The sequence below is a fragment of the Akkermansia muciniphila genome, from assembly GCF_018709685.1.
Lineage (GTDB): Bacteria > Verrucomicrobiota > Verrucomicrobiia > Verrucomicrobiales > Akkermansiaceae > Akkermansia > Akkermansia muciniphila_E.
Genome location: NZ_JABDHQ010000011.1, coordinates 1 through 57,671 on the forward strand (window position 1 = coordinate 1; position 57,671 = coordinate 57,671).

The 57,671-nt window shown below is 60.9% G+C and carries 45 protein-coding genes (1 of these 45 running past the window's edge); 30 read left to right on the forward strand and 15 right to left on the reverse strand.

Annotation, left to right across the window (positions count from 1 at the left end; translation table 11 throughout):
* Nucleotides 1–217: 217 nt before the first annotated feature.
* Nucleotides 218–1,003, reverse strand: coding sequence for a class I SAM-dependent methyltransferase (locus tag HHJ06_RS08220; RefSeq protein ID WP_215428865.1), 786 nt, complete (start codon nt 1,001–1,003; stop codon nt 218–220).
* A 493-nt stretch (nt 1,004–1,496) separates the two neighbouring features.
* Between HHJ06_RS08220 and HHJ06_RS08225 the strand changes: the two genes are divergently transcribed.
* A complete protein-coding gene (locus HHJ06_RS08225) occupies nt 1,497–2,309 on the forward strand; it encodes a hypothetical protein (RefSeq protein ID WP_215428866.1) in 813 nt (270 codons plus the stop codon).
* 375 nt (nt 2,310–2,684) lie between these two features.
* Here the strand turns inward: HHJ06_RS08225 and HHJ06_RS08230 are convergent, their stop codons facing one another.
* Together HHJ06_RS08230 and HHJ06_RS08235 are read right to left on the reverse strand one after the other, a co-directional pair.
* Nucleotides 2,685–3,854 carry a PDZ domain-containing protein gene (locus HHJ06_RS08230; protein WP_215428867.1) on the reverse strand — a complete coding sequence of 390 codons (1,170 nt, stop codon included), beginning with the start codon at nt 3,852–3,854 and terminating at the stop codon, nt 2,685–2,687.
* The gene (locus tag HHJ06_RS08235) at nt 3,854–4,822 is read right to left on the reverse strand and encodes a S1C family serine protease (protein ID WP_215428868.1); all 969 of its coding nucleotides are present in this window, start codon (nt 4,820–4,822) and stop codon (nt 3,854–3,856) included. The genes HHJ06_RS08230 and HHJ06_RS08235 overlap by 1 nt, the downstream gene beginning before the upstream one ends.
* Before the next feature lie 195 nt (nt 4,823–5,017).
* On the opposite strand from HHJ06_RS08235, the gene HHJ06_RS08240 reads away from it, so the two are divergent.
* Complete coding sequence (locus HHJ06_RS08240) at nt 5,018–7,684, forward strand: transglycosylase domain-containing protein (protein ID WP_215428869.1); 2,667 nt, start codon at nt 5,018–5,020, stop codon at nt 7,682–7,684.
* Nucleotides 7,685–7,701: 17 nt separating this feature from the next.
* Complete coding sequence (locus tag HHJ06_RS08245) at nt 7,702–8,955, forward strand: DNA recombination protein RmuC (protein WP_215428870.1); 1,254 nt, start codon at nt 7,702–7,704, stop codon at nt 8,953–8,955.
* Nucleotides 8,956–9,005: 50 nt separating this feature from the next.
* Here the strand turns inward: HHJ06_RS08245 and HHJ06_RS08250 are convergent, their stop codons facing one another.
* The 5 genes from HHJ06_RS08250 to bla all read right to left on the reverse strand — a co-directional run bounded on the left by HHJ06_RS08250 (nt 9,006) and on the right by bla (nt 14,062).
* Nucleotides 9,006–9,707, reverse strand: coding sequence for an HAD family hydrolase (locus HHJ06_RS08250; protein WP_215428871.1), 702 nt, complete (start codon nt 9,705–9,707; stop codon nt 9,006–9,008).
* Nucleotides 9,708–9,711: 4 nt separating this feature from the next.
* Nucleotides 9,712–10,491: an acyl-ACP--UDP-N-acetylglucosamine O-acyltransferase gene (gene lpxA / locus HHJ06_RS08255; RefSeq protein ID WP_215428872.1), complete on the reverse strand. Its 780-nt coding sequence runs from the start codon at nt 10,489–10,491 to the stop codon at nt 9,712–9,714.
* 67 nt (nt 10,492–10,558) lie between these two features.
* Nucleotides 10,559–11,428, reverse strand: a complete 870-nt coding sequence (locus HHJ06_RS08260) for an RDD family protein (protein WP_215428873.1) — start codon at nt 11,426–11,428, stop codon at nt 10,559–10,561.
* A gap of 13 nt (nt 11,429–11,441) precedes the next feature.
* Nucleotides 11,442–13,067: an FtsX-like permease family protein gene (locus HHJ06_RS08265; RefSeq protein WP_215428874.1), complete on the reverse strand. Its 1,626-nt coding sequence runs from the start codon at nt 13,065–13,067 to the stop codon at nt 11,442–11,444.
* Between the two features lie 74 nt (nt 13,068–13,141).
* Entirely contained in the window at nt 13,142–14,062 is a 921-nt protein-coding gene (gene bla, locus HHJ06_RS08270) for a class A beta-lactamase (protein WP_215428875.1), read from the reverse strand.
* Between the two features lie 129 nt (nt 14,063–14,191).
* Between bla and HHJ06_RS08275 the strand changes: the two genes are divergently transcribed.
* From HHJ06_RS08275 to HHJ06_RS08335, 13 genes are all read left to right on the forward strand, one after another.
* Nucleotides 14,192–14,695, forward strand: coding sequence for a DUF456 domain-containing protein (locus HHJ06_RS08275; protein ID WP_215428876.1), 504 nt, complete (start codon nt 14,192–14,194; stop codon nt 14,693–14,695).
* Between the two features lie 86 nt (nt 14,696–14,781).
* Complete coding sequence (locus HHJ06_RS08280) at nt 14,782–15,102, forward strand: DUF3784 domain-containing protein (RefSeq protein WP_215428877.1); 321 nt, start codon at nt 14,782–14,784, stop codon at nt 15,100–15,102.
* A gap of 14 nt (nt 15,103–15,116) precedes the next feature.
* A complete protein-coding gene (locus HHJ06_RS08285) occupies nt 15,117–17,477 on the forward strand; it encodes a glycosyl hydrolase family 95 catalytic domain-containing protein (RefSeq protein WP_215428878.1) in 2,361 nt (786 codons plus the stop codon).
* Nucleotides 17,478–17,502: 25 nt separating this feature from the next.
* Nucleotides 17,503–18,573, forward strand: coding sequence for a M28 family peptidase (locus tag HHJ06_RS08290; RefSeq protein WP_215428879.1), 1,071 nt, complete (start codon nt 17,503–17,505; stop codon nt 18,571–18,573).
* On the forward strand, nt 18,570–19,613 hold the full coding sequence (locus HHJ06_RS08295; protein WP_215428880.1) for an alpha/beta hydrolase: 1,044 nt from the start codon (nt 18,570–18,572) through the stop codon (nt 19,611–19,613). The genes HHJ06_RS08290 and HHJ06_RS08295 overlap by 4 nt, the downstream gene beginning before the upstream one ends.
* Nucleotides 19,614–19,684: 71 nt before the next feature.
* Entirely contained in the window at nt 19,685–22,414 is a 2,730-nt protein-coding gene (gene ileS, locus HHJ06_RS08300) for an isoleucine--tRNA ligase (RefSeq protein ID WP_215428881.1), read from the forward strand.
* A gap of 30 nt (nt 22,415–22,444) precedes the next feature.
* Nucleotides 22,445–23,218, forward strand: a complete 774-nt coding sequence (locus HHJ06_RS08305) for a signal peptidase II (RefSeq protein ID WP_215428882.1) — start codon at nt 22,445–22,447, stop codon at nt 23,216–23,218.
* A gap of 7 nt (nt 23,219–23,225) precedes the next feature.
* Nucleotides 23,226–23,891 carry a DUF1573 domain-containing protein gene (locus tag HHJ06_RS08310; RefSeq protein WP_215428883.1) on the forward strand — a complete coding sequence of 222 codons (666 nt, stop codon included), beginning with the start codon at nt 23,226–23,228 and terminating at the stop codon, nt 23,889–23,891.
* 22 nt (nt 23,892–23,913) lie between these two features.
* Nucleotides 23,914–24,396: a rhodanese-like domain-containing protein gene (locus HHJ06_RS08315; RefSeq protein ID WP_215428884.1), complete on the forward strand. Its 483-nt coding sequence runs from the start codon at nt 23,914–23,916 to the stop codon at nt 24,394–24,396.
* Between the two features lie 3 nt (nt 24,397–24,399).
* On the forward strand, nt 24,400–25,626 hold the full coding sequence (locus HHJ06_RS08320) for an aminotransferase class V-fold PLP-dependent enzyme (RefSeq protein ID WP_215428885.1): 1,227 nt from the start codon (nt 24,400–24,402) through the stop codon (nt 25,624–25,626).
* 37 nt (nt 25,627–25,663) lie between these two features.
* A complete protein-coding gene (locus tag HHJ06_RS08325; RefSeq protein ID WP_215428886.1) occupies nt 25,664–27,397 on the forward strand; it encodes an esterase/lipase family protein in 1,734 nt (577 codons plus the stop codon).
* Between the two features lie 255 nt (nt 27,398–27,652).
* Entirely contained in the window at nt 27,653–29,326 is a 1,674-nt protein-coding gene (locus HHJ06_RS08330; RefSeq protein WP_215428887.1) for a protein kinase domain-containing protein, read from the forward strand.
* Complete coding sequence (locus HHJ06_RS08335; protein WP_215428888.1) at nt 29,326–30,087, forward strand: DUF4328 domain-containing protein; 762 nt, start codon at nt 29,326–29,328, stop codon at nt 30,085–30,087. The genes HHJ06_RS08330 and HHJ06_RS08335 overlap by 1 nt, the downstream gene beginning before the upstream one ends.
* Nucleotides 30,088–30,337: 250 nt before the next feature.
* Here the strand turns inward: HHJ06_RS08335 and rplS are convergent, their stop codons facing one another.
* Together rplS and HHJ06_RS08345 are read right to left on the reverse strand one after the other, a co-directional pair.
* Entirely contained in the window at nt 30,338–30,685 is a 348-nt protein-coding gene (gene rplS, locus HHJ06_RS08340) for a 50S ribosomal protein L19 (RefSeq protein WP_102713861.1), read from the reverse strand.
* A gap of 110 nt (nt 30,686–30,795) precedes the next feature.
* Nucleotides 30,796–32,334, reverse strand: coding sequence for a TIGR03790 family protein (locus HHJ06_RS08345; RefSeq protein ID WP_215428889.1), 1,539 nt, complete (start codon nt 32,332–32,334; stop codon nt 30,796–30,798).
* A gap of 166 nt (nt 32,335–32,500) precedes the next feature.
* Between HHJ06_RS08345 and mce the strand changes: the two genes are divergently transcribed.
* The 9 genes from mce to HHJ06_RS08390 all read left to right on the forward strand — a co-directional run bounded on the left by mce (nt 32,501) and on the right by HHJ06_RS08390 (nt 43,410).
* Nucleotides 32,501–32,923, forward strand: a complete 423-nt coding sequence (gene mce / locus HHJ06_RS08350; RefSeq protein ID WP_215428890.1) for a methylmalonyl-CoA epimerase — start codon at nt 32,501–32,503, stop codon at nt 32,921–32,923.
* 34 nt (nt 32,924–32,957) lie between these two features.
* Nucleotides 32,958–34,523: an acyl-CoA carboxylase subunit beta gene (locus HHJ06_RS08355; RefSeq protein WP_215428891.1), complete on the forward strand. Its 1,566-nt coding sequence runs from the start codon at nt 32,958–32,960 to the stop codon at nt 34,521–34,523.
* Between the two features lie 21 nt (nt 34,524–34,544).
* On the forward strand, nt 34,545–34,997 hold the full coding sequence (locus HHJ06_RS08360) for an OadG family transporter subunit (RefSeq protein WP_215428892.1): 453 nt from the start codon (nt 34,545–34,547) through the stop codon (nt 34,995–34,997).
* A gap of 76 nt (nt 34,998–35,073) precedes the next feature.
* The gene (locus tag HHJ06_RS08365) at nt 35,074–35,475 is read left to right on the forward strand and encodes a biotin/lipoyl-containing protein (protein ID WP_215428893.1); all 402 of its coding nucleotides are present in this window, start codon (nt 35,074–35,076) and stop codon (nt 35,473–35,475) included.
* 156 nt (nt 35,476–35,631) lie between these two features.
* Nucleotides 35,632–37,221, forward strand: coding sequence for a sodium ion-translocating decarboxylase subunit beta (locus HHJ06_RS08370; RefSeq protein WP_343206614.1), 1,590 nt, complete (start codon nt 35,632–35,634; stop codon nt 37,219–37,221).
* 36 nt (nt 37,222–37,257) lie between these two features.
* Nucleotides 37,258–38,034: a biotin--[acetyl-CoA-carboxylase] ligase gene (locus HHJ06_RS08375; protein WP_215428895.1), complete on the forward strand. Its 777-nt coding sequence runs from the start codon at nt 37,258–37,260 to the stop codon at nt 38,032–38,034.
* 59 nt (nt 38,035–38,093) lie between these two features.
* Entirely contained in the window at nt 38,094–39,590 is a 1,497-nt protein-coding gene (locus HHJ06_RS08380) for an acetyl-CoA hydrolase/transferase family protein (protein ID WP_215428896.1), read from the forward strand.
* Between the two features lie 120 nt (nt 39,591–39,710).
* Nucleotides 39,711–40,409: a hypothetical protein gene (locus HHJ06_RS08385; protein ID WP_215428897.1), complete on the forward strand. Its 699-nt coding sequence runs from the start codon at nt 39,711–39,713 to the stop codon at nt 40,407–40,409.
* Nucleotides 40,410–40,479: 70 nt separating this feature from the next.
* A complete protein-coding gene (locus HHJ06_RS08390; RefSeq protein ID WP_215428898.1) occupies nt 40,480–43,410 on the forward strand; it encodes a chondroitinase family polysaccharide lyase in 2,931 nt (976 codons plus the stop codon).
* A 15-nt stretch (nt 43,411–43,425) separates the two neighbouring features.
* Here the strand turns inward: HHJ06_RS08390 and rfbA are convergent, their stop codons facing one another.
* From rfbA to HHJ06_RS08405, 3 genes are all read right to left on the reverse strand, one after another.
* Nucleotides 43,426–44,289 carry a glucose-1-phosphate thymidylyltransferase RfbA gene (gene rfbA / locus HHJ06_RS08395; protein ID WP_215428899.1) on the reverse strand — a complete coding sequence of 288 codons (864 nt, stop codon included), beginning with the start codon at nt 44,287–44,289 and terminating at the stop codon, nt 43,426–43,428.
* 9 nt (nt 44,290–44,298) lie between these two features.
* Nucleotides 44,299–45,351, reverse strand: coding sequence for a dTDP-glucose 4,6-dehydratase (rfbB, locus tag HHJ06_RS08400; protein WP_215428900.1), 1,053 nt, complete (start codon nt 45,349–45,351; stop codon nt 44,299–44,301).
* Nucleotides 45,352–45,481: 130 nt separating this feature from the next.
* Nucleotides 45,482–46,444: a 6-phosphofructokinase gene (locus tag HHJ06_RS08405; protein ID WP_215428901.1), complete on the reverse strand. Its 963-nt coding sequence runs from the start codon at nt 46,442–46,444 to the stop codon at nt 45,482–45,484.
* 110 nt (nt 46,445–46,554) lie between these two features.
* On the opposite strand from HHJ06_RS08405, the gene HHJ06_RS08410 reads away from it, so the two are divergent.
* Both HHJ06_RS08410 and gatB read left to right on the forward strand, forming a co-directional pair.
* The gene (locus tag HHJ06_RS08410; RefSeq protein WP_215428902.1) at nt 46,555–47,286 is read left to right on the forward strand and encodes a uracil-DNA glycosylase family protein; all 732 of its coding nucleotides are present in this window, start codon (nt 46,555–46,557) and stop codon (nt 47,284–47,286) included.
* A gap of 321 nt (nt 47,287–47,607) precedes the next feature.
* Nucleotides 47,608–49,074 carry an Asp-tRNA(Asn)/Glu-tRNA(Gln) amidotransferase subunit GatB gene (gene gatB / locus HHJ06_RS08415; protein WP_215428903.1) on the forward strand — a complete coding sequence of 489 codons (1,467 nt, stop codon included), beginning with the start codon at nt 47,608–47,610 and terminating at the stop codon, nt 49,072–49,074.
* 101 nt (nt 49,075–49,175) lie between these two features.
* Here gatB and HHJ06_RS08420 read toward each other — a convergent pair whose 3' ends face one another.
* Entirely contained in the window at nt 49,176–50,906 is a 1,731-nt protein-coding gene (locus tag HHJ06_RS08420) for a thiamine pyrophosphate-dependent enzyme (RefSeq protein WP_215428904.1), read from the reverse strand.
* Nucleotides 50,907–51,092: 186 nt separating this feature from the next.
* On the opposite strand from HHJ06_RS08420, the gene HHJ06_RS08425 reads away from it, so the two are divergent.
* Nucleotides 51,093–53,630, forward strand: a complete 2,538-nt coding sequence (locus tag HHJ06_RS08425; protein ID WP_215428905.1) for a hypothetical protein — start codon at nt 51,093–51,095, stop codon at nt 53,628–53,630.
* A 76-nt stretch (nt 53,631–53,706) separates the two neighbouring features.
* On the opposite strand, the gene HHJ06_RS08430 is transcribed toward HHJ06_RS08425, so the two are convergent.
* Entirely contained in the window at nt 53,707–54,360 is a 654-nt protein-coding gene (locus HHJ06_RS08430) for a hypothetical protein (protein WP_215428906.1), read from the reverse strand.
* Between the two features lie 172 nt (nt 54,361–54,532).
* Between HHJ06_RS08430 and HHJ06_RS08435 the strand changes: the two genes are divergently transcribed.
* Nucleotides 54,533–57,289 (forward strand): calcium-translocating P-type ATPase, PMCA-type, encoded by a 2,757-nt coding sequence (locus HHJ06_RS08435; protein ID WP_215428907.1) that lies wholly within the window; start codon nt 54,533–54,535, stop codon nt 57,287–57,289.
* A 109-nt stretch (nt 57,290–57,398) separates the two neighbouring features.
* Nucleotides 57,399–57,671 carry the beginning of an efflux RND transporter periplasmic adaptor subunit gene (locus HHJ06_RS08440; protein WP_215428908.1) on the forward strand. Its footprint extends 885 nt past the window's final position, so the window shows 273 of its 1,158 coding nt (coding positions 1–273); the start codon lies at nt 57,399–57,401; its stop codon lies off the right edge, out of view.

Genomic DNA, 57,671 nt, shown 5'->3' on the forward strand with positions numbered 1-57,671 from the left:
AGAAGAGTCTGACCAGCGCCGCTTTCCCGGACAGAAAGGGGGGAGCGGCGCTTTTTTGCGCTCAGGCGCAAGGAGGGAAGAGTAAGGTGGATGATGGGATGGGTTTTACACACAACTCTTGCCTGGTGGAGGGGAATGGACATCATCAACCCTGTAGACGGGGGAAGGCGGGAACACAGAAAGTTATTAAACCAGTTTCATGAACTGAATCCGGCACTTATTTTCTTTTAAGTTCAGCAATAGCTCCGTAATGCGGGATGTCAAATTCCGGAGGGGCAATTTCAGCAAGCAGTTTCATATGCTCCTGTTCCCACGCGGCAATTTCTTTTTCTGCAAGGGAAGCGCCGATGCCCCGGCAGGCTTTCATTCTTCCATTCCAGCTTTCACGGGTAAAGTGTATGCTTAAAGGATATTCCTCGTGGTAAACGAGCTCAAACAGTTCATGATAACACCCGGGTATAACTACCGGATGCACCGTTTCTCCCGCGCCGCTCCACGCAGGATTGTATTTCAGCACCAGTTTTTCACTGGCTCCTGCTATGTTATCCTCAAAGGGGAGCCACGCCATGTATAATACAAGAATACGCCCTTCCGGTTTAAGCATGCGGAAAAACCCGGGCATAGCCTGCTCATGGTTAAAGTAAAAGAAGCACTGACAGGCGGTAATAACATCAAATGAACAATCGGGAAAATCCATGTTTTCAGCGGATGCGGCGTGATAGTCAATATCCATGCCGGCTGAAAGAATTTTTGCCTGTTCAATCTGGTTTTCCGAAATATCCGTACCTGTCCATTTTGCTCCGTAACGGTGCATGTGTCTCGGAAGAACTCCTGTTCCCGTGCCCGTATCAAGTACATTTTGACCGCTTACGCATAGGTTGCGGTTAATGATTTTATCGTAGAATTCCTGTGGGTAAATATCACGGAATAGGGCATAGTCTGCCGAAGCCCTGCCCCAGTCAAAGGCTTTTCCTCCATCTATGTTTTTATGGATAATATTCATCCACATCTCCCTTTGCCACGCCTCATTTTCTCCGTTAAGAGAGCCTTTCCCGCAAACGCACCTTATCCGACCAGGGGGAACAAACAAGATTTCATCTCCTTTACATGAAAATATCATCCTGAGAAAATGCCGAACGGCTTATTATACCAGCGCTTCCTATATCCTCGCATCAGCTTTTCTGTTTACCTGGGTACCATCAGGTATCATTTTACCCTGTGCAGACGGAACCATAGATAACGGAGATACTGAATTCATAGGGTTCCGGGCTGGGAAAATGGTCTAATGACCTCTGGAATTTTCTATTTTTTATCTCCAACATCCCTACTTTGAGCTTGCACGGCCTTCCTCATTCCTGTACTTCACAAGGGATATAAAACCCATCCGGGCTTTCCGGTGGATTCAGCCTGCCGCATGTTCTCCCGCACGATTGTTTGTCAAGGGTCCATGCAGCCGGACAAAAGCCCCTTCCTTTTATTTTCACTCCCCCGAATATATGCGCCTTTTACCTGTCCTGACCATTACCTGCCTTCTCGGAAGCGTGTCTTTCGTCCACGGACAAACCCGCACCCCCGCCAAGCCGGAGCCTGCCAAACCGGAACCGAATGCTCCGGCAGCCGATACCGTGGACAAGTCCCTTCCTCCCGCCTCCGTCAACGGCATCCGGTTCGTCCTTAAGACGCCCATGTCCCTGCCATCCCCCATTTACATGCCCATTGATCCCAAAAGGCTGGAAAAGGTGGAAATCCGCGCCGCCCTTCCCGGACGCCGCAGCGTATACCCCAAAAGCAGGATCATCACCCTGTTCGGCGGCCTGGACCAGAAGGGCATGCCGACCAACAAGCTCGTCAGCAAACCCCTGCCGACCGACCTGGGCCCCAAAACCCTGGCGCTGGTAGGAAAGAACAGCACCGGAGAATTTACGCTGGATTTCATCAACGAGGCGGAGCTGCCGCTGAACTGCATTTACATCCAGAACCTGACCGGCCGTACTTTCACCCTGGAGCTTCCCAAACCGCCGCAGGGCGAAAAGAGCGCCATTGAACTGCCCAGCAAATCCACTTACATTTTCGGCAAGGATTCCGCTGACAGCAAGGATTCCCGCACTACTCCCGCCAATCTGACGTACATGACCCGCTTGAAGAACGGTAAAGTCGTCAAGGTGAAGGACAGGGGCATGATGCTGACCACCTATCCGGGACGGAAAGTGGTCATGATTATTTCCCCGGATTCCTCCGGACGCACCGTCGTTCTGACGGAGCTGATGATTTTCAAGGAAAAGCCGGTTTCCGCCTCTTCCGCCAAGTAACGGGGCAACTCTTTTTCCCTCCCGGTTTTTCCCCAGATGCGGAAGGCCTGGATGAATAATCATTCAAGAGTCCGAGAGCATCCCGGACCAGTCGGAAAACGGGCGTCACTGCCCGTTTTTTATGCACTCCTCCAACCATTCTCCGGAATCCGAGCGTAAAAGACCGGGACGCTCCCCGGCGGGGAGTGGATGCTGACGCGCCTCCGGCAAAGCCGCCCGGCCGCTTTCCGTTCCGGGTAAAAACGGCCATATTCCTGCGGGAACAGGAACACGGCATGAAGGAATCAGGCCTTTTCCGTCCACCGGATGACAGCGGAAAGAAGCCGTGACGCTCAGGAGCGCCCGGAAGCTTCATCCACAGGAAGCCACTCCAACCTAATAGACCTTGGGCACCAGTCCCTGGCGGCTCATTTTGTCTTCCACCTTGCGGCGGTTTTCCTCCAGACGGCGCGCATCATAGGTATCATCCACCGGCTGGGCTTCCGGAATGTCCTCTCCGCGTCCGGCCTGGTACTGCTGTACCTGCGGAAGCACCCCCTCCACCAGTTCCCGGCATATCCAGGAGGGCAGAATGTAGGTTTCCGTGCGTCCGGCACGGCTGAGGGCCAGCCCTACAAATTTTCCGTTGACGTCAATGACCGGGCATCCGGCACGCTCCGGGAACAGGGTCATGTCCGACTGGATGACCAGCGGGAATTCATCACGCTTCAGGCTCATGCGGTTGCCCATGGAGTTCATCATGTCCAGGCGTTTCTGGGGAAATTTCATCACCTTGGGCCGGGGGCCGGTGAGGAGTTTTCCTTCAATCACCTGGTTTTGCCGCCTTACCTCCACGGGAACCGTTTCACCGGGGCTCACCCCGACCATGGCGGCGCGGATGGAGTACATGCCGTCCACCGGCTTTCCGTTCAGTTTCATCAGCAGGTCTCCTGCCAGCAGGCCACTGCGGTGCGCGCCGCTTCCGGCTTCCACACCGCCGATCATTACCCCCTCCCCATCCCAGCGGGGATCGGAAACAATGCCCAGATAAGGCTGGTCGTCCGCCCGCAGGCTGCGCTGCGCCACGGAAACCACGCCGAAGTCACTGACATGCCCCGTAGGGGATACGGCCGCAATGACATCCCCTTCCTCCGCCTGGACATAGGAGTTCAGGTCAATGGGAGGAGCGGGAAGCCCCGGCACGTCCATCATCAGCAGGTCGTGTTCCGGAAGGGCAAAGAGCACCTTGGCGTCGTAAACCCGTCCGGAGGAGTCCACGAGCATGACCGGGCGCCGCTCCTTCTGGAGGTCGCTCAGCTTAGTAAGCACTTTTCCCTTCCCCACCACCGTGCCCAGGGCCACCTGGGTGTTGCCGGCCACCAGCGCCACCACGGACCGGCCCACCGGACCGGCCACCTTGTCCCATTCCTGGAAGATTTTCTTGGCCTGGTTGTCAAGCACCGCCCTGTCCTCCGGGGCAATCATCTGCTCCGGGGGAAGAGGGGAGGCTATTTCCTGGCCACAGGCGGCGGACGCCGCCAAAGCCGCCCATAAATATTTCATCATCATCCCTGAGTCTCTTCTTCATGTTTCAGGCCGGACATCAAATCTCCGCGCCTGCCGAATGTAAGGTCCGCCTTGTAGGCAGTTCCTTTCCTCACCACCACAACCGGAACGGTTTCCCCGGGGCGGTGCCTGCCCAGCTCACGGAGCATGTCCCGCACGGAACGCAGGCTCCGGCTGTCCATGTGGGTGATGACATCACCGGGCTTGATGCCCGCGGTATCCGCCGGGGAGTTCACCACCACATCCTGCACTACCACGCCGTCCACGCCCAGCACGTCCATCATGGCAAATCCCAGAACGGGAGATTCCGGGTCAGCCATGGGGTGAAGGCCAAGCTGGCCCCAGTGCTTCCCGGCAAGCAGGCTGTCCCAGTCCTTCCGGAACACGGAGACGGGAACATGGTTGTTGATTTTCAACATGGGGCCTATGGAGGAATGAATGCCCACCAGCTTGCCGGACAAGTCAAAGAGGGGGCCGCCGGAGTCCCCACCAATCAGCGTGCATTCCGAAATAAGGAAGCGCTGCTTCCCGTCCGTGCACAGCCGCCCCATGCGGATGGGAGCGCGGCGTTCCGGGTCAAATCCCTTGGAATGGCCCAGCGCCACCACAAAGTCACCTACATGCAGCCCGTCTGATTCCCCCAGCTCCACATGGGGATAGTTTCCGCCTCCGATGATTTGCACCATGGCGGCGTCCCGCGTAAAGTTGGCGCCCAGCACGCGGCCTTTGACCACGCGCCCGTCCGCAAAGACCACGCGCATGATTTCATCACCGCCCACCACGTGGGCCGCCGTTAAAATAAGGCCCTGCGGCGTAACGATCACCCCGCTGCCCGTCTCCCCTCCGTCGGAAACCAGAGCCACCGTGGCAGCCGTAGCCGCGGAGGCCACCTTATGCACATGCTGCTGCAAGTCCGCCATGGAAGAGACATTCCCCGCCAGGCTCATTCCCCCTAAAAACAGGGACACAAGCCCCCCAACGACCAAGTAATAAAAACTCGTCATTCTGAATGGTGATATCATGAAATTACCGATAACCTTATGATAGAACATATCCTACCAGATAAACGTTCAGACCAGTACAAATTTGTCTAACAATTGCGACATGGGGCTCCATCTTTTGCTTAGACCATCCCGTTTGTTTATGATAAAACTCCCCCACGGATGGGTGTAAACGACAAATCACGGAAACGGAATGCCGGCTCCTGGCGGGAACGCATCCAGGACGATGAAGCGGCTTCCCGTCCGCCAACGGAACGCAGGAAGAGGTCTGCCCCCCGCCCGTCCTATCCCGGCCTGCCTCCGGAGGACCCCGGTCCGGCCGTGATTCCCGGGCCCACCCGCAGAACCGGGAAATCCCGCGGCGGTTCTTCCCGGAATGATGCACCGCCTCCCCGTCCGCGCCGCATTTCCCGGCCCGCACCGCCGGAGGAATATGATGACTACGATGAACCCGGAGAGCCCCCCCGCTCCGCACGCCCGGGAAGGCCGCGCAAGCCGCGGTTCACGATTTTCGGCGCCCTGCTGTTCGTCCTGCTGATGCCGTTCCGCTTCATCGGCTCCCTGACGCGGAATATCCAGTGGTTCGTCAGATGGCCCCTGCGCATCCTGCTGGGGTGCTGCTTTGCGGGCATCGTGATCGGCTCCATCCTGGTATTCCTGTACGGCACCATTTCCAACCGCTATGACATTTCCGAGGTCAAGAGCAATATTCCGGAACGCACGGTGATCCTGGACCGCAAGAACCGCACCATCGGCACCCTGCACGGGGAAAACCGCAAGCGCGTCTCCCTCCAGGAGGTTCCCCCCATTTTCATTGACGCCCTGATCCTGCGTGAAGACAACCGCTTTTACGACCACGGCGGCGTGGACTGGATAGGCGTTGGCCGCGCCTTCGCGCAGGTGCTCAAGCACAAGCGTGCCACGCAGGGGGCTTCCACCCTCACCATGCAGCTTGCCAAAATCACGTACAACCACCAGGAGCGCAACCTGCACGCCAAGCTGACGGAGGTGGCGCTGGCCAAACGCATTGAAGCCACTTACACGAAGGACGAGATTCTGGAGACCTATATCAACCGCATTTTCTGGGGCCATACCTTCCTGGGGATTGCGGCGGCGGCGCGCGGGTATTACGACAAGGAGCCGCGGGATCTTTCCCTGTCGGAGTGCGCCACCCTGGCCGGCATTATTTACGGCCCGAACGATTTCTCCCCCATCAAGCATCCGGAGGAAGCCAAGAAGGTGCGGGACATCGTCCTGGGCCTGCTGGAAAAGGAGGGGAAGATCACCCGGGTGCAGTATGAGGCGGCCCTGGCGGAACCGATCGTTACCCGGATGCCCCAGTCGCGGTCAGAGGAGAATTACGCCATGGGCCTGGTGCGCCGGGAGCTGGACGCCATTCTGGAGGAAGAAGATATCCGCCTGGGCGGCCTGGTGGTCCACACCACGCTGGACCTTGACCTGCAGAACGCCACGCTGGACGCCATCAACAAGCACATGGAAGCGCTGGAAGCGCGCAAGGATTTCAGGAAGCACCTGGCTTCCCTGCAAGCCAGGCGGGAGAAGAAGGGAATCGTCAAGAACAAGCTGACCACCAAGGCGGAATATGAAGCGGCCCTGGCCGCCTGGAAGGCGCTCCCCCCGGAACGGAAGGAAGGGACGCAGCCTCCCATGCCCAATTACATCCAGTCCGCCGCCGTAGTCATGGACAACGCCACCGGGGCGCTTCTCGCCGTCGTCGGCGGCCGGGACGCGGAGGAATCCAAGCTGAACCGCGCCATCCAGTCACGCAGGCAGACCGGCTCCCTGTTCAAGCCGTTCATTTACGCCACCTTTTTCCAGCAGGGCAATTCCGCGGATACCCGCATTTCCGACGACCGCATCGGCTATGGGGAGATACGCGGAGCCGCCAACTGGTCCCCCCGCAACTCGGACGGCACGTACCGGGGCATGAAGCCGGCCTCCTTCGGCCTCATTCTTTCCCGCAATACCATGTCCGTACGCATCGGCAACCGGGCCGGATTGTCCAACGTCATCCAGTCCGCCCAGCTGGCGGGCTTCCACGGGAATATTTCCCGCACTCCGGCCCTTTACCTGGGCACGTGGGAAGCCTCTCCGCTGGACATCGCCAGCGCTTACAGCGTTTTTGCCAACGGCGGCGTGCGCCCCACGCCGTATATCATTGACCACATTACGGATTCCAGAGGACAGCCGCGCTTCGCCATCACCAGGAGCAAGCGCACCGTATACACCCAGCGGGCGGCCAACATCACTTCCTCCATCCTCCAGCAGGTCTGCAAGCCCGGAGGCACGGCAGGCAGGATCACCACCCTGGGCTTCAAGCCCCCCTGCGGCGGCAAGACCGGGACCACGAACAATTACACGAACGCGTGGTTCGCCGGATATACCTCCAACCTCACGTGCAGCGTCTGGGTGGGCTTTGACTCCTCCACCAAGATTCTGGAAAAAGGGTACGGCGGCACATTGGCCCTGCCCGTCTGGGTGGACATTATGCTGGCGGCCCAGAAGGAGGGCTACCCCGCCAACGCCATCCGCACCAGCCCCGGTTCGGAAGGCCAGGCCGTGCTCGTATGCCGGGAGTCCAACCAACTGGCCCATTCCGGCTGCCAATATGCCAAAACGGCTTATTTTGAAACTTCCGCAGGCTACCATGCCCCCACCAAAATGTGTGAAAAGCACATTCCCATGGCGGAGCCGGATACGGAGGAGAATATTCCCTTTGCGGAGCCGCTTGACGGCAGTGACGACAATATCCCCCTGGCCGAGCCCGTGGAAGAGACGGACGGCATCCCCTACGCCACCCCCATCTGAATTACCCTTCCCCTATCATGAATTCCCCCCTGATCCCCTGGATTGCGGCCCTTCTGCTGCTGGCCGCCTGCACGGTGCTGCTGGTTTTCCTGCTGCGCTACCGTGACCGCTCCGTCCGCCTGGAAGCGGAAGCCCGCTCCTGGCAGGAACGGGCGGAGGACAGAACCCAGATGCTCCACCGGGCGGAGGAGGTGCTCAAGGATTCCTTCGCGGGCATCAGCGCGGAGGTCCTCCGCAATTCGGAAAAACAATTCCTGAACCTGGCGGAAACCCGGCTTCAGAACCAGCGCCAGCAGGCCAACCATGACCTGGAATCCCGCAAGCAGGCCATTGAGTCCATGCTGAAGCCGGTGAGCGAGTCCCTGAAACTCGTCCAGTCCCGGCTGGGAGAGATGGAGAAGGAACGCGTGGGCGCCTATACGGACCTGAGAACGCAGATCCGCTATATCCTTTCCGGAAACGAGGCCCTGAAGAATGAGACCGCCAGGCTTTCCCAGGCCCTCCACCACAACAGCGCGCGCGGCCAGTGGGGGGAACTCCAATTGCGCCGCGTGGTGGAACTGGCCGGAATGGTGGAGTACTGTGATTTCACCACGCAGGAAACCCGTTCCAGGGAAGAGGACCGGGTGCGCCCGGACATGGTCGTCCACCTGCCGGGAGGCCGTTCCATCATCATTGACGCGAAGGCGCCCATGACCTCCTACCTCAGCGCGGGACAGACGGACAGGCAGGAGGAGCGCCGCCAGTTGATGAGCCGCCACGCCGCAGACGTGAAAAGGCACCTCCAGCAGTTGAGCGCCAAGAATTACTTTGCCCAGTTTTCCCCGTGCCCGGAATTCGTGATCATGTTCCTTCCGGGGGAGGCCTTTTTCCAGGCGGCTCTGGAAGCGGACCCCTCCCTGATTGAGTTCGGCGCGGAGAACAAGGTTATCCTTTCCACGCCTTCCACCCTGATCGCCCTGCTGAAAACCGTCGCGTACGGGTGGAAGCAGGAACAACTGGCGGACAACGCCAAGAAAATCTCGGAGGCGGGAGCGGACCTGTTCAACACCTGCTCCATCCTCACGGGCCACTTTTCCTCCCTGGGCAAGAGCCTGAACCAGGCGGTGGCCCAGTATAACAAGACCGTCTCCTCCTTTGAGCACCGCTTCATTCCCCGGGCGCAGAGGCTGAAAAACCTGGGCGTGACCTCCACGAAGGACCTGCCCGGCAATCTGGAAGACATCACCCTGCAGGCTAAATCCGCGGACATACCGGATATTCCGTCCTGAAGAGCCGCAACCACACGGCGAGCCCCGGCCCTGTCCCGGTTCCGGCGCCTTCAGGACAGCCTGGGGGCGGAGACGGGAAAGGGCAGCGCCCCTTCATCCCGCAACCGGGCGGACAGTTCCGCCGCGGAGGCGCATACCGGCACGTGGAAGGCGTCCAGCGCGGCGCGGGAACTGTAGCCCCACCCCACCAGTACCAGGCGCGTTCCGGCATTCACGGCAGTGTTGCCGTCGTGGGCGGAATCCCCCACCATGCACACCTGCCCCGGTTCCATGCCCCAGGCATGGACGATGGACAGCAGGGAACCAGGCTCCGGCTTGCGCGGGAAACGGTCTGAAAAGCCCATCACCACCCGGAAAGGCACGTCCGGGAGGATATGGCGCACCAGTGGACTCGTGATCACATGCGGCTTGTTGGACAGGACGCCCAGGGGATGCCCCTCCGCGGCCAGTTCCAGCAGCATTTCACGAATGCCGGGGTACGGCGCCGTGCCGTCCTGCCAGGTATGGGGATATTCCTTCATGAACCCCTTGTGCACCGCTTCAAAGGCCTCTTCAGGCACCTCCCCGTGAAAGTATTCCCGCAGGGAAGCCAGGCAGAGCTCCCGCGCGCCCCGGCCCACCATTCCCCGGATGGCATCTACGGAATGCTCCGGATACCCCAGGGCCTTCAAGGCCAGGTTCAGGCCGCGGGCGATGCCGGGAATGGAGTCCACCAGCGTTCCGTCCAGGTCAAAGACAAAACCCGTTTTCATGGCCTCAATGGCAGAATCCGCGTTCGGAAGTTTCCACGAACTCAACGATTCTCTTCAGGCAGGGATTTTCCGCATAGTCTGAATTCCGGAGTTCCTCAATAGCTTCCTGAACGGACAGCTTCTTGTTGACGAAGAGCTTTTTATAGCACATGCGCACGGCACGCAGGTCTTCCTCGGAAAATCCGCGCCTCTGCATGCCGATGGAGTTGACGGAGCGCGTCACGGCCGGATGGCCTTCCACAATGGTGTACGGCAACACGTCCTGGGATACGCGGGCCATGGCTCCCACCATGGAGTGCTCCCCGATGCTGGCGAACTGGTGCACGGCGCAGCAGCCCGCCAGGATGGCGTAATCCCCCACCGTGACATGGCCGGCGGCGGTGGCGAAGCCGGAGAAAATCACATGGTTGCCTATCTGGCAGTCGTGCCCGGCGTGGCAAGAGACCAGGAACAGGTTGTTGCTGCCAATCCGCGTGGCGCCGCCAATGTCCGTGGCGCGGTTGATGGTGGCGTTTTCACGGAAAACGTTGTTATCCCCCACTTCCAGGTAGGTGGGTTCCCCCTGGTACTTCAAATCCTGGCTTTTCAGGCCGATGACGGAAAACGGGAAGAACTCGTTGCCGCTGCCGAAGGAGGAAGGGCCGTCAATGACCACATGGCTGTGCAGCACGCAGCCGGGGCCCAGCTTTACATGTTCTCCGACAACGCAAAAGGGACCGATTTTAACATCATCCGCTATTTCCGCAGTAGGATGCACTACTGCCGTTGGGTGTATTTCTGGCATGGCTGGGGCAAGTATGAAACAAATTCAGGTGATTAAAAGGCTAAATCCCGCTCGGAATGCCTTTTTGTCACATTTGTCCGGAGGCGCTGACATACGCCTCCATCTCCGGAAGCCAGGGAATGAGCAGCACGTACATGATCTGAAGGCACAGGATGATCAGTACCAGCGTCATCACCACCTTGCGGAGGGTAAGGGAGTCATTCAGCACGTCCGTGGTGCCCAGCTTCCGGTCCCACGGGGTAAAGCCGAAGCGGCGCACCCACCACCAGGAGAAGAACAGGGCCAGCAGCATCAGGGAGGGGGCAAAACAGCCCAGGCCCAGAACCATGACGAACAGGGAGCGCCTGAACGCCGTGGAGAAGGAGAGGCGGTTCCCGCGGTAGTCCCTGACGGAGACGCCCAGCATGGCTTTTCCCGGCGTGGTGCCCAGCGCCGCCACAAAGGCGGCTTCAATGAGCACGAGCGGCAGGCAGAGGTAAAGCAGGGCTTCATAGGAGCCGGGGAGAAAATCGGGGCTGAAGCCCAGGCCCAGTACCCTGAGCACGGCCAGGTAAAGCGTCATGTGCATCATCACATCCGCCATTCTTCCCAGAAAACGCACGTACGGGTACGGAACCACCAGCACCACGTCCTCCTCCGGGGCCTTTTCCGCTTCTTCCTCCGGCAAGGATTCCCCGTCCACGGGTTCCGCCACGGAGATTTCCGCGGCATCATCCTCCGGAGCTTCTTCCCCGGCCTTCCGCCGTTCCTCCTCTTCCTCCCGGCCAGCAAACATTTCCTTCAGCACCGGGAGGTCATGGATGCGCACCCATTCCGCGCATCCGGCATGCCATGCCCGGGCGTTTTCCGGTATGAGGCCCGCCTCCAGCATAGAGATGACTTCCACCTCCGGCAGAGGCCCCTTCTTTTCATGATCCTGAATCCAGTAAATATCCATGAGGCGGTTCCTGTTACATGCTGCGCAGGGAGCGGGCCGGGTCCTGGCGCGCCGTGATGAGAGCCGGAATGATGGAGGCCACCACAACCATGACAAAGGCCTTCACGCCCTGCCACGCCAGCTCCGTCCAGTCAATCACCACCGGAATATTCGCCGTGCCGTGGAACGCCACGGGGAACGGGTCAAAGCCTATTCCCGCCAAGAAGCCCTGGATCTGCATGCGGTATTCCAGCACCAGCAGCCCCAGCCCCACGCCCAGGAGAGCCCCTACAAAGCCGATGATGACCCCCTGCCACAGGAAAACGCGCACCACCTGGAACGGCGTAGCCCCCAGGGCCTTCATCACGGCGATTTCCCTCTTCCGCTGGATGGAGACGGTGAACATCACCGCCATGATGCAGAAGGCGGAGATCAGGGAGATGAAGGAAAGCACGAAGCTCATCATCATGCGCTCCTTCTGCATGAGTTCAAACCATGCGTTAAAACGGTCATGCCAGGTTTCCAGCGTCCACGCGGAGGACGGCTTTTCCTTTTCCAGGGCCTGCATCACGGGAGCCAGCATGGTTTCCACATGGTAGGGATCATCCACGCGCAGGGCCACGGCCTGCACCACGTCATCCTCATAACCCAGCAGTTCCTGGCCGATGACCAGCGGAATAAACAGGTCCGGGCTGGGCGTATGCTGGGAGGCCCGGTAAATGCCGATCACCTCCAGGTCCTTCGGCATGACCAGTTCCCTGATTTTGCGGAAGCACTCCATGTCCGCCTCATTCCGCTGTCCGGCCTTGAAGCCGCCCAGAATGGTTTCCCATTCCTTGCGGGTGCCTTCCGGGAAGGCCACGGTGCCGTTGTCCAGGGCTTCCCCGTCATTCAACACGGCCAGCAAATCCATCAGGCCGGAGCGCTCCGCGTCCCTGCGGGGAACGGAGAGCAGGCCGTTGAGCAGGTTGAACACGTTGTCCACGGAGGCTTTTTTAGCCGCTTCGCGCCCCTGCTCCGTTTTCAGGGACTTGCCCCATTCCTTCAAATCGTTGAGTTCCCGGGCGTTTTTCTCCGCCAGTACGGGCAGTTCCGTCTGCTGGTAGGCGTGGGAAATTTCCTGGAAATTGCGGGTGGTGTACACCCGGATCACATCTCCCACGTTCAGCCCCATGTTTTCCGCCACAATGGAGGAGACCACGGCCTTTTCCCCCATGTCCAGGTCCGCATTGCCCGCTACCACCAAGTGCTTCAAATCGTCCAGCTGGGCAGCGTTTTCCGTATCAATGGCCCGGAAAAAACACGGCCTCTGCCGTCCCTGCACGTCCACCAGCGCATAGTCTTCTATCAGGGCATAGGTGGACTGGACGCCGGGAACGTGTTTAAGCTTCCCGCTCAGTTCCATCCAGTCCGGAATCACCTCCCTCACGCCGAAGTCATTCCTGTAGCACACCTGGACGTGCGGGGAATGCGCAAACAAGTTCCCCTGGATTTCCTTCTGGAGACCGCCCATCACGGACAGCACGACAATGAGCACCATCACCCCCAGCGATACGCCCAGCAGGCAGATCAGGGTGATGATGGAAAAGAAAGTCCGCAGCGGGTTCAGATACCGCAGCGCCAGGCTCAGGCTGATGTACCGGCTCAATAGGTTCTTCATGAATAACGCGGCACACCTTGCCTGAACGCCGTCCCCTTTCCAAGCTTAAAACATGTTCCGTGCAGGGCCGCCCGCTACTTGGCGGCGGCGGGCTGCCATTCCGTGCACAGCCACCGGGCCATGGAGGCGATCACCTTCTCGCAGGCGGGGGCGGAGTCCTTTGAATCCATGACGAATACGGAGACCGCCATTTTCCGGCCATTGGGAAGAACAATGATGCCCACGTCATTAACGGCGGTAATCACGCCCTCCGGGGATGTAAAGCCCGATCCGGTCTTGTGCGCCACCACGTAATCCTGCGGCAGCTTTCCTTTCAGGCGCGTGGCTCCCGTAGCGCAGCCGGCCATCATGTCCCAGAGGAAGCGCTGCGTGTCCTTGTCCAGGATTTTCCCCTCGTCAAACGCGCGCAGCAGGGCATTCATGGCTGAAGGACGGCTTGAGTTGACATACTGCAAGTCGTGGTTCCGCAGCATCTCATTTTCCGTAAACCGGACGTTGATGCCGCTGATGCCCCATTCCTTCAAATCCTTCTGCACGGCTTCCGTACCGCCGATAAGGGCAAACAGGAGGTCGCAGGCGTTGTTGTCGCTCTCCTGAACGGTCACGCGCAGCAGCTCCTTTAAAGAAAAATCACCGCCCTGCGGAAAGCGCTCCCGCAACGGGCTCCAGGTGCCTTTCACCAGTTGTTCCGGGCGTATGCGGATGATCTGCTCCAGATTCAGTTTCCCTTCATTCACCCGCTTCAGCACGGACAGGGCAAGAATGAATTTGAAGACGCTCTGCATGGGATAGGCCGCTTCATCCCCTATGGATACGGTTTCCCCCGTGTCCAGCATCACCGCAGCCATGCCCACGCGGGCTTTCAGGGAATGCGCCAGCTTCTGCACGGCAGCGGAATCAGCCGCAGGAGCGGCGCCCAGCACGGGGAAAACCCCCAGGGAAATGGCGCAGGAACATGCCACGCAGCCGCGGAAAAAAGAACCGGAAAAAGTCATGGCCGCCATTGCATACCGAACCCGCAACAACCGCAATATCAATCCAAGGACCGGCCCCCTTTTTTTCCGTCATCCGCAAGCCGGGCAGGAGCCTTGCCTCCGGACGCCCTTCCTGGTAAGAAGGAAGGCATGTCCCCCGTCCTTTCGGAAACCCTCGTCTGGTGCGTCACCCTGCTTCTGTTCGGCATGGGCCTGATCGGCACGCTCATTCCCATGCTTCCCGGCATCATCATCATTGCGGCAGGCTGCATCTGGCAGGGCGTGATGGGCGCCGGGCGCCTGGAGTGGTGGGGCTGGACCGTGCTGGCGCTGCTGGTGGCGGGGGGCCTGGTCATTGACAAGCTTTCCGGCGGCATGGGGGCCAAAAAATTCGGCAGTACCGCCGCAGGCATCTGGGGGGCCATCATCGGCGCCGTGGTGGGCGCCGTCCTGTTCACCCCCATCGTGGGGCTTCTGTTCATGCCGTTCCTGGGAGCGCTGCTGGCGGAACTCATCTTTGCCAGAAAGGACATCCTGGCCGCGTTCAAGGCCGGTTCCGGAGCGGCGCTGGGGATGCTCACCGGGCTTCTGCTGGAATTCACCTGCGGCCTGCTCATCATCGCCTGGTTCTGCTCCTGTTATTTCCTGTTCTGATAAAAAATCGTTTCCGTCACGTATCTTTTTAAAAACGGCTCTGCCCGGCGCGGCGGCCCTCCCGCTGATTTCCCATTTTCCGGCTTATGGACGCACCTATTCCGATACCCGTCGCCATGATGGCAGGCTTTATCATTCTTGGAGTCATTCTTTCCATGGGAAAATGTTCCTTCCTTATTGCCGGGTATAACACCATGAGCAAGGAACGGAAAAAACAGTACGATGAACGCGCGCTGTGCCGGTTCATGGGAAAGATCATGTACTGCCTCGCCTTCAGCATGCTGATTTGGCTCGCCAGCATCATTCTCCAGAACGCCGTGTTTCTGTCTGTCTCCCTGTTTTTCCTGGTAGGAAGCCTGGCGTTTGCCGTCATTTACGCCAATACAGCCTCCCGGTTCAGGAAATAACCGCCCGTATAACCATGAAATCTCTCTCTTTCTTCTGCCTGCTTCTTCTGGGCGCGGCTCCGCTCCAGGCATCTCCCGCCCCCATGCAGGTCACCTCCACCGAACCCGCCCGGAAATGGACGGAGGGATACGGCACGGGCAACGGCAGGCTGGGCATCCTCTCTTTCGGCGTTTTTCCTAAAGAAACCGTCGTTCTCAATGAAGGAAGCATCTTCGCGAAGAAGAATTTCCAGATGAAGGAAGGCGCCGCCCAGGCGCTGGACAAGGCGCGCCAGCTTTGCCGGGAGGGAAAATACCGGAGCGCGGACCAGGTGTTCCGGAAGGATATTCTGCCCTCCGGAAGCATCGCGGGAGATTACCAGCAGGGCGGCCTGCTTCAGGCGGAGTTCCAGGGGCTGCCCTCCCCCGCCTCTTTCCGGCGCATGCTGGACATGCAGCGGGGAAAGGCCTCCACCCGCGTTCAATTCGGCACGGGAGAACTGGTCACGGAGATTCTGGCGGCTCCGTCCGCGGACTGCGCCGCCTACCACATTACCTGCACCGTTCCGTCCGGGTGCCGCATTTCCCTGAATTTGCAGCATCCGGACCCGTCAGCCCGCATTACCGCGCAGCCGGACGGCTGGGTGCTGGCGGGACAGGGAAGCAATGGCGGAACCCGGTTTGAAAACCGGGTGGTCATTCTGGCGCCCGGCGCCGCCATCTCCCGCCGGGGGAAGGAGATTATCCTGGATTCCGCCCGGGAGGTGCTGGTGCTTTCCTCCACCTCCACGGATTACAACCTCCGGAAACCGGAGGCCCCGCTGACGGGCAGCCTGGCAGACAGGAACAACCGTCTCCTGAAGAAGGCGGAAAAAATGGGGTGGAAAAAACTTGCCCGGGAGACGGAAGATTATTTTTCCCGCCTGATGCTGCGCTGCCAGGTGGACCTGGGGGATTCCCCGCCGGAGGTTTCCGCCATGGCCACCCCCCAAAGGCTGGAACGCGTCAAACAGGGAGGGAAGGATCCTGACCTGCTGGAACAGCTTTTCCAGTTCGGCCGCTTCTGCACGATTGTCCATACCAGGCCGGGCCAGCTCCCCTGCGGCTTGCAGGGACTGTGGAATCCGGAACTGCGGGCGGCGTGGATGGGCTGTTATTTCCTGAACATCAACAGCCAGATGAACCAGTGGCCGTCCCACGCCACCGGGCTGGGGGAATTCCAGCAGCCTTATCTTGATTTTGTCCGGAGCCTGCTTCCGTACGGGGAGGAATTCGCACGCTTCATCCGCCGGGACGGCTTCTGCTTCGGCCATTATACGGACTGCTGGAAGCATACCTATTTTTCAGGCAACAATCCGGAATGGGCCGCCAGCCTCATGAACGGAGCGTGGGCCTGCTCCCACCTGGTAGACAGCTACCGCTTCACCGGAGACAGGGAAGATCTGAAGAAGTCCCTGCCCATTCTGGAATCCAGCGCGCGCTTCATCATGTCCTGGTTTGAGGACGACGGCCAGGGCCGCTGCCTTTCCGGCCCAGGCGTCTCCCCTGAAACCGGGTTTTACGCGCCGGACGGCACGGGGCCCAACGTGCTTTCCTACGTTTCCAACGGCAATTCCCACGACCAGCTTCTGGGGCGCGAGGCGCTCCGCAACTACATTTACGCCTGCCGGGAGCTGAATGTCCGGACTCCCACCCTGGTTAAAGCGCTGAATTTTCTCCCGAAGATTCCCCAGCCCGCCATTGGCCCTGACGGCCGCGTGCAGGAATGGCGGCAGCCCTTTGAGGAAATGCAGAAGGGCCACCGCCATATCAGCCACCTTTACGGCCTGTTTCCCGGCACGGAATGGAACGTGCTCACCACGCCGGAATACGCGGAGGCCGTACGCAAGTCAGCGGATTTCCGGCGCAAATACGCGGACATGGGGAACAACGGCATCCGCACCGGGTGGAGCACCGCCTGGCTCATCAACCTTTACGCATCCCTGGGGGACGGAAATTCCGCGGAGGACCGCATGTACACGATGCTGAAACATTACATCAATTCCAACCTGTTTGACTTTCATCCCCCGTTCCAGATTGACGGCAACTTCGGCTTTACCTCCGGCGTGGCCCAATGCCTGGTCCAGAGTCAAATCATGCAGGACGGCTTTCAGGTCATCCTGCTGGCCCCGGCCCTGGCGGACGGCTGGAAGAAGGGTTCCGCCACGGGCCTGCGCACCCGGGGCGGGCTGAAGGTGGACCTACGCTGGGAAAACGGCCGGGTTCAGGCCACCGCCACAGCCAGCCGCCCCGGCCAATTCCGTTTCATGCACCGGGACCGCAAGAAAGACCTGGTGATGAAAAAGGGCCAGACGGAGAGGATTGATTTTCCTCCTCCCACCGCCAATACACTCTAAAACCGGCCTTCCCCAACTTCCCCTCATGAAACTCTCCTCCCCTGTGATCAAATGCGGGCTGGCCGCCGCCGCGGCCTGCCTCGCCCTGGGTTCCTGTTCCAAGCTCTTTTCACCCTGCGGAAGCGGGGAAATTCCGGAGACGGACCAGACGGAAACATTCCTGAAAGCGCACGTGACCCATCTGGCGGACGCCATCGGAGAACGGAACGCCTACAAGCCCGGCACCATGGAGCGTTCCGCCCGCTACATTGAACAAACCCTGGAGGGGATGGGCTACACCGTCACGCGCCAGGCCGTGGACATCCCGGTTTCTCCGGACTTCCGCGCCGTGAAGGACAGGACGGTGTACAACCTCGTCGCCACCAAAAAGGGAACCTCCCCGCGGCCCAAAACGCTTATCATAGGCGCGCATTACGACACCAAGGTGGGCATGGACAACTGGCATGACCACGGCCCCGCCAGACCGGCCCGCACCGGAACGCCGGGAGCCAATGACAACGCTTCCGGCGTAGCCGCCCTGCTGGAAACGGCGCGCGCCCTGGCTGCAGTTCCCACCCTGCACGACGTGTGCCTGGTGGCTTATGCCAATGAGGAACCTCCCTTTTACCAGACTCCCTCCATGGGCAGCGTGGTGCATGCCAAATCCGCAGCCCTCCATCCGGGGAAGGAACGCATCATCGGCATGATTGCGCTGGAAACACTGGGCTGTTACTCCCCACGGGTGAACAAGAAGCGTAAATCCGCCATGGCCGCCGGGCTGGCCGGGCTCCCGGACCGGTGCGACTACGTGGCCTTCATGTCTACCAACACGGGCCGCAAGCTGGCCCGCTCCTGTGCGGAGGAGTTCTCCCGTCTGAACCGCTTTCCGGTGCGCTCCGCCGTCTTTCCCTATTATACCAAAGGCGTTTCCTGGTCGGATGACTGGGCTTACATGAAGGAGGACATCCCCTCCTTCGCCGCCACGGACACCGCCTTCCTGCGCTGCGATGATTACCATGAAACCAGCGATACGGCTGAAAAGCTGGATTACCCCCAGTTTGCGGAGGTAGTGCAGGGTCTTTCCAAACTGGTCATCTCACTCGCCAATAAGCCATGAACATGAAGCTTGCCTTCCTTCTTCCCGCCCTTTTACTGGCATTCGCTCACGCCCCCGCCGGAGGGGTCCCGTTTGATCCGTCCGCGCTGGCGGCCCTCCAGCCGCCCGCGGAACACGGAGCCTTTCATTCCGGATGGATTTCCCTGGGCCTTGAAGCGGCGGACCTGAAGGAAAAACAGGTGTCCCCCGGGCACATCACGGACGTGGGGGAGGCGCAAATACAGCTTTATTTCCCCGCCGGATGGAGGCCGCAGGACAGACGCGCCGCCCTGTGCATCTTTCCGGGCGGCGGCTACGCCATCCAGGCCATTGAAAAGGAAGGCGTCCGCATCGCCCGCTGGGCGGCGGAGCACGGCATGGTGGGCGTTGTCGTGAAGTACCGCGTTTCCGGGGAAAACAATGCCATCGGCAGGTTTCCGGGCCCTCTGCTGGACGCCCGCCAGGCCCTGCGCGTAACGCGCCGGCATGCCTCCGCGCTGGGGGTTGACCCGCGCCGCATCGGCGTCATTGGGTTTTCCGCAGGGGGCCATCTGGCAGCCATGGCCGCCACGCTCTGGAACCGCACCCTGCCGGAAGAAGAGGATAATCCGCTGAAAAGCGTTTCCGCGCGGCCCGATTTTGCCATGCTTATCTATCCCGTCGTCACCATGGCCCCCGGGACCACCCACGGAGGCACCCGCAGCAAAATCCTGGGGCCTGACCCCGCCCCGGCCCTGGCGGAGCTGTGCTCCGCGGAACGGCAGGTGACGGCGCAGACGCCCCCCGTGTTCCTCGTCCACGCGCTGGACGACGGCGTAGCCAGCGCCAACAGCAGGCTGATGGAACAGGCCTGCCGGGAAAAAGGCGTTCCCTCCAGCCTCCATTTTTACCCCGCGGGGGGCCACGGCTACGGCATGGAGAAACGCGGGCAGCCCACGGACGAATGGCCGGAGGCCGCGGAAAAATGGCTGTCTGAACGGGGAATTCTCTCCTCCCGACAGACCCCGGGCGGAAATGCGCCCTCCAGAGCGGGAGCCGCGCCCGGAACACGGCGGGAATGAATGCGCTAGGCCCTGATTGTGCCGCACCGCAGGGTTGACCGGACCGGGCCCCGGTGCTACCTTTTCCGGGCATGAGTGCGCCCAAAAAGAATTATAAAGACACCATCCTGTTGCCGGAGACCGGCTTCCCCATGAGGGGGGATTTGACAAAAAACGAACCCGTACGCCTGAAAAAGTGGGAAGACACCGGACTGTACGAACGAATTTTGTCCCGCAGGATGGAACAGGGCGCACCCCGGTTCCTGCTTCATGACGGCCCCCCCTTCGCCAACGGCGACGTGCACATGGGCACGGCCCTGAACAAGATTCTCAAGGACCTGGTCCTGAAGTCCAAGACCATGGCCGGCTATGCCGCGCCCTACGTTCCCGGCTGGGACTGCCACGGCCTCCCCATTGAGTTCAAGGTGGTGCAGAAGGCCCGTGACCTGGATGCGGCTGAAATCCGCCGCCGCTGCGCGGAATTCGCCAGGGGCTTTATTGACATTCAACGGACTTCTTTCCGCCGCTTGGGCGTTTTCGGTGACTGGGAGCACCCCTACCTGACGATGAAGCCGGCGTATGAAGCCAACATCCTGCGCGTGTTCGCCAAGCTGGTGGAAGACGGCGCTGTTTACCAGAGCCGCAAGCCCGTGCAGTGGTCCTACGGGGCCTACACGGCGCTGGCGGAAGCGGAGATTGATTACAAGGAGAAGGTGAGCCCCTCCGTGTTCGTGCGGTTCCCGCTACTGGACAATCCGCTTGGACTGGAGGCCTCCATGGTGATCTGGACCACCACACCGTGGACCTTGCCCGCCAACGTGGGGATTGCCCTGCATCCGCGCTTCACGTACGTGGCCGGCAAGTTCATGAAGGACGGCCAGACGGAAACCCTCATCATCCTGAAAGACCTGCTGGACGCCTTCGCCCAGAAGACGGGCTGGGCCCTGGCGGAAACCATCCGCGAGTTCAAGGGCGCCGAACTGGAGAACTGCGAAGCGCAGCACCCCTTCCTTTCCCGCACGTCAAAAATCATCCTGGCGGACTTCGTGACCACGGACACCGGCACGGGGGCCGTCCACATCGCGCCCGGCCACGGCTCTGACGACTATAACGTGGGCCGCCAGTACGGCCTGCCCGTCCTCTCCCCCGTGGATGACGACGGCAAGTACACGGAAGAAGTAGGCGTTCCGGCCCTTGTGGGCAAGCACGTGTTTGACGCCAACAAGGACGTCATCGCCATGCTGGAGAAGGATAACAACCTCTTCGGCGTGGAGGAATACCGCCACCAGTATCCGCACTGCTGGCGTTCCAAGACGCCCATCATTTTCCGCGCCGTGGAACAGTTCTTCATTTCCATGGACAAACTGCGTCCGCAGGCCCTGGAAGAGATCGACAAGGTGCAGTGGCTGCCCGCCTGGGGCCGCAACCGCATTTACGGCACCGTGGAGGCGCGCCCGGACTGGTGCATCTCCCGCCAGCGCACCTGGGGCGTGCCCCTGCCCGTCTTCTTTGACGAAAACGGGAAGGCCGTCCTGGACGCCGCCGTGGTCCGCAAGATCGCGGACATGGTGGAGGCCCACGGCTCCAATATCTGGTTTGAACTTTCCGACGAAGACCTGTGCGAACGCCTCGGCCTGCCGAAGACCTGGAAGAAGGGGAAGGACACGCTGGACGTCTGGATTGATTCCGGCTGCTCCCACATGGCCGTCATGGATTCCCGCCCCGGACTGGACGCCCCGGCGGACCTGTACCTGGAAGCCACGGACCAGCACCGCGGCTGGTTCCAGAGCTCCCTGATGCTTTCCGTCGCCTGGCGCGGCAAGGCCCCGTACAAGGCTGTGATGACCCACGGCTTCGTGGTGGACAAGGACACCGGGAAGAAGACCTCCAAGTCAGACGCCAAGAGCGGCAAGCCCATTGACGCGGCTTATTATTACGACAAGTACGGCGCGGACATCGTGCGCCTCTGGGCCGCCTCCGTGGACTGGCAGAATGAAGTCCCCTTCGGGGAAGACCTTTTCAAGCAGGTCACGGAGCCCTACCGCCGCCTGCGCAATACCCTGCGCATCCTGCTGGGCAATATCAGCGGGTTTGACTTCGCCACGCAGTCCGTCGCCCCGGAACACATGCCCATCCTGGACCGCTGGATTTTGGAACGCCTGAACGCCGTCATCAAGGAAACGCTGAAAGCCTATGAAGCTTATGATTTCCGCAAGGCGTTCAGCGTCATCAACCAGTTCTGCTCCAGCGACCTTTCCGCCCTGTACGTGGATACTACCAAGGACCGCCTGTACTGCGACGACGTCACTTCCGTGCGCCGCCGCGCCACGCAGACGGCCATGACGATCATTTTCAAGGCCCTGTGCCGCCTGCTGGCCCCCATCCTGGCCTTCACGGCGGATGAAGCCTGGGAATACGCCGGGTATGAAGGCAGCGTGCACGAGCAGGACTTCCCCGCCCCGATGCCGGAGTACGACACGCAGGAGGCTTCCTCCGCCATCTCCCGCCTTCAGGAAATCAAGTCCGTCATCCAGGTGGCCATTGAAGAACAGGTGAAGGCCAAGGCCTTCTCCAAGAACAACGAGGCTTCCATCTCCCTCACCGTCCCGGCAAACGAAAGCGAGGACGTGGTGGCGCTGCTGGAAGACCGGGCCTTTGCCACGGAGTTCTTCATCATTGCGGACCTGGACGTGAAGAGCGGTCCGGAGCTGGCGGCCGCCGCCGCCAAAACGGAACACGCCATGTGCCCGCGCTGCCGCCGGTATGAACCCGTGGAAGACGGCTGCGAGGTGTGCGAACGCTGCGCGGAAGTCCTCTCCTGAGAACGGCAACCTCACATCCCCCGACCTTTTATGGACTCCCAGACGGAAAAGGAACCCGCACCCCGCAAGAAAACGCTTCCCGGCTGGCTCTGGTGGAGCCTGCTGGGGCTGGGGCTTTATGCCCTGGACCAGGCCAGCAAGCTGTGGATCATCCACCGCTTCCCGCTGAATTACCTGAACGAGAAAGCCCAGAAGTACGCGTACCTGCCTGATTTCCCGGGCTTCCACCATGTCAACGCGGACGGAACGCTTGACTTCGCCACGAACGCGCGCGTTCCGGCGGCGGACCTGGCGCAGTTCCCGGACCTGAACCCGCATACGGTGGACGCCCTGAACAAGCTGAGGGAGCTGGAGCCCATCTCCTTCCTGGACGGAACGGTGAACATCACCCGCGTGCACAACACGGGCGTGGCCTTCGGCATGGGGAACGGAACGGTGTGGTCCAGCTACCTGTTCCTGGCCATCCCCGTGCTCGCCATCGTGGCCCTCATCGTGCTTTACCGGAAAAACTTCTTCCACACGGTATGGCTCAAGCTGGCTTACGTGCTGCTGCTGGCGGGCGTGGCGGGCAACCTGACGGACCGCCTCATCCAGGGCTTCCTGATTCCTTACGAACAGACGCACGGCTTTTTCACGAAGCTCATGAACGGCTACGTGGTGGACTTCATTGACGTGACCATCCCCGTCTTCAATTACCGCTGGCCCGCCTTCAACGTGGCGGACTCCTGCATCTTCGTGGCGGCGATCATCTTCTTCATCGCCAGCATCTTCTCCGCCAGGAAGAAAGAGGAAAAACCATCCTGAAACGACCATGACCATACGGACCGCCATTCTGTTGTCAGGGCTGCTGTTGTGCGGGGGCACCGCCTCCGGCAAGGATGAACTGTCCTTCAAGGAAACAGTGGTTCCGGTGAAAGTGGCTCCGGACCAGGACAGCATTACGGCTTCCTTCCCCTTCACCAACACCTCCGGCGCACCCGTCACCATCAGCAAGATCCACGTCTCCTGCGACTGCACGACCGCCGGGGCGAAGGACAACAAGCTGACGTACGCCCCGGGGGAGTCAGGCGTCATCAGCGCCGTGATGAAGACCGGCAATTTTTCCGGTACGGTGGACAAGGACATGACGGTCCACGCCAACGGCTCCGCGTACAAGCTGGTGATACGGGCGCAAATCCCGGACATCATCCGCATGGAGCCCCGCAAGCTGGAATGGACCAGGGGGGAGGCCCCGGCCCCCAAGACCATCAGGATCACCATTTCCAAGGAACTGCCCGTCAACCTGACCACAGTGGACCTGACGGGGGACGCCTTCAACTATGAGCCCGTCACCGTCAAAAAAGGCCGGGAATACAAGATCATCGTCACCCCCAAGTCCACGGACAAGCCCGCCTTCAACACCATCTGGGTGCGCACGGACTCCACCGTGCCGCGCTACAAGCGCCAGATGGGGTTCCTGACCATCAAGGAAGACTGACCGCCCGCCCCATCCCGCCGCCATGAGAGACGCCCTTTCCACCGCCCTGAAGCTCCTGCTGGCCGTATTCCTGCTGGCGGTGGGCATTGCCGCGCTGGACCTGCGCGTCTTCCAGCCGTTCCGCACGCCGCCCTGCAACCCGGAGACGCTGGAGGAAGGGCACGTGTGCCTGTCCCAGGTGATGAAGGAATGGCCGGGAAAGGTCATCTGGATAGACGCCAGAAAGCAGGACGACTTTGAACGCCACACCGTCACGCAGGCCCCCGTCTACCCCGTGCGCCCGGCGGATGCCAATTACCAGGAGCTTCTGGCGAACGCCATGGAAGCCCTGATGACGGCGGAAGACCGGGGCTACTGCATCGTCATCTTTTGCAGCAGGGACTGCACCTCCAGCGCAGCCGTAGCCAATGAACTGAAAAAGCCGGAATACGGCATCCGCGCCCCCATCTTCATCCTGGAAGGCGGATGGGACGAACTGCGCAAAGAACCCTCACTTGTACCATAAGCCATGCTTGACACAGCAATCATCCGCCCGCAGTTTCCCATCCTGGAGACCAGCGTGCACGGCAAACCGCTCATTTACCTGGACAACGCGGCCACCACGCAGAAGCCCCTGGCCGTCCTGGACGCCACCCGGAATTATTACGAGACCCGGAATGCCAACGTGCACCGCGGCTCCCACTACCTGAGCCAGCTGGCTACAGAAGCGCATGAAGAATCACGGGAAACGGCAGCGCGGTTCATCAACGCGCCGGAAACGGCGGAAGTCCTGTTCACCTCCGGGTGCACCATGGGCATCAACCTGGCGGCGGACACCATCGCCAAATCCGGCATGATCCGGCCGGGGGACGAGGTCATCCTGACCGCCTCCGAGCACCACTCCAACATCGTTCCCTGGCAGATGCTCTGCGAGCGCACGGGAGCCGTCCTCAAGGTCGTCCCCCTGACGCCGGGCCAGACGCTGGACATGGAGGCTTATAAAAAACTGCTTTCCCCCCGCACGCGCATCGTGGCCGTGGGGCACGTCTCCAATACGCTGGGCACCGTCAATCCCGTGCGGGAGATCACCGCGCTGGCCAAAGAGAACAGGCCTGACACCATCGTGCTGATTGACGGCGCGCAGGCCGTCTCCCACATGAAGGTGGACGTGCAGGAGCTGGGCTGTGACCTGTACGCGTTCTCCGGGCACAAGCTGTACGCCCCCACAGGCACCGGCGTTCTGTGGGGAAAAAGGGAGCTGCTGGAAAAACTGCCGCCGTGGATGGGCGGCGGAGAGATGATCAAGGAGGTCACCTTTGACAAAACCGTTTACAACGACATTCCCTTCAAGTATGAGGCGGGAACGCCCAACGTCGGGGGGGCCGTTGGGCTGGCCGCCGCCATCCGCTATGTCTCCGGTCTGGGGCTGGACAACATCGCCGCCCATGAACAGAAGCTGACGGACATGGCCGTGGAAGGCCTCAAGGCCATGCCGGGCCTGACCGTGCTGGCTCCGGACGTGCCGCACAGCTCCGTGGTTTCCGTCCTGGCGGACGGCATCCACCACTATGACCTGGGCACCCTGCTGGACCAGATGGGCATTGCCGTGCGCACCGGGCACCACTGCTGCCAGCCGCTCATGTGCGCCCTGGGCACCACCGGGACCACCCGCGCCTCCTTCGCCCTGTACAACACGGAGGAGGAAGTGCAGGCCTTCCTCAAGTCCATGAGCAGGTCTCTGGAAATGCTCTCCTGACCCCCGCGCCCGCAGCGGCCCTCCTCCCTCTCCTACCATGAAAACGGCTTCCGCCCTTCTTTTAGGCCTTGTTCTTGGCCTTTCCGGCTGTTCCCTGCACCAGCAGCAGGGAACGGCGTACACCCATTACCAGGATGACGCAGCGGCCATCCGGGAGGCTCACGCCGCATGGCTCATCCTTGCGGACCCGCGCCGCAGCAGGGAATGGCCGGAAGCCAGGAAGAAATACAACGCGTGCATCCGGGAACTGGCCGCGCACCTGAAAGAGGCCAAACGCGAGGGCGGCATGAATGAGAGGACGCGCCGGAGCCTCCCCTTCATCATTGAAAAAGCCCCTTACGCCAAGGACAGCAATCCGTGGTTCTATGAAGCCATCTACATGTCCGACGAGGTGGACCCCACCTTCCGCCTGCGGGAGAGCGTAACCGTGGAAGGCATGGGCATTCCCCTGGCGGGCCTGGCGCCCCAGGGCGTTTCCCGGCCCCATGCCAACGTATTGAAGGACAATGGCAACGTGCACACGCTGACGGCCATTCTGGATTTTGACCGCGTGGTAGACGGCAAACCGGCGCTGCGCACCATCCCGCGCCTGATGAATGAGCACATCTTCATCGGCAAGAACAAGGTGCGGCACCCTCTGGCGGCCAACTTTTCCGTACCCATCGCCCTGTTCTGGAAGCTTTCCGACGCGGACGGCACGGAACTGCTGGGCGCGTTCCGCCCCAAGAAGGCCATCAATACGATGGGGCTTTATTTTTCCGAACCGTACGATCCCAAGAAAATTCCCGTGCTGTTCACCCACGGCCTGATGTCCGGCCCCGCCACCTTCGCCAACCTGACCAACCGCCTGCTGGTGGACCCCGTCATCCGGGAAAACTACCAGTTCTGGTTCTTCGGCTATCCGTCCGGGCTGGCCTGGACCATTCCGGCCAGCAGGCAGCGGGAGGCTCTGGAGGAACTGATGAAGGAGTACAACCCCCGCGGCGCCTCCAAAGAAATGAACAACATCGTCATGGTGGGGCACTCCATGGGCGGCCTCATCACCCGGTTCAACAATTCCACCAAGCCGTGGACGCTGATGAGGGGCCTGTTTGAACTGCCCCCGGAGACCTTTGCGGACATGACGCTGGAGAACTGGAAAACCGGGCTGGAACCCCTGCACTGCGACGAGCATACGCTGGAACAGCTCCAGAACAATTTCATCTTCTCCCCGGCGCGGGGCGTCACGCGCATCGTGTACATGGCCACGCCCCACCGCGGCTCCACCTTTGCGGACAACTGGATAGGGCGGCTGGGCCAGCGCCTGATCGACCTCCCCGCGGACATGCTGGAAGAAGTCACCCGCATTGCCACCCTCAGCCGCGGCATGTTCCTGCTGAATCCCCTCCAGCTGAAGGACGAGCTCACCAGCATCCGCCAGCTTTCCCCCAACTCCTCCCTGGTCAAGTACATGTCCGAGCTGCGCGGCTCCCCCTCCGTTCCGGTTCATTCCATCATTGGCGACAGGGGCAGGAACGATACGCCCCACTCCTCCGACGGGGTGGTGAAGTACCGTTCCTCCCATCTGGACTGGAGCGAGAGTGAAAAGATCGTCCCGTCCGGGCACAGCGTGCAGGACGATCCCGCCGCCGCCGTGGAACTGCGGCGCATCCTCCGCGAACACCTGGCCAGGGTCAAGGGGTGCCAGGCGCTGGAGGAAGCGGACGCCAGGGCCGCCACCCCGGTGTGGCAGACCAATCCCGCGCCGCCCGTCATCCTGAAGAGGCCGTAAAGCGGGCGTTCCCCTGCCCCGGAGCATGGAGCAACTGCCTTGTTTCTTTCCGGGCGCCTCCGTTCCGCGCTCTTCCGCACCCTTTATGCCGCCTTCACTGCCGGAAAAACATTCCTCCGCTTCTGCCGGGAACGGACATGACGCGGCTGGGAGGAAGAAGAAAAATTCCTCCCTCCGGCAATATGCCCCCTTATAGAGTTGCTTCCGGCAGAGGATTCAAGCTAGAGTATTTGCCAATACTATTCCCCCTCCTCCATGCCCGACGACGACTCCCTTTCCATGGACCAGATTTCCGCTCTCTTCCCCCAGCTGGAAAACATCCGGCTCACCGGAACCAAAGGCCCCCAGCAGATTTTTACGGCCACCCTGAAATCCAACTTTGCGCCCGTCATGCTGCGGGTGGTCCCCACGGAAGAAGCCGGCGTTTTCGGCTGGGACCCGGAATTCATCGTGCGCTCCCTCACCATCGTGGAGCAGGCGCACCAGGGCCTTCTGCGGGTTTATGAAGTGGGGCAGGCGGGGCCGTTCACCTTCATCATTTCCGAGCATTCCCCCTATCCGCGCCTGGCGGACCTGGAGCAGCTTCCCCAAATCCCCCCCCAGGCGGCGCTCAACCTGGTCCGGAACATGGCGGAAGGGCTGCTGACGCTGCACCGCAAGGGCATCTTTCACGGAGGCATCACGCCCAAGCTGATCTGCCTGAGGGCGGACGGCGGTGACGCCCTGTTGCTGCCCATCAACATTTATCCGGCCCAGCCTCCCGTGGACATGGGGGATTACGCTTCCCCCGAATGGGTCACCGGAGCGGAGGCCACGTTCACGCCGGGCATGGACATTTACGCCCTGGGGCTGACGCTCTACATTCTGCTGACCCGCAAGACGCCCATGGAAACGGGCTTCGCCATGCCTTCCACCCTGGTCAAATGCAGCGACGCCGTGGATGCGGTGGTTTCCCGCGCCATCAATCCGGATACCCGGGAACGCTACCGGAACCTGGGGGATTTCATCACGGACCTGGACAAGGCGATTGCCAATCCCACGGGCAGGAGCGCCGCCGCCCTTCCGGCCACGGGCGCCGCCCCGGCGGTCCCCTCCCTGAATACGCAGAAGGGGCAGTCCAATATTTACTATTATCTCATCCCGGCCCTGATCGTGGGCATTGTGCTGACTTACACCTGCATCCTGTACAAGAAGGATGTGGCCAGAATGCGCAATGACTACAACGAGCAGGTGCAGAAGAACAATAACGCGAAGGCGGACGCCGCGCGAAAGGCGAACCGGGAGGCGCGCCGCCACGCCCCGGCAGTTCCTGCCCCCGCCGTCCCGGCCACGACGGATAACGCCGTTCCGGCTCCGGTCCCTGCGGTACCGGCTCCCGCCGCGCCCCCCGCTCCCGCACCGGCAGTCCCCAAATCTTCCGGAGAACCCGGCAAGGTCAACTGGAGCCTCCAGCCCGGCGTGAAGGTGCGCCAGAGCTCCAACCGCAACATGCTGGACGCCTATGGTCCGGAAAAGGCCGTTGACGGCAATACCAGTTCCGAACTTGCGGATGTCTCCATCAGCGCCACCGGCGTGGTGGAAGGGAAAAACGCCTGGTTCGGCATCGACTTCGGCGCGGGGGCCAACCGCACCGTGGAAAAAGTGGTCATTTACACTCCTGCCAACCTGACCCTGCTGGGCACGATGGAGGAGTTCAAGGTGCTGCTGTACGACAATGACAAGAACGTGCTGGCGGAAAAGACCTTCACCACCACCCCCTCTGAAAAATCCACCAACGTCACCACCTGGAAGCTGGACGCTCCGGTCAAGGCGCGCGCCCTGCGCGTGGAATCCACCAATCCCGCCCGCCCGCTGGCGCTGACGGAGGTGGAGGCCTACGGCCCTGAAGAAGAGCCGGACGCGCCCGCTCCCGCCCCTGAGGAAGAATAATGCCTGAGCAACCGCCTCCAGCCGGGTTCCCGCCCCTGCGGAAAACCGGCGTTCTCCTTTTCCTCCTGTGCCTGTTTGCGCTGGCGCTGGCAGGGGGCACCCTGTACCTGGTTTTTCATGACCTCCCCCTGATTCAGCAGGCCATCGCGGAAACGGTGGCCCAGTCCGTGAAGGAGCTTCAGGAGGGCGGAAGCGCCTCCGTCTCCCTCACCCATGTGAATGCAGGAGGCACGGCGCCCTTCACCATGGACGGCAGCCTTTTCTACCTGTGCACCGCCGGGCTGGTCATTTGCTGGCTGATGCTGGTTTACCGCCTGGCGCAGAACGCGGAAGCGGTGAAGAAGGGGGCGCTGCGCTGCACGCCCCTTCTCTGCGTCTTTTCCTTCTTCCTGCCCGTGGGCAACATATGGATGCCCCTTCAAGCCATGCTGGACATCAACAAGGCCCTGTCCTCCCCCGGCCCTTCACGCGGAAAGGGCTGGATATGGACGGCCTGGGCCGTCAGCGTGCCGGGCTCCCTGCTCGTCTTCCTGTATACGTTGTGCCAGCCCCTGGCCAGCTTCTTCCAGACCTTCCGCGCCTGGGCGGAAGAAGACCCGGGGAACGCGTTTGCGCTGGACCGGGAGCTGGAAGCCCTGATGAACGGCATGGTGCGGCCCGTCATCATGTACAACGGCATGGCCTTTATTGCATGCCTGCTGGTTTCCGTGCTGATGATGCTCCACTTCCATTCCCTGCAAAGGCGGCTGGCAGTACGCTGACCCTTCCCCCGGACAATCCGCCTCTACCGCAGGCTCCCGCCGGGAGCACGGGCGGGCAAGCTTATCTTCTCCCCCTCCCGCTTTTTCCCGTATCCGGCTATTCTCAATGCTTCACGGAAGCTTTTTGAGACAGAGGCCCGGGGCCCTTTCCATCCGTCCCTGCACCCTCATGGGAGACTTCCTTCCGGGCATAAAAAACCCGGCCACGCCTCACGGCGGGCCGGGCCAGCAAAAATAGCAATTCCTCCGGTTAGCGCTTGGCGGCTTTCACCGTCATGGCGTCCTTGCCGATGCGGCCGCGGAGATAGTGAAGCTTGGCGCGGCGGACTTTGCCGCGGTTTACGACTTCAATCTTGGCGATGCGGGGGGTGTGCAGGGGGAACACGCGTTCCACGCCTTCACCGTAGGAAATCTTGCGCACCGTAAAAGCTTCATTGACGCCGGAACCGCGCTTGGCGATCACGATGCCCTGGAAAATCTGAATACGTTCCTTGCCGCCTTCAATAACACGAGTGTGAACCTTGATGGTATCACCTACGTTAAATGCGGTCACGTCCGCCTTGAGTTGCTCCTGCTCGATTTTGTTGATAATGTTCATCTTGTGTTATCTATTGCTGGTGAATATCAGTAAAAGGAAAACTTACGGGACGCAGAATATGGGCCATAATCCCCTAAAAGGCAATCCAAATTTGCCGTACGGCCTCAATTTTATTTTTTAACCGGGACCGGAGGCGGGGCCATCCTGCCGCGCCATTCCTCCAGCGCCGGAAGAAAGGCGGAGGAAGACATGAGCGCGTGAACGCTGTCCATGCGCATCAGGCACGCCTTTTCTCCTCCCTGGGCGCGCTCCACCAGCAGGGACTCCAGCAGAAGGCGGGCGCGGGTGCGGGCGTCCGGCGCGCCGTCCAGCGCGGAGAAAACCAGCTTTCCGGCCTGCACCGGATCCTTCCGGTACAGGTATTCCAGGGCCAGCGCTTCATAAAGGCAGGAGGAGGGAGCCTTCCGGGCGGTCTCCAGCAGCCGGGCGGAGCGCTCCCGCCAGCGGTCCCCGAACTGCACCCGGGAAGCCCACCAGCCCTGGAAGTAGCGGTCCTCTTCCGTGGGCTTCACATCCATGCTTTTCATGCGGGCATACGGGCGGTAGAGGGGGTCTCCGAACACCACCCCCTGCCAGGACAGCACGGGCATGCTCATCCAGGAGGCCTCCGCCACGGAATAGCCATCCAGCAGCCGGTCCACAAAAATGTCAAAGCGGTGGCATGCGCCCAGGAACGGTTCATATACGTTCCCCACCGTCACGGCCGCCCCCTTTTCCAGCAGGGCGGAGCTCCACCCCGTGCCGGGAACCTTGAAATCCGAGGCGCTGAAGGAATGCAGGTGCATGGCCACCGCACCGGGACGGAAACGGAAGGAGGGGTCCGTGAACGGACCGTTTGCCGTACCCGTGTACCACCCGCAGTAAAGCGCCGTGTCCCGGCTCAGCGGGAACTTCTCCGGAAGCGTCTGGGGCCAGTCGTCCAGGTAGGCGGGCATGCCTGCCTCCCGCACGCTCCGGAACACGGCGTCCAGCCACGCGTCCCCCTGGGCGTAGGGGCCGCCACGGTCCACCACCGCCCACCCCCACAGGCCGTTTTTCTCCACCTCCGCGGGTTCTTTCACCAGCCGCATGCAGGTCTCCGCCGTCAGGCCGTCCAGGCGGCACACCAGGAACGTGGGAAGTCCGGCGCCTACAAAATCCTCCCTGGAATTATAATAGGGATTCGGCAGCCAGGACTTTTTTTCATATCCGTCCACGGCCAGCAGCGCCAGTTCCGAATCCACGGCGGCGCGGTCCGTCTGCATCTGGTTCACGTCCTTCCCGGGAGGGGGCACGGGATTTTCATGCCGTATCTTCATCGGCAGGTCCGCCATCAGCACCAGCGCGAAAATCTTCCGGTCCATCATGGGGGCGGAGGCAATGCCGGAAGGCACCCACCAGCGCTGTTCCCGGGCCGCACGCAGGAGGGGGGCGCGGATGAGGTCCTCGTACTCCTTCCGGGAAATCTCATTGGCCGCGGGACAATCCAGGGAAATGAGGTTCCTTTCCGGCACGCCGCGCACCCGAGCATATTCCGCGGCCATGCGCCGGCTCAGCTCCGATTTTCCGTTGTAAACCACGGCCACATGCGCGGGCTGGAGTTCATACGCCCGGACGGCGGAAAACCACGCCGCCAGAAAGAACAATACGGCTAATCCCCTCTTCAGCATACCCCCTACCATACCTGATCCGGCGGGGCAATCAAGCAGGCGAACCGAAGCATCCGTGATTTCGCCATTTTTCCGCTTTTCGCTTCACTTCTAAAAAAAATCCGCTTTAATGGCTCCTGATGTATTGCAGGCTTTCACCTGCATTCCCTACAACCATCATACGCATATGATTCAACAAATTGACCATATCGGCATCGCCGTCAAGAGCCTTGACGCCACCGTTCCCTATTACCGTGATGCGCTCGGATTCGGAGAGCCCCACATTGAGGAAGTGCCCACGCAAAAGGTGCGCGTCGCCATGTTTGACGTTGCCGGAGTCCACATTGAACTGCTTGAACCCACCTCTCCGGAAAGCGCCATTGCCAAGGCCATTGAGAAAAAAGGGGAGGGCATCCACCACATCGCTTTCAAGACCAACGACATTGCCGACAACATTTCCAAGGCCAAGGATGCAGGCCTCACCGTGCTGAACGACCCGCCCGTCCCCGGCGCGCACAACACGCAGGTCACCTTCCTGCATCCCAAGTGCACCTTCGGCGTTCTGACCGAATTCTGCCAGCATCCCGACTCCTGCGGATGCGGCAAGTAAGCATTCTCCCGAATTCACCATACCACTATACCAAATGGCTATTGATCCCAAATTGATTGACGATCTGAACAGCCGCCGCAAGAAGGTCATCCTCAGCGGCGGTCAGGAAAAGATCGACAAAAGGCATGAAAAGGGCGAGATGACCGCCCGCGACCGCATGGGGTACCTCTTTGAAGACGGCACCTTCTCGGAAATCGGCATGCACGTGCGCCACAACTGCCACAACTTCGGCATGGGCAAGAAGGAAATCCCCGGCGACGGCGTCGTTTCCGGCTTCGGCCTGGTGGACGGACGTCCGGTAGCCTGCGCGGCTTCCGACTTCCTGGCCCAGGGCGGTTCCCTCGGCTACATGCACGCCATGAAGATTGCGGACGCCCAGAAGTACGCCCTGAAGGCCGGCATCCCGATGGTGACGGTGAACGATTCCGGCGGCGCGCGCCTCCAGGAAGGCGTGGCGGCCCTGTCCGGCTATGCCCAGGTGTTCTACAACAACGTGCTGGCTTCCGGCGTGGTTCCGCAGATCTCCATGATCCTGGGCCCGTGCGCAGGCGGCGCGGCGTATTCCCCCGCCCTGACGGACTTCATCATCATGCGCAATTCCGGCAACGCCGGCATGTACATCACCGGTCCCAAGGTGATTGAACAGGTCACGTATGAAAAGTGCACGATGGACGACATCGGCTCCGCGGCCATCCACGCCACCGTGTCCGGCAACGTCCACTTTGTGGCGGACAGCGACGCGCACGCCATGGACATCCTGAAGAAGCTCCTCTCCTTCCTCCCCTCCAACAACGCGGAAGAACCGCCCCACAAGCTGGACACCCCGCTTGACCTGAGCGCGGACGAAGGCATGAGCGACCTGATCCCCGCAGACAACCGCACCCCCCTGGACGTGCAGCCCATCATCAGCCGCCTGGTGGATGACGGGGACTTCCTGGAAGTGCACAAGGACTTCGCCAAGAACGTCGTCGTCGGCTTCGGCCGCATCTGCGGCGTGGTGGTCGGCATCATCGCCAACCAGCCCAACGTGAAGGCCGGCTGCCTGGACATTGACTCCTCCGACAAGGCCGCCCGCTTCATCCGCTTCTGCAACGCCTTCAACATTCCGTTGGTGAACCTGGTGGACGTGCCCGGCTTCCTGCCCGGCAAGAACCAGGAACGCGGCGGCATCATCCGCCACGGGGCCAAGCTCATCTTCGCCTATTCCCAGGCCACGGTGCCCAAGGTCACGCTGATCATGCGCAAGGCCTATGGCGGCGCCTACATCGCCATGTGCTGCAAGGACCTGGGCGCTGATGCCGTCTTTGCCTGGCCCGGCGCGGAAATCGCCGTGATGGGCGCGGAAGGCGCCGTTCCGGTGCTTTACGGCCGCGAACTGAAAGCCGTGGAAGACCCTGCGGAAAAAGCCAAGCGCCAGGGAGAGCTTCTGGAAGAATACCGGGACGCCTTCTACAACCCGTACGTGGCGGCCGGCATGGGCCAGATCACGGAAGTCATCAATCCGGAAGAAACCCGCGCCAAGATCGCCTTTGCCCTGCGCACCCTGATGAACAAGAAGGAAGTGCGCCCGGCCAAGAAGCACGGCAACATTCCGCTCTAACATCCATTTTAACGGATTCATATGTTACTCACAGCACTAGCCTTTGCACAGGGCATGGCCAACATCATGGACAATCTGGACTACCAGATCGTCGGCATTCTGGTGGTCATGATGTGCCTGGGTGGCCTGGCCGTCATTCTGACCATCAGCGGCTCCATTGCCGCCTCCATCCAGAACAAGGCCAAAGCCAGGGCCGCAGCGCCTGTTTCCGCTCCCGCACCTGCCGCCGCTCCCGCGGCCGCAGGAAAGCCGGGCATGACTCCGGAAATGCTCGCCATCCTCTCCGCAGCCGTGGACTCCGCCATGACGGAGCTCACGCCGGAAATGGTGGCCGTCATCTCCGCAGCCGTGGACGCAGGCCTGGACGGCATGAGCCACCGCATCGTGGAAATCAAGCAATCCCCCGGCTCCGGCTATGCGGCCGCAGGCAGGGCGGAAATCTTTGCCTCCCACCGCATCCGGCCATCCCACTGAACCACTCCATTATTCACCCCTACCCCCGCCCCTCCGGCGGGAACCATTAACTTAACATTCCATACCATACATTATTATGAAGAAACTTCGCATCACCGTTGACGGCAAGGTATTTGACGTATCCGTAGAACTCCTGGACCAGGTCTCCTCCACCACCTCCGCCCCGGCTCCGGCCCCCGTTGCAGCCCCGGCTCCCGCAGCTTCCGCCCCTGTTGCGGCGCCCGCTCCGGCTCCCGCGCCCGCCGCCGCTCCGGCCGCCGCAGGCGCTGGCGACGTTCCCAGCCCGCTTGCCGGCAAGGTCGTCTCCCTGGACGTTGCCCCCGGTACCGCCGTGAAGGCCGGTGACCAGATCCTGACGCTGGAAGCCATGAAGATGAACACCATCATCTATGCTCCCTCCGCCGGTACACTCACCGCTTTCTGCGTAAGCGCGGGCGACACGGTTCAGGAAGGACAGGCGCTGGCCAAGATTGGTTAATCCCGGCGGCAGCCGCCCGGCCCCACTAACACGGGTCCGGACTCCGACTCAGACTAAAAACCGCTACAAGAATTATTCCATATGAGTCTTTTTGATTCATTAATCACCTTTTTACAGGGGATGGGCATCTTCTCCCTATCATGGCAAATGGTAGGGATGTGGGGCATTGCCGTCCTTCTCCTGTACCTGGGTGTGGCCAAGCAATACGAACCTCTGCTGATGGTTCCGATTGCCTTTGGCGCCCTCATCGCCAACATTCCGGACAACGGAATGCTCATCACCCAGTTGAACCAGCAGGTCATCTCCTCCAATAAAGCGGGGGAAGTAACGGCCACGTCCCTGAACAACGTGGGCTACCTGCGCGTTCATGTGGCCCCGCTCCAGCAGGCGCCCGTCAAGGTGCCGGCCAACCTGACCACGCCTGAAGCGCGCGCCCAGTATCTGGCAAACATGCAGCAGCCCATGCAGGTTTATCCCGGCAGCCCGCTGACCGTTTCCCAGATCAAGCCCGTGCGGGAATCCCAGGAAAAAGCCAAGGCTGACGCCGCCCTTCTGGGGGACGACAGCCTGACGGTGGACCCCAACCTGAAGGACTTCCACAACGTGACGGAAGCCGACGACAACGATCCGGTCTACCTGCTCACCAACGGAGGAGCAACCACCGTTCTGCGCCAGAAGGGAGTCAACTACTTTGACACGGAAGGCAACCAGGTCCCGGTGAATCTGGAAACGCAGAAGCTGGAACCCCTGGTGGTATCCGCCGCAGGCAAGTACGTGGCCGTGGGCCAGCATACCCAGGAACTGCTGGTCACCTCCATCCACGGGGGCCTGTATGACTGGATCGGCCTCGGCATCAAGGCTGAAATCTTCCCGCCCATCATCTTCCTGGGCGTGGGGGCCCTGACGGACTTCGGCCCGCTGCTCGCCGCACCGCGCACCCTTCTTCTGGGCGCAGCGGCCCAGGTGGGCGTGGCAGCCACGTTCTTCATGGCCCTGTTCATGGGTTTCACGCCGAACGAATCCGCCTCCATCGGCATCATCGGCGGCGCTGACGGCCCCACCTCCATCTTCCTGACGATGAAGCTGGCTCCGCACCTGCTGGGCGCCGTGGCCGTGGCCGCGTACACGTACATGGCCCTGGTGCCGCTGATACAGCCGCCCATCATGGCGCTGCTGACTACGAAGAAGGAGCGCGTCATCCGCATGAAATCCCTGCGAACGGTGAGCAAGAGTGAAAAACTGTTCTTCGCCGTGCTGGTCACCATTGTCACCATCCTGCTGATTCCGGACGCCTCTCCGCTGATCGGCATGCTGATGCTGGGCAACTTCCTGCGCGAGTGCAAGGTGACGGAACGCCTGGTGCAGGCCTCCCAGAATGAAATCATCAACATCGTCACCATCTTCCTGGGCACCTCCGTGGGCCTGACGATGCAGGGGGACCGCTTCCTGCAGAAGGAAACGCTGCTGATCATTCTGCTGGGCATTGTCGCCTTCGGCGTAGCCACCGCGGGCGGCGTGATTGCCGCCAAGCTCATGAACCTTATCTGGCGCAAGAATCCGGTCAACCCCCTGATCGGCTCCGCAGGCGTTTCCGCCGTCCCGATGGCGGCGCGCGTCTCCCACAATGTGGGCCAGAAGTACGATCCCTCCAACTACCTTCTCATGCACGCCATGGGACCGAACGTTGCGGGCGTGATCGGCACCGCAGTCATCGCAGGTTACTACATCGCCACCCTGGCGAGGTAACCTGATTTGAAATTATTCCAGGCCTCGGCCCATCCCATGAATTCCACCGCCCCATTCCCCACTCCTCCAGAGGAGGAAGGACCATGCGGCGACTGGACCTATCATGAATGGGCCGAGGCTTTTTCCACCAATGACCTGGCCCGTTCCCTGCCCCCCGGGCACATTGCCGTCTGCCGCGTGCAGACAGGCGGCCGCGGCAGGTTCAACCGCAAATGGATTGGCGGCGAAGGCGGCCTGTGGGCCTCCTTTACCGTCCCTTTGGACACCCCGGAGCCTTCCCCGGCCGTCTGCTGGGGGCATCTGCCCCTGGTTGCAGGCCTTGCCCTGCTGAACATGCTCCATGGCATGGGAGTAACCTCCGCGCGCCTGCGCTGGCCGAACGACCTTTTGGCGGACAAATCCAAATTGGCGGGAATACTGGTGGAACGCCCGGCAGAGAACATGGCCGTCATCGGCATAGGCGTCAACGTCTTCAATGACGTGGCCTCCATAGCCGGAGAAATCAAGGACCCTCCCGCAAGGCTCGCGGATCTTGTTCAGGACTGCCCCTCCCTGCATGACGTCATGGCTTCCCTCGGCAGGCATTTGGACCAGGTTTTTTCAACCTTTGCCCATGGCGGCATCCCGGCCCTTCAGGACGGACTGGCGCAGGCATGGGCCGGGGAAAGGCCGGTTTCCATCCTTACGGATGACGAAACCATCCGGGGAATTTTTACGGGGATTGACGATCAGGGCAATCCTGTGGTATCCCTTCCGGCCGGCTCCCTCCGGACCGTTCCGGCACACCTGATCAACAGGCTTGTTGAAGAATAAGCCTGACCGCTCCGTTTACACGGAGTTTCTTTCTCTTTCATCCAACAAAAATCACTGACATGAGTTACAAGGAACTAACACCAGAAGAAGCAGCAAGCCTGATTAAACACGGCCATAACATTGGCCTGAGCGGGTTCACTCCCGCAGGGACGGCCAAGGCTGTGACGGCTGAATTGGCAAAAATTGCAGAGGCGGAACACGCGAAGGGGAACCCCTTCCAGGTGAGCGTTTTCACCGGAGCTTCCACGGGCGATTCCTGCGACGGGGTTCTTTCCCGCGCCAAGGCTATTCGCTACCGCGCCCCCTACACCACCAACGTTGATTTCCGCAAGGCGGTGAACAATGGGGAAATCGCCTACAACGACATCCACCTGTCCCAGATGGCCCAGGAAATCCGTTACGGGTTCATGGGTAAAGTGGACATGGCCATCATCGAAGCCTGCGAGGTCACGGCCGACGGTAAAATTTATCTGACGGCCGCCGGCGGGATCGCTCCCACCATTTGCCGCCTTGCCGACAAGATCGTCGTGGAATTGAACGCCGCCCACAGCAAAAACGCCATGGGACTGCATGACGTTTACGAACCCCTGGATCCCCCCAACCGCCGTGAAATCCCCATTTACAAACCCAGCGACCGCATCGGGAAACCATACATCCAGGTTGACCCGAGGAAGATCGTGGGCATCGTGGAAACCAACTGGCCGGACGAAGCCCGCTCCTTTGCCGCGGCTGACCCCCTGACCGATAAAATCGGGCAGAACGTGGCCGACTTCCTGGCCGCCGACATGAAGCGGGGCATTATCCCCTCCACCTTCCTCCCGCTTCAGTCCGGCGTGGGCAACATCGCAAACGCCGTGCTGGGCGCCCTGGGCCGCGACAAGACGATCCCCGCCTTTGAAATGTACACGGAAGTCATCCAGAACTCCGTCATCGGCCTGATCCGGGAAGGCCGCGTGAAATTCGGGAGCGCCTGTTCCCTGACCGTTACGAATGACTGCCTGGAAGGCATTTACAGGGATATGGACTTCTTCCGCGACAAGCTGGTGCTCCGGCCCTCGGAAATATCCAACAGCCCGGAAGTGATCCGCCGCCTTGGCGTCATCTCCATCAACACCGCCATTGAAGCCGACCTTTACGGGAACGTCAACTCCACGCACATCGGCGGCACGAAGATGATGAACGGCATCGGCGGTTCCGGCGACTTCACGCGCAACGCTTATATCTCCATCTTCACCTGCCCGTCCGTCGCCAAGGACGGCAAGATCAGCGCCATCGTCCCCATGGTCTCCCACCATGACCATACGGAACATGACGTCAACATCATCATTACCGAACAGGGCGTCGCGGACCTTCGCGGCAAGAGCCCGAAAGAACGGGCGCAGGCCATTATTGAGAACTGCGTCCATCCGGATTACAAGAACATCCTCTGGGATTACCTGAAACTGTCCGGCGGCAAGGCCCAGACTCCGCAGTCCATCCGTGCCGCCCTGGGCATGCATGCCGAGCTGGCCAGAAGCGGAGATATGAAGAATGTGGACTGGGCCCAGTACCAGTAACTCCTGCCTGCCGTCATTCGCATTGACGCTCATGACTCCACGTTAACCCTACAGGACCGCTCCCGCACAGGGGGCGGTCCTTTTCCTTTTTCCCGGCCTTCACTATTGCCGCCCCTCCCCATGAACTGGATGATTTATCCCGCAGCCAAGGCATTGATCAAAGCCTGCGCCTTCCTCTTCGGCGCGGGGTCCATCCTGACGGCGCTCATCCACATGGCCCTCCCCTTCCTGGCCGCTTATCCGGAGCAGATGCCCGGATGGCTGCGCGCGGGAACCTGGGCCGCCCTTCTCAGCATCCTTTCCCTGGCGTGCATCTCCATGTGGGGAAGCAGGGTTCTGCTGGCATCCCGCGGCAGCCACGTCACCCGCGTGCTGAGCATGCTGGCGGTTCTTCCGTCCCTGTACGCCCTGCTCATCCCGTTCACCGGGCTGCCCGCCGCCTTCCAGTATGGGGAGATGGGAAGAACCTGGGAGATGTTCCTTCTTCTGGCCGCAGTCACCGCCTTCTTTGCCTTTCCCTATACCCGCGGTTATCCCCTACGCGCCAGAAAGAGGTTTCTGGCCTGGGCTGTCCTGGCCGCCTGCAACGGATTGCAGAGCCTGCTGTTTTTCCTGTTCCTCCTGTTATGGAACGTGCTGTCCGGCCCTTCCCCATCCGCAGCCTCCGCGCTGCCCTATGCGGCCCTCCTGCTTTCCTGCGGGCTGGATGCGGCCCTGGCCGTTTTCTCCGCCATGCTGGCCCGGTCCCTGTACCGGGACGTGGCGGGAATAGCCTCCCTGCCGGATGTGCAGAACCCGGAAATGCCCGGAAGCCGGTAACAGGCAGGCGGGATTCCCTATTCCATGGCGGCGTTTGAAAGATGGGGAACCGGAAAGGAGTAACTTGATTATGCCCTTTACCATCCACTGGACGGCGTTCCTTCTCCTGCTTGCCTGCGCCTGGGGAGGAGAGCCCTTCTCCGGTTTTGAACAGAACGCGGACGGCTGGGCCGCCTCTCCCGGCAGTTCCCTCAACCGGACGAACCGGCACTATAAGGAAGGAACACATTCCCTCCAATGGACATGGAACACGCCGGGCTCCTCCCTCTCCCATACGTTTGCCCCGTGCAAAACGGTACGGACCCGGACAGCGTCCACCCACTTCGCCTTCTGGGCGTATCTGGAACATGAGCAGGAGGAACGCCTTTACGTGGATCTTTATCATGGGGACGCCCTCATCGCCTCCTGCTGGTTCAACATGGACTACCGGGGATGGAGGCCGCTGGGCATCAATCTGGAGCGGCTCGGCATCCCGCCGGGGACTGAATTTGACAGAGCCGTCTTCCGCCCCGCCTTCCCCTCCGGAACTCTCTGCGTGGATTCAGTCAGCCCCGCCCTCCTTTCCCGCCCGGTCCAGCCGGACGACCAGCAGCCCTGGGCGGATCAGCCCTCACTGCTCCAGGCGTCCCCCTCCCAAACCCGGTACAGCGGGCATGACATCCGCCTCAACCGTCCCTGGCTGCCTCCCTTCCTTCCGGCGGAGCGCATCGGGGCCAAAAGCAGGGCCGACATGGAGCGGCTGGAACGCCATTTTTTTCAGGGGAGAGGCCACGGAGGCGCGAATTACAGGTCTTTTTCCGAATTGGAACAGGATTTCAACCTGCTGGATATCCGTGAAAACGGAGATGCGGTAACGGGAAAACCGCTGGCCCTTTCCGCAGACGGGTTCCATACGGTTCCCGGTTCCGTTGACTTCAAGAAGACGTTCCTGCCCCTGTTCAGAAACCTGGCCGCCGCCGTACAGCGGGAAGAAGGGGATAACCGGCGCAAGGCGGAACAGATGTACATTCTCATGTGCCGCCATTTTCTGGACCAGGGGTTCCAGGAGGGGAACGCCAATTTCGGCTGGATCGGCAACGGGTACGATTACCGCCATTTTTCACCGGCCGTCTTCGCCCACCGGGATTTGCTTTCCCGTGCCGGGATTCTTGACCGGATGGCCAAAAGCGTCGCCTTCCTCAATATGGGCCATGCCATGCTGGGCGAGCATCCGTACAGCTCCTGCGACCAGTTTTACAATTATTCCTCCCATCTTCCGGCGGCCATCCTGATGATTCCGGATGAAGCGGAACGCTACCAGCGGCTCCGCGCCTACAAGCGCTATCTTGACCTCGTCATCGGAACAAACGGGCTGCCCTTCGGCAGGGACGGAACGGCCCACCACCATACCGGGCACCATTTGTCCTACGGCGGCTACACGCCCCCCGCCCTGCTTCACACCCAGATTCTGCCCTTCCGGGATACGGAGTTCCGCATTTCCCCGGAGGCCCAGGAAAAACTGCGCGCCTATGTGCGGGCATGCGCCTTCCAGATCATGCACGGCCAGCTGGCGCCCAATCTTTACCTCCGCAGCGGAGCGCCCATGTCCCTGAGCATGGCGCCCGCCACCCTCCTGATGGCCCGGCTGGGCAGTCCGGACCAGCCCTCCTCTCCGGACCGGGAGATGGCCGGAATTTACCTGGCCGCGCTGGACCGGGAGCAGACGCCGGAGGCGAAAACGTACCGTTCCATGGGCATTGCGCCCATCCTGCCGGAAGGCCATATGAGCCTGAACCTGGCGGCGACGGGGCTCCACCGCCGGGATGACTGGCAGGCGGCAGCCGTCGGGATGCTTCAAAAGCACAGGGGGCTGGAGATTTACGGCTGGACGGAGTCCAACAATTACGGACGCTACAGCAGGAACGGCACCATATTCATCACCATGGGCCGGGAAACGGGCTGGCGCCGCTCCGGCTGGAACTGGAACCACTGGCCCGCCGGAACCAATCCCGTCAGGGAGAGCCATGAGCTTTTTGAAGGATACGCCCTGTTCAGCAACCGCAGCAACATGGCCGGAGGCGTGGAAATGGACGGGAACGGCATCTGGGGGAATGATTTCAATTGCCGGGACATTGCCTTCAAAAAAAGCGCGTTCTTTTTTGATGACCTCATCACCGTCATCACCACGGATATCAGCCCGGCCCGGCCTGACGGCAAGAACATTGTCACCACCCTGTTCCAGCAATCCATGGAGGCGCGGAAAACGGAACTCCTGGTCAACGGAAAGCCGTCCGCACATTCCCGTCAGGACGGAAGCTCCCCCACCCTTTTGCGCGATTTAATGGGAAATTGCTATTATATTCATCCCGGCGCCCCGGTCATCTGCCGCATCCGGGAACAGGAGTGGACTTATTTCAATACGCAGGACCTTAAAGATCCACGGAACAATCCTTGCCTGGATATCAGGAAAAAGCGGTTCCGTGAATCCCCCCTGTCCGCGAATGCCGCGTATTACACCCCCACCCGCGGCACCTTCGCCTTGGCTTATCTGGACCACGGCACGGACCCGGCGGCGGCCTCCTGCTGCTACACCATGTGCATCTCCCCCACTCCCGCGCAGGAAAGGGAATTCGCCGCCGCCATCTCATCCAAACGGCCTCCGGTGGAAATCCTCAGGAAGGACGCCGCGGCGCATACCGTAGCGCACCGCGCCACGGGAACCACGGGATACGTGGTTTTTGCCCCCTGTTCCGATCTTCCGGAACCGTTGAAGAGCGTGGACAGGCCCGGTTTCATCATGGTCCGCGACCTGGGGGACAGGTACCGCATTTCCGTGGCTACGGGAGACCCGGAACAGAACCGGGAGTACCATCTGGAATTCCATGACGGAACGCAGGCCACCCTTTCCCCGGATTATCCCCTTTCCGGCACGGTGGAAGCCGCAAAAAAGGGCACAGCCCCATCAGCCGGGAAAAGCACACCAGACGGAAGCAGGACACAGGCCCCCGCGGAAAATTCCTGAAAGAAGGGGGATGCCCTATTTCACCAGTTCATCCAGATAACAGCCGTAGCCGTTATTTTTCATGGCTCCCGCCTGGTCCTGAAGCGTCTCCCGGGAAATCCACCCGTTGTTAAAGGCAATCTCCTCCAGGCAGGCCACTTTGAAGCCCTGGTGGTGCTCCAGGGTGCGGACAAACATGGAGGCCTCCAGCAGGGTGTCATGCGTGCCGGTGTCCAGCCACGTGTAGCCGCGCGCCAGCTTTTCCACATTCAGAAGGCCCATTTTCAGGTATTCCTGGTTCACGGACGTGATTTCCAGTTCCCCCCGGGGGGACTTGGGAATCCTTTTGGCGATCTCCACCACCTGGTTGTCGTAAAAATACAGGCCCGTCACCGCCATGTCGGACTTGGGCTTGAGCGGCTTTTCCTCAATGGAGACGGCCTTCCCCTCTTCATTGAATTCCACCACGCCGAAACGGTGCGGGTCGTGCACCTGGTAGCCGAAGATGGTCGCCCCGCACGTCAGTTCCGCGGCGCGGCGCAGCTTTTCCGTCAGGCCGCGCCCGTAAAAAATATTGTCCCCCAGCACCAGGGCCACCGTGTCCTTTCCGATGAATTCCTCACCAATGATGAAGGCCTGCGCCAGCCCCTCCGGCCTGGGCTGTTCCCGGTATTCAAAGGAGACGCCGAACCTGCTGCCGTCCCCCAGCAGGTCCCGGTACAGGGGCAGGTCCCGCGGGGTGGAGATGATGAGTATCTCCCGGATTCCGGCCAGCATCAGCACGGAAATGGGATAATACACCATCGGCTTGTCGTAAATGGGCAGCAGTTGCTTGCTGACGGAAAGCGTGACGGGATGCAGGCGCGTGCCGCTTCCCCCTGCCAGAACAATACCTTTCATCCTGATCTCCTAGCTGTTGGTTCCCAAACGTTCCAGGCGGTATTCCCCGGAGAGGATGCCCCTCCACCAGTCTTCATGGTCCAGATACCACTGAATGGTCTTCCTGAATCCGGAGGAATGGTCCTGGCGAGGGCTCCAGCCCAGCTCCTTCCGGATTTTGGACGCGTCAATCGCATAGCGCAGGTCATGGCCCGGCCTGTCCTGCACAAAGGTGATCTGCTCCCGGTAGCTGCGGCCGTCCGCGCGGGGCCTCAATTCATCCAGATGGGAGCACAGCAGCTCCACCAGTTCCAGGTTCGTCTTTTCGTTATTGCCGCCTATGTTGTACGTTTCTCCGGGTTTTCCGGCGGAAACGACAGTAAGCAGGGCTTCGCAGTGGTCCCCCACGTACAGCCAGTCCCTCACGTTTTCCCCCTTGCCGTACACGGGGATGGGCTCCCCGGCAAGCGCTTTCAGGATAACCACGGGAATCAGCTTCTCCGGGAACTGGCAGGGGCCGTAATTGTTGGAACAGTTGGTAATCAAAATGGGGAGCCCGTACGTATCATGCCACGCGCGCACCAGGTGGTCGCTGGAGGCCTTGCTGGCGGAATACGGGGAATGGGGGCGGTATGGCGTGGATTCCGTGAACAGGCCGTCCTCCCCCAGGGAACCGTACACCTCGTCCGTGGAAATGTGGTGGAAGCGGAAGGCCGCCTTTTTCTCCCCCTCCAGGGAGCGGTAATATTCCAGGGCGGCCTGAAGCATGGAAAAGGTGCCCATCACGTTGGTCGTCATGAAGTCCCCGGGATCGTCAATGGACCGGTCCACGTGGGATTCCGCCGCCAGGTGCATCACCCAGTCCGGCCCATACTCCCGCAGGGTGCGCCGCATCAGTTCCGCATCCCGCACGTCGGCCTGAAGAAAACGGTAAGCCGGAGAAGCCGCCGCATCATCCAGGGAACGGATGTTGCCCGCATAGGTCAGGGCGTCAATGTTCAGGACTTCATGGCCGCGCTCCAGCAGCAGCCTGACCAGATTGGAGCCGATGAAGCCGGCTCCGCCCGTAACGATAACTTTCATAACTCTGTTTTCAGGGAAAGATGCGGTGCCATCATACAGCAGCGGCCTGGTTTTACAAAACAAATCCGCCCATGCCGCCGGAACGGGGGGCATGGGCGGAAAAAAGCGGCGCTCATTACCGCGGAACCGGCTAGCAGCTCAGTTCACGGCAGAGGTTGATGATGTCCGGATTTACGGAATACTGCTGCCCGGCCACGGCATCCAGGGAGGCATAGCCGTACTGGCCGTCCTGGTATACCATGATCTGGTTGATGTCTCCGTTATTCAGGGCTTCCACGGCGCGCGTGGCAAAGCGGGTACCCATCAGGCGGTCACGGGCGGTGGGCGAGCCGCCGCGCTGCACATGGCCAAGCACGGTCAGGCGGGTGTCCATTCCGGCGCGTTCCGTCAGCCAGCGGGTGAGGTACTGGGCCACGCGGGTGCCTTCCGCCACCACGGCGATGATGCAGCTTCCTTCTTCATTGATGACGGGCTGGAGGCGCTTGTAAATGGATTCCAGGTCGTAAGGGATTTCAGGGACAATGCAGATGTCCGCCGCGCTGCAAAGAGCGGTGGTCATGGCGAGGTAGCCGCAGTCGCGGCCCATGGTTTCCACCACAAAAGCGCGGTGATGGGAGCGGGCCGTGTCGCGGACGGAGTCAATGCAGTCCAGAATCACGTTCTGGGCCGTGTCCACGCCCAGGCAGTAGTCCGTTCCGGCGATGTCGTTGTCAATCGTGGCCGGAATGCCGGCGAAGGGAACTTCAAAATCGTTGAAAAAGTCATTCAGGGCGCGGAAGGAGCCGTCGCCGCCCATGATGATGAGCTTGTCAATGTCGCGGGCCTTCAGGTGTTCGTAGGCCTGCTTGCGGAATTCGTAGTCAAAGAAACGCTTGGACCTGGAGGAGCGGAGGAGAGTCCCGCCCCTGTAGATCATGTCGCTGGTCAGTTCCCGGGTGGCTTCCTTGATTTTTCCATCGATCAGGCCTTCCAGGCCGTCATAGACAACGTAGGGGTTCATTCCAAGCTGGCGGGCATGATCCACAGCCGCCCTGATCGCCGGATTCATTCCGGCGGCGTCACCGCCTGATGTCATAATGGCTATTCCACTCATAAGTAATAAGGTTAACTTGTCCGGGGCGGAATGGTACCGAGCCGGGCAAATAATGCAAGCGCGGAGTTTTTACTGGCGCAATAAACGGCAACGCCCCATGATAGAGGGGCATGAAGGACACCGCAGCAGCCATTCTGAACGCCACGGCCGCCCTCCGGGACGGCACTGCCCGGCTCCGGTTCGGAGACCCGGTCCACTTTACCTACAACCCGCTCACCTATGCGTGGGCGCCGCATGAACAATACGTGCGCACCTACGGAAACGGGGAAAAGAGCCACTTCTTCCTGGGCATGAACCCCGGCCCCTTCGGCATGGCCCAGACGGGCGTTCCCTTCGGAGAAGTGGATGCGGTCGTCAACTGGCTGCACATCCGGGGGGAAGTCGGCAGGCCGGAGCATACCCACCCCAAACGCCCGGTGGAAGGCTTCAACTGCCCCCGGTCGGAAGTCAGCGGACGGCGGCTGTGGGGGCTTTTTGCGGAAACCTTCGGCACCGCGGAAAACTTTTTCCGGCACAACTACGTCGCCAACTATTGCCCGCTGATCTGGATGGGCGCCACCGGAGCCAACATCACGCCGGACAAATTGCCCGCGGAACAGCGCGCCGCCGTGGACGAGGTATGCATGGAGCACCTGGTTTCCCTCATCACCATCCTGAACCCGCACACCCTGGTGGGCGTGGGGGCGTACGCCACGCAGAAGCTGCGGGACGCCGCCGCACGGCTCCCCGGAAAAAGCTTCACCATCGGCACCCTGCTCCACCCCAGCCCCGCCAGCCCCATCGCCAACAAGCTCTGGCCGGAACGCCCCATCCAGCAGCTTAAGGAGCTGGGCATTTTATAGAGAGTGGAGAGTTTAGAGCGGAGAGTGGAGCGGAGACGCACCGCTCTCCATTTCCTCAGGGGGCCGTTCCGAACAAGAGCCGGAACGGCCCTGTTGCGTTGATGAAGGGGTCTCTCCCGAAGAAGGAAGACGGAATAGACCAAGTGGACTCCATGGACAAAAGAGAAGAGAAAAGGTGTTCATTTTGTCCATCAAGTCCATTCTGTCAACTATTTCCCCGGCTCCACTCTCCACTCTCCACTCTCCCGCCCAGGCCTTTTTACTGGACAGGAAGAAGAGGGTTCCGTACAGTTCCCGCGATATTCAAGCGTTCCGAATTTTATGGCAATTTCAGATTACATCGTGACCATTGGCCTGGAAGTCCACTGCCAGATCAAGACGAAGAGCAAAATGTTCTGCTCCTGCGAGACCGGCTTTGGCTTTGAACCCAATACGCGCGTGTGCCCCACCTGCCTGGGGCTGCCGGGCGCCCTGCCCGTGCTGAATGAGTTTGCCATTGAGCGCACGCTGCTGACCGGGCTGATGCTGGGGTGTTCCAGCCCGGAGGTTTCCCAGTGGGACCGCAAGAATTACTTTTACCCGGACATGGCGAAGAATTACCAGACCTCCCAGCTGGATCTGCCGCTGTGCCTGGGCGGGGAGGTGCCCCTGTACCCCTGGTCCTACCCGAACGACGTGATCAAGGCCGGCGTGCCCCCCTTCCGCACGGTGAAGCTGACCCGCATTCATCTGGAAGAAGATGCGGCGAAGATCACCCACCACGCCAATTATTCCCTGATTGACTATAACCGCGCCGGGTCCGCCCTGATGGAGATCGTCTCCGATCCGGACATAGACACTCCGGAGGAAGCCTACGCCTACCTCAAGTCCCTCCAGCAGATTCTGAATTACGGGGATATTTCCGACGCCGACATGGAGAAGGGCCAGATGCGCTGCGACGTGAACATTTCCCTGCGCCCCCACGGCCAGAAGGAACTGGGCGCCAAGGTGGAGATGAAGAACCTCAATTCCATGTCCGCCGTGCGCCGCGCCCTTCATTATGAAATCCAGCGCCAGGCGGAAGAACTGGACATGGGCATGGCGCAAATCCAGTCCACCCGCCGCTGGGATGACGAACGCGGGGAAAGCGTCATCATGCGCACCAAGGAGGACGCGCACGACTACCGCTATTTCCCGTGCCCTGACCTGGTGCCCGTGCACACCGCCCCGCTGGTGGAGAAGGTGCGCAGCCAGATTCCGGAACTGCCCCAGGAACGCCAGAAGCGCTTCATGGAGGAGTACGGCCTGAGCGAATATGACGCCAACGTGCTGGTGGGGGACCTGGAACTGGCCCGCTTCTTTGAAGAAGCGGCGCAGGGGACGGCCAGCGGCAAGAAGATCGCCAACTGGGTCATCAACAATATTTCCGCCGTGCTGAATGAAAAAGGCATGCGCCCGTCAGAATGCCCGGTGAAGCCGGAAGCCATCCGGGACCTGATCGCCATTATTGACGACGGCACCGTTTCCAACAACCAGGCCAAGGACGTCTTCACCAGGATGTGGGAAGAACCGTCCCTCACCGCGGCGCAGGCCGCCAAGCTGCTGGGCTTTGAAAAGGCGGATTCCTCCTTCCTGGACGCCATCGTGCAGGAAGTTATTTCCGCCAATCCGGCCAAGGTGGCTGAAATCCAGGCAGGCAATGACAAGCTCCTGAACTGGCTCACCGGCCAGGTCATGAAAGCCGCCAAGGGCAAGGCCAACCCCAAGATTGTGACGGAAGCGCTGAAAAAGGCTCTTTCAGGGCAGTGATTAGATACCAGAGATTAAGGATTGGATTTCCTTAACGGCCGCAGGCCGCTATTTTTTCTCCAAACTCTCATCTCTGTTCACTAAACACTGCCTGCGGGCCCTCAGGGCTTGAACAGCTTCCGGTTCCCGGCCAGGGTGTTCCACACCTGCTTCACTTCCCCGGTCAGCGTCTGCTTGACCATCGCCAGGGAGAAGTCCGCCGCCTGTCCCAGGCTGATGTACGGAGGCAGCGCGATGGCGTCACGGTCCACACGGGCGTCCAGCAGGGCCGCTCCCGGATATTTCAGGAAGGCCTGCACCATCTCGTCCACCTGGCTTGACTTGTCCAGCACAAAGCCCTTGATGCCCACGGCGTCCGCCACGGCGGCAAAGGAAGGGTTGTCCAGGTTAATCTGCCACGGAATCAGGCCCGCGGCCTGCATTTCCAACTGGATGAAGTCCAGGCAGTCGTTATTGTACACCACCAGTTTCACCGGAAGCCTGTACTGGACGATCGTAATCAGGTCCCCCAGCAGCATGGACAGGCCGCCGTCCCCGCACAGGGCGATCACCTGGCGGTTGGGATAAGCCTTCTGGGCTCCGATCGCCATCGGCATGGCATTGGCCATGGAGCCGTGGTTGAAGGAGGCCAGCGTGCGCCTTCCCAGCGTGGCGCACAGGAACCGGGCGCTCCAGATGCAGGGGGTGCCCGTGTCCACGGTAAATACGGCGTCGGGAGCCGCGTACTTGTTCAGGGCCGTGGTCACTTGTTCGGGCCGGATGGGGGATTCCTTGTCATTCCCGTCCATGTAGGCGTTCATGTCTTTCACATCCTTGGCATGGCGCTTCAGGGAGGCGTCCAGGTGTTCCGAATCCTTTTTCTCCTCCAGCATTCCCAGCAGGGCGTCCGCTACGGCGCCCACGTCCCCGCAGATTCCCAGGTCCAGGCGGCAGCGGCGCCCCAGCACTTCCCCGCGGCGGTCGATCTGGACGATGGCGGGCTTGGTGGGGAGGAAGTTGAAGTAGGGGAAGTCCGTTCCCCACATCACAATGAGGTCGCTTTCATGCATGGCCTTGTAGGCGTCCCCCCAGCCCAGCAGGCCGGTCATGCCCACTCCCAGGGGGTTGTCATGTTCAAAATAGTCTTTTCCGCGCCAGGTGTAGGCGATCGGGGCCTTCACCCGTGCGGCGATCTGCACCACCTTGCGTTCCGCTCCGGCGCAGCCGCCCCCGCAGAAGAAGGTGATGCGGTCGTGTGAGGCGAGCATCTGGGCCAGACGCGCCACGGACTCATGGTCCGGCACCACGGTTTCCCGGGTGAAGGCGGGGGGATGCACCAGGTCCCCGGCCTCAGCGGGAGCGTCCGCAATGTCCCCGGGCAATACGATCACGCCTACGTCGCGCCTGGCCCAGGCATGCTGGATGGCGGTCATCACGATGCGCGGAGCCTGGGACCCTTCGGAGATCAGCTCCGCGTAGGAGCTGCATTCCCTGAAAAGCTGTTCCGGATGCGTGGCCTGGAAATATTCCACGCCTATCTGGCTCTGCGGAATATGGGAAGCGATGGCGAGCACTGGGGCATGGTTCCGGTGGGCATCAAACAGGCCGTTGATCAAATGGAGGTTGCCGGGGCCGCTGCTGCCGCAGCATACGGCCAGATTGCCGGTAAGCTGTGCTTCCGCACTGGCGGCGAAGGCGCCCACTTCCTCATGCCTCATGTGAATCCATTCAATGGTTTTCTTCCTGCGGAGGGCGTCCGTAATGGGGTTCAAACTGTCACCCACAATGCCGTAAATGCGCTTTACCCCGGCTTTTTCCAAAATTTCAACAAGTTGATCAGCTACCGTATACATGCAGATTAGACCAAAACGGGGTTAAAAAAATCAATGCTTCTGTGTCATAGGCGCAGGGAATCCTTTCCGTCCGAAGAACCATGACGGAGTTTCAAACAGCCGCCATCCCACCCACAGCCTTTTTTCTTGCAGAAAATACGGCGCGCGCTATGTTGGCACCCTAGCTCCATTTTTCTTTACCACATCATGAAATTCCTTACTCAGGCTCTTGTGCTGGCCACCGTTCTGGGAAGCCTCGCCACCGCTTCCGCAGCAGTTGTTTTTCCCGGCCCCACGCCCGGCGCGGCCCATGCGGAGCAGGCTGCTTCCGGCTATACCCTTTCCAACAATATTCTGACGGCCAAATTCCTCAACCGCGGCGGCAAGCTTTCCTTTGGAGGCATGACGTCCAAATTGGGGCCGGTGGCCAAGGCAGGGGAGGAACTGTTCATCATCAATCTTCAGGACGGCAGGAGCATCAAGTCCTCAGACCTGAAGGCGGCTGACGTCAAGCTCGTCACCCTCCAGGCCAATCCCAAGGCGTTCAAGCTGGCGGACCGCTTCCCCGGAAAAGCCGTGACAGCCACCTTCCAGGCGCTGAACGGCTCCCTGCTGCTCTCCTGGCGCGCCGTGCTCCGGGACAATTCCCATTACCTGCGCCAGGAACTCCGCCTGGTGAGCACGAAGCCCATCCAGATGAAGAGCATCGTGGCCATGCAGTATGACCTGGTGGAAGGGAAGGCGGGCGCCCCCTCCGTTTCCGGCAACGCCAGGGGCGCGCTCATCGTGAACGATCTGGCCTTCACCGCCCTGGAAACGCCCATGGGCATCAATACCGTGGGAGGCGCTGGAAACGCGCAAGGCGGGGAATCCGCCGCCTGGAACGCGGACAAATGGACCACGGCTTCATGGACGGGAAATTTCAATATTCCGCAGGAGCTGAAAAAGCAGTACGGGGAGCAGGTAGCCTGCGCGGAAGGCCCCGTCACCATTGACGGCAAGGGCCCGTGCACCGTCACGTTCCGGTACAAGGGGGGCGACAAAGGGAACAACAAGCTGAACATCGCCGGCGTGCAGCTCCTTTCCGCCAAGGGCGCCGTCCTTGACTCCGACTTCCACGCCGGGAGCACCGGAGACGCAAGCAGCAACAATACCTACACGGTGAAGATTCCCGCCAAGGGAAACTACCTGCTGCGCTACTGGGCCCAGACCAAGAGCGAACCAATCGCCAGCAAGGGGGAAATCACCTTCTCCCTGCCCGTGCGCACGCTGGAGGAAAAGGAAGACGCCCAGGCGGACGATTCCCAGCTTGCCCAGGGCGTCTGGAGCCGTAAAACCACCATGCAGCCCAGGGAAGTGTGGGAGGTGTCCTCCGTCCTCGGCATCTTCGCCCCCGGCCAGCAGCGCCGCTCCTTCCTGGCCTATATGGAGCGGGAACGCGTGATGCCCTACCGCCCGTTCATCCATTATAACTCCTGGTATGAACTGAACATCAACCGGAATAATGATTCAGACCCCGCCAAGCGCATGACGGAAGAGCAGTGCCTGGCCGTGCTGAAGGACTGGCAGGAACAGTTTTTCCAGAAACGCGGCATGACCATTGACGCCTTTGTCTGGGATGACGGCTGGGACGAGTTCAACAGCCTGTGGGATTTCCACAAGATGTTCCCGCAGGGCTTCAAGCGCATTGACGCCGCCGCGGGCAGGCAGAAGGCCGGAATCGGCACCTGGCTGGGCCCGGTGGGCGGCTATGGGGCCTCCAAGGGCAAGCGCCTGGCCCACTGGAATGTGAAGCATCCGGACAACAAGATCGGCAATTTCCAGCTTTCCAACAAGGAATACTTTGACGCCTTTGTGGGCCGCTGCTCCCAGATGGTGAAGGACTACAATATGAAGTACTTCAAATTCGACGGCATCAGCACCCACTTCCACGCCAAGGGCCCCGGCAATGAGGAGGATGCGGAAGGCATCATCCGCGTGCTGAACGCCCTGCGCCAGAAGAAGGGAGACCTTTACATCAATTGCACCGTGGGTACGTGGGCCTCTCCCTTCTGGTTCCGCTACGCGGATTCCGTATGGAGGCAGGAAAACGACTTCGGCACCATCGGCGTGGGCGACAACCGGGACAAGTGGATTACCTACCGCGACCGCCTGGTTCACGAGGTTTTTGTGCAGGGCTCCCCGCTGATGCCCATCAATTCCATGATGACCCACGGCCTGATGGTCACCAAGTTCGGTCCGCCCGCGTGCATGCCCCGCGATCCTGAAAACGTGAAGAAGGAACTTCGCTGCGCCACGGCCTGCGGTACCTCCCTCCAGGAACTTTACGTGGACCGGGACCTGATGAACGCCAGCGGAGGCGTGCTGTGGGACGAGCTGGCCAAGGGCATCAAGTGGATCCGCCGCAATGCGGACGTGCTGGACGACGTGCACTGGGTGGGCGGCAATCCGTGGAACAAGGAGACCAGTGAAGGCGCCGTGTACGGCTGGGCCGCGTGGAACAAGAACAAGGCCACCCTGGCCCTCCGCAACTCCTCCGACCAGGAAAAGAGCCTGACCGGCACCCTCCGCAGCCTCCTGGACATTCCCGCGGAGGTGAAGGGCACCATCACCTTCAAGGATTCCTATGATGACCAGCGCCCTCTGGACGGCTTCTCCGGCAAGACTGTGGACGTCGACAAGGAGCTGACGTTCACGCTGAAACCCTTTGAAGTACTGGTGTACGAAGGGGGAAAGGTCAAATAGCCCCCCTTTCAGGGAGGCTGGTTTTCCGGCCTTCCCTGAATTTACTGCACCCCCGGACCGCAGGAGCGGACACGGTTCAGAACCTTTTCTCAAACGTCACCGCTTCCAGCGGGTCGGAAGGGTTCACGGGCATCACCAGGCATTCCATATTCTCCCCTCCCAGGTAAAGGGTGAGGCTGGTTCCGGCTGAATAGACGATGGAGACGCCGTAATACCCCTCTTTTTTCACCAGGGACCAGGTGCCCCGGCAGGAGGAAACGAGGTCCTCTTCCAGCACGGAAAGGTCGTCCCTGTCCTCCGGATGGGAAATCCACCGGCCCCACGCCTCCGGGCGCGGGAAGGAGGAAATCTCACACGTGCCGTCTTCATGCAGGAGAATCGTGGAGGAACTGATCTGGAAAAAGCGCTTCAGCTCCTGGGGACGGTAAAATAACCGCACCCGGGGAGTGGATTCCACCTCATACGTTCCGGACACGGCCTGGAGCGCCGGTTCCTGAATCCACAGGAAGGTGTTTTTATGCATCATCCGCTGGCACGCCAGCCCCACCACCGCCAGGAGGGAAAGGAAGGACAGGACAAAGGCCCACAGGGCGAGCCTCTTTCTCCACCAGGCATAAACGGCGGCCAGTCCGGCCACGCTGCCCACGCAGACCCAGAACCCCCAGGAGCGGGAGAGGAAGGAAAGAGCGTCCGCCAGTACGGAAAGGCCATGAGAAAGATCATTCCACATAGGTGCTCCAGAATCGCCGGAACTCCGTCAAAGTCAAGGCAACAATGCCGGACTTTACGGCACGGAGGGAGCGCGGCGGCGCAGCTTTCCCAAAAACTCCCGTCATCATCCCCGCAAATCCTCCTCCGCACTTTCCTCACGCAGTCCAATCAGGTAAAGAAACATCTCAACAATGAAGAGTGCAGCACATCACCAGGGGCTTTCTGAACAGCAGGTTCTGGAAAACCGGACCAAATACGGGGTCAACATCCTGACGCCCCCGGAAAAGGAACCCCTGTGGAAGCAGTTCCTGGAGAAATTCTCAGACCCCATCATCAAGATTCTGCTGGTTGCCCTGCTCCTGTCCGTAGGCGTGGCCTGCTACCAGTTCTTCACCGGAGCGGAGCCGGCCAGCGTCTTCCTGGAACCCGTGGGCATCCTGGTAGCCATTTTGCTGGCCACCTGCGTGGGCTTCGCCTTTGAAGTGAGCGCCAACAAGAAATTTGAAATCCTGAACCAGGTCAATGACGACACCATGGTCCAGGTCATCCGCGGCGGCAACATCTGCGAACTGCCCCGCCGCGACGTGGTCGTGGGAGACATCGTCATCCTGAATACCGGGGAGGAAGTCCCGGCGGACGGCGTGCTGCTGGAAGCCGTTTCCCTCCAGGTGAACGAGTCCACGCTGACGGGGGAACCCCTCATCGGCAAGACCACGGTGGAGGCGGAATTCAAGAAGGACGCCACCTACCCCTCCAACCATGTCCTGAAGGGAACCACCGTGGTGGACGGCCACGGCATCATGGAAGTGACTTCCGTGGGGGACAAGACGGAATACGGGAAGGTCTATGAAGGCTCCCAGATTGACAACAAGGTGCAGACGCCCCTCAACCGCCAGCTTTCCCGGCTGGGCGACCTCATCACCTGGGCCAGCTACGCCATTGCGGCCCTCATCATCATCGGCCGCCTCACCCTGTACTTCTCCCACCTGCCCGGCCCCGTGGAATGGCTGAGCGCGGGAACCTACATTCTGAATACGGTCATGATCGCAGTGACCGTCATCGTGGTCACGGTGCCGGAAGGGCTGCCCATGAGCGTCACCCTGAGCCTGGCCCTGAGCATGAAGAGCATGCTGGCCAACAACAACCTGGTGCGCAAGATGCACGCGTGCGAAACCATGGGGGCGGCCACCGTCATCTGCACGGACAAGACGGGCACCCTGACACGCAACCAGATGAACGTGTACAAGGCGGATTTCTACGGTCTGGGTAATGCCGCCCCGGCGGACAACGAGCTGGGCGGCCTGATCCGGGAGGGCATTTCCGTGAACTCCACCGCCTTTCTGGATTATGCGGACCCGGACCACATCAAGGCCCTGGGCAATCCCACGGAAGGGGCGCTCCTGCTGTGGCTGCACGGCCAGGGCGTGAATTACCTGGACCTGCGTGAAAACGCCCGCGTGCTGGAACAGCTTACCTTCTCCACGGAGCGCAAGTACATGGCTACCGTGGTGGAATCCCCCCTGCTGGGTAAAAAAGTCCTTTACGTGAAGGGCGCTCCGGAAATCGTGCTGGGCCTGTGCTCCACAGTTCTGACTCCGGAAGGCCGGGTGCCTGCCGCAGACATGCGCCCCGCCATTGAGGAACAGCTGCTGGCCTACCAGAACCAGGCCATGCGCACGCTGGGCTTCGCGTACCGCATCCTGGATGATGACGCCCCGGTGTTCGAGGACGGCCGCGTCATCCGCACGGACCTGGTTTACCTGGGCATCGCCGCCATTTCAGACCCTGTGCGGGACGACGTGCCCCAGGCCGTGAAGGACTGCATGGACGCGGGCATCAGCATTAAGATCGTCACCGGGGACACGCCCGGCACCGCGCGGGAAATAGGCCGCCAGATCGGCCTGTGGACGGAGGCGGACACGCCGGACCGCCTGATGACGGGCGTGGAGTTTGAGCAGACGCCGGACGAAGAATTGCTGAACCGCGTGATGGACCTGAAAATCATGTGCCGCGCCAGGCCCATGGACAAGGAACGCCTGGTGAAACTGCTCCAGAAGAAGGACCAGGTGGTGGCCGTGACCGGGGACGGCACGAACGACGCTCCCGCCCTGAACGCCGCGCAGGTGGGCCTTTCCATGGGGGACGGTACCACCGTGGCCAAGGAAGCCAGCGCCATCACCATTCTGGACAACTCCTTCATGAGCATTTCCCGCGCCGTCATGTGGGGGCGCTCCCTGTACCGGAACATCCAGCGCTTCATCGTCTTCCAGATGACCATCAACGTGGCGGCCTGCCTCATCGTGCTCATCGGCGCGTTCCTGGGCACGGAATCCCCCCTCACGGTCACCCAAATGCTCTGGGTGAACCTCATCATGGATACCTTCGCCGCGCTGGCGCTGGCTTCCCTTCCGCCGGACGAACGCGTGATGCAGGACCCGCCGCGCAAGACCACGGACCATATCATCACCCGCCCCATGGGCCGGAACATCCTGGGCGTGGGCATCCTGTTCGTGGCCTTCCTGTTCGGCCTGCTCCAGTACTTCAAGCATGCGGACATCACCAGCCTGACGCAGTTCAGCCTCAGCGGCTACTTTGGCAGCTATCTGGATTTCTCCTCCCCGGAACATGAACTGACGGGCTATGAACTGTCCCTGTTCTTCACCATCTTTGTTCTCCTCCAATTCTGGAATATGTTCAATGCCAAGGCCTTCAACACGCACCAGAGTGCCTTTGCCCGCATGGGGGCCAGCATCGGCGGATTCGGGCTGGTGGCCCTGCTCATCCTGGCCGGGCAGTACCTCATCGTCACCTTCGGCGGCAAGATGTTCAACGTGGTGCCGCTGAGCTGGACGGACTGGGGCCTCATTTTCGCGGGCACTTCCATCGTCCTGTGGATCGGGGAGCTGGTGCGGGCGTTCACGCCGGACAAATCCCTCCGCCGCCCGTAAGCCTTCCGGACAATCTCATTCGGCGGAATGCGCCTGCATGACACGGACGGCGTTCCCGTCCGGGGCCCCTTCTTTCAACAAAGGAGCGCGCAGGCGTGTCATTCACAGCATGGACTTGACACGCCTGACGGGCTCTATCTCCGGTTCCGCCGTTCTCCTCTTCCTGTTCTCCCTCGTTTTCTCCGGGTGCAAAAAGACGGAACAGATTCCGCATGAGACGCCCACGCTCATTTACGAACAACCGGTTACCATGGATATTCCTGTGGAGGGAAGCTGGGTGGGCCACCTGGACGGGGTGGACAACGCCTCCATCGTTCCCCAGATCACGGGCTACCTGCTGACGCAGAATTATTCCAACGGCGCCCCGGTGAAAAAAGGGGAA

What these genes read in the sequence shown, in the direction of transcription:
- HHJ06_RS08260 (WP_215428873.1), bottom strand. Translation starts at nt 11,428, where the DNA reads ATGGATATTTACTGGATTCAGGATCATGAAAAGAAGGGGCCTCTGCCG.
- HHJ06_RS08365 (WP_215428893.1), top strand. Translation starts at nt 35,074, where the DNA reads ATGAAGAAACTTCGCATCACCGTTGACGGCAAGGTATTTGACGTATCC.
- HHJ06_RS08315 (WP_215428884.1), top strand. Translation starts at nt 23,914, where the DNA reads ATGAGAGACGCCCTTTCCACCGCCCTGAAGCTCCTGCTGGCCGTATTC.
- HHJ06_RS08305 (WP_215428882.1), top strand. Translation starts at nt 22,445, where the DNA reads ATGGACTCCCAGACGGAAAAGGAACCCGCACCCCGCAAGAAAACGCTT.
- HHJ06_RS08265 (WP_215428874.1), bottom strand. Translation starts at nt 13,067, where the DNA reads ATGAAGAACCTATTGAGCCGGTACATCAGCCTGAGCCTGGCGCTGCGG.
- HHJ06_RS08425 (WP_215428905.1), top strand. Translation starts at nt 51,093, where the DNA reads ATGAAATTCCTTACTCAGGCTCTTGTGCTGGCCACCGTTCTGGGAAGC.
- bla (WP_215428875.1), bottom strand. Translation starts at nt 14,062, where the DNA reads ATGACTTTTTCCGGTTCTTTTTTCCGCGGCTGCGTGGCATGTTCCTGC.
- HHJ06_RS08220 (WP_215428865.1), bottom strand. Translation starts at nt 1,003, where the DNA reads ATGAATATTATCCATAAAAACATAGATGGAGGAAAAGCCTTTGACTGG.
- HHJ06_RS08410 (WP_215428902.1), top strand. Translation starts at nt 46,555, where the DNA reads ATGAAGGACACCGCAGCAGCCATTCTGAACGCCACGGCCGCCCTCCGG.
- HHJ06_RS08250 (WP_215428871.1), bottom strand. Translation starts at nt 9,707, where the DNA reads ATGAAAACGGGTTTTGTCTTTGACCTGGACGGAACGCTGGTGGACTCC.
- rfbB (WP_215428900.1), bottom strand. Translation starts at nt 45,351, where the DNA reads ATGAAAGTTATCGTTACGGGCGGAGCCGGCTTCATCGGCTCCAATCTG.
- HHJ06_RS08295 (WP_215428880.1), top strand. Translation starts at nt 18,570, where the DNA reads ATGAACATGAAGCTTGCCTTCCTTCTTCCCGCCCTTTTACTGGCATTC.
- HHJ06_RS08325 (WP_215428886.1), top strand. Translation starts at nt 25,664, where the DNA reads ATGAAAACGGCTTCCGCCCTTCTTTTAGGCCTTGTTCTTGGCCTTTCC.
- HHJ06_RS08330 (WP_215428887.1), top strand. Translation starts at nt 27,653, where the DNA reads ATGCCCGACGACGACTCCCTTTCCATGGACCAGATTTCCGCTCTCTTC.
- HHJ06_RS08375 (WP_215428895.1), top strand. Translation starts at nt 37,258, where the DNA reads ATGAATTCCACCGCCCCATTCCCCACTCCTCCAGAGGAGGAAGGACCA.
- HHJ06_RS08320 (WP_215428885.1), top strand. Translation starts at nt 24,400, where the DNA reads ATGCTTGACACAGCAATCATCCGCCCGCAGTTTCCCATCCTGGAGACC.
- HHJ06_RS08420 (WP_215428904.1), bottom strand. Translation starts at nt 50,906, where the DNA reads ATGTATACGGTAGCTGATCAACTTGTTGAAATTTTGGAAAAAGCCGGG.
- HHJ06_RS08370 (WP_343206614.1), top strand. Translation starts at nt 35,632, where the DNA reads ATGTGGGGCATTGCCGTCCTTCTCCTGTACCTGGGTGTGGCCAAGCAA.
- HHJ06_RS08435 (WP_215428907.1), top strand. Translation starts at nt 54,533, where the DNA reads ATGAAGAGTGCAGCACATCACCAGGGGCTTTCTGAACAGCAGGTTCTG.
- mce (WP_215428890.1), top strand. Translation starts at nt 32,501, where the DNA reads ATGATTCAACAAATTGACCATATCGGCATCGCCGTCAAGAGCCTTGAC.
- HHJ06_RS08230 (WP_215428867.1), bottom strand. Translation starts at nt 3,854, where the DNA reads ATGATGAAATATTTATGGGCGGCTTTGGCGGCGTCCGCCGCCTGTGGC.
- HHJ06_RS08355 (WP_215428891.1), top strand. Translation starts at nt 32,958, where the DNA reads ATGGCTATTGATCCCAAATTGATTGACGATCTGAACAGCCGCCGCAAG.
- rfbA (WP_215428899.1), bottom strand. Translation starts at nt 44,289, where the DNA reads ATGAAAGGTATTGTTCTGGCAGGGGGAAGCGGCACGCGCCTGCATCCC.
- gatB (WP_215428903.1), top strand. Translation starts at nt 47,608, where the DNA reads ATGGCAATTTCAGATTACATCGTGACCATTGGCCTGGAAGTCCACTGC.
- HHJ06_RS08290 (WP_215428879.1), top strand. Translation starts at nt 17,503, where the DNA reads ATGAAACTCTCCTCCCCTGTGATCAAATGCGGGCTGGCCGCCGCCGCG.
- HHJ06_RS08335 (WP_215428888.1), top strand. Translation starts at nt 29,326, where the DNA reads ATGCCTGAGCAACCGCCTCCAGCCGGGTTCCCGCCCCTGCGGAAAACC.
- HHJ06_RS08245 (WP_215428870.1), top strand. Translation starts at nt 7,702, where the DNA reads ATGAATTCCCCCCTGATCCCCTGGATTGCGGCCCTTCTGCTGCTGGCC.
- HHJ06_RS08430 (WP_215428906.1), bottom strand. Translation starts at nt 54,360, where the DNA reads ATGTGGAATGATCTTTCTCATGGCCTTTCCGTACTGGCGGACGCTCTT.
- HHJ06_RS08275 (WP_215428876.1), top strand. Translation starts at nt 14,192, where the DNA reads ATGTCCCCCGTCCTTTCGGAAACCCTCGTCTGGTGCGTCACCCTGCTT.
- lpxA (WP_215428872.1), bottom strand. Translation starts at nt 10,491, where the DNA reads ATGCCAGAAATACACCCAACGGCAGTAGTGCATCCTACTGCGGAAATA.
- HHJ06_RS08390 (WP_215428898.1), top strand. Translation starts at nt 40,480, where the DNA reads ATGCCCTTTACCATCCACTGGACGGCGTTCCTTCTCCTGCTTGCCTGC.
- HHJ06_RS08345 (WP_215428889.1), bottom strand. Translation starts at nt 32,334, where the DNA reads ATGCTGAAGAGGGGATTAGCCGTATTGTTCTTTCTGGCGGCGTGGTTT.
- HHJ06_RS08280 (WP_215428877.1), top strand. Translation starts at nt 14,782, where the DNA reads ATGGACGCACCTATTCCGATACCCGTCGCCATGATGGCAGGCTTTATC.
- HHJ06_RS08225 (WP_215428866.1), top strand. Translation starts at nt 1,497, where the DNA reads ATGCGCCTTTTACCTGTCCTGACCATTACCTGCCTTCTCGGAAGCGTG.
- HHJ06_RS08380 (WP_215428896.1), top strand. Translation starts at nt 38,094, where the DNA reads ATGAGTTACAAGGAACTAACACCAGAAGAAGCAGCAAGCCTGATTAAA.
- rplS (WP_102713861.1), bottom strand. Translation starts at nt 30,685, where the DNA reads ATGAACATTATCAACAAAATCGAGCAGGAGCAACTCAAGGCGGACGTG.
- HHJ06_RS08405 (WP_215428901.1), bottom strand. Translation starts at nt 46,444, where the DNA reads ATGAGTGGAATAGCCATTATGACATCAGGCGGTGACGCCGCCGGAATG.
- HHJ06_RS08310 (WP_215428883.1), top strand. Translation starts at nt 23,226, where the DNA reads ATGACCATACGGACCGCCATTCTGTTGTCAGGGCTGCTGTTGTGCGGG.
- HHJ06_RS08360 (WP_215428892.1), top strand. Translation starts at nt 34,545, where the DNA reads ATGTTACTCACAGCACTAGCCTTTGCACAGGGCATGGCCAACATCATG.
- ileS (WP_215428881.1), top strand. Translation starts at nt 19,685, where the DNA reads ATGAGTGCGCCCAAAAAGAATTATAAAGACACCATCCTGTTGCCGGAG.
- HHJ06_RS08385 (WP_215428897.1), top strand. Translation starts at nt 39,711, where the DNA reads ATGAACTGGATGATTTATCCCGCAGCCAAGGCATTGATCAAAGCCTGC.
- HHJ06_RS08240 (WP_215428869.1), top strand. Translation starts at nt 5,018, where the DNA reads ATGGGTGTAAACGACAAATCACGGAAACGGAATGCCGGCTCCTGGCGG.
- HHJ06_RS08285 (WP_215428878.1), top strand. Translation starts at nt 15,117, where the DNA reads ATGAAATCTCTCTCTTTCTTCTGCCTGCTTCTTCTGGGCGCGGCTCCG.